The following is a 55,748-nucleotide window of genomic DNA, read 5'->3' as shown; positions in this document are numbered from 1 at the left end:
GGGGGCTCGTCCGGCGGCGCCCCGACCGGGGGCTCCGCGAACGAGGGCTCCTCCACCGGGGGCGGCACGAACGGTGGCAGCTCCAACGGGGGCAGCAGCTCGGGCGACGCGCCCGAGGGCGGCTCCCGCCGGCGTCGTTCCGCGACGCGGGCCGCCGGCGAGCCGACGGCGTCCGACGGCGGCGAGACGCGTACGGAGGCTCGTGCCGAGTCCCGGGCCAGCGACACCGGCCGCGGCGACGACATCGCCAACGCCCTGCACGAGCTGCGCGAGAAGGCACCGCAGGCTGCTCGCGAGACGTCCGAGCCGGCGGACCGCCCGGCGCAGGCCGACGCGAACGGTTCCGGCCAGGAGTCCGCCCGCCAGGACAGCTCCCCGGAGCGTTCCGAGCGTCGACGCGACGACAACGACCGCGACGACAACGACCGTGACGGCAACGAGAACGGCGAGCGCCGTCAGCGCAACCGCGACGGCCAGCGCGACCGCGACCAGAACCGCGACCAGAACCGCGACCAGAACCGTGACCAGAACCGCGACCAGAACCGTGACCAGAACCGTGACCAGAACCGTCAGCAGGACGACCGCCAGCAGAACGGGCGTCAGCAGGACGACCGGCAGAACGGCCGCCAGCAGGACGACCGCCAGGGCCAGCGCGACGGCGGCAACGGCGACCGGCAGCGTGACGGCGGCAACCGGAACGGCAACGGCCAGGGCAACCAGGGCCAGAACAACCAGGGCCAGAACAACCAGCAGAACCGCTACGACGACGACGAGGACGGCGGCGGTCGTCGTGGGCGGCGCCGTCGCAGCCGGGACCGGCAGACCCGTAACCCCCGCACCACGGGTCGCGGTGGCGCGGGCCTGGAGCGCGGTTACGAGAACGAGCCGACGGTCTCCGACGACGACGTGCTCACCCCGGCGCGCGGGATCCTCGACGTGATGGACAGCTACGCGTTCGTCCGGACCAGCGGCTACCTGCCCAGCCCCGAGGACGCGTACGTCTCGCTCGCCATGGTCAAGAAGTTCGGCCTGCGCAAGGGCGACGTCGTGACCGGTCAGCTGCGTCAGTCCAAGGAGGGCGACAGCAAGGCCAAGTTCAACCCGCTGGTCAAGCTCGAGACCGTCAACGGCGGCGACCCCGAGGCGGCGCGCAACCGTCCCGAGTTCGCCAAGCTGACCCCGCTCTACCCGCAGGAGCGGCTCAAGCTGGAGACCACCTCCACCCAGCTCGCGACCCGCATCGTCGACCTGATGGCGCCGATCGGCAAGGGCCAGCGCGCCCTCATCGTCAGCCCGCCCAAGGCCGGCAAGACGATGATGATGCAGGCCATCGCCAACGCGATCGCGGCCAACAACCCCGAGGTCCACCTCATGGTGGTCCTGGTCGACGAGCGTCCCGAGGAGGTCACCGACTTCCAGCGGACCGTCAAGGGCGAGGTCATCGCCTCGACCTTCGACCGGCCCGCCGGTGACCACACCACGGTGGCCGAGCTCGCGATCGAGCGGGCCAAGCGCCTGGTCGAGGCGGGCAAGGACGTGGTCGTGCTGCTCGACGGCATCACCCGCCTGAGTCGCGCGTACAACCTCGCCGCCCCGGCGTCGGGCCGCATCCTCTCCGGTGGTGTCGACTCGGCCGCGCTCTACCCGCCGAAGCGGTTCCTCGGTGCGGCGCGCAACATCGAGAACGGTGGCTCGCTCACCATCCTCGCCACCGCGCTGGTCGAGACCGGCTCGAAGATGGACGAGGTGATCTTCGAGGAGTTCAAGGGCACCGGCAACTCCGAGATCCGGCTGCGCCGCGACTTCGCCGAGAAGCGGATCTTCCCCGCCATCGACGTCGACGCCTCGAGCACCCGCCGCGAGGAGCTGCTCATGTCCCGCGAGGAGCTCAACATCGTCTGGAAGCTGCGCCGCGTCATCGGCGGCCTCGACAGCCTCCAGGGCCTGGAGACGCTGCTCGACCGGCTCAAGAAGACCGAGAGCAACCGCGACTTCATGGTCGCGATCACGAAATCCATGCCCGCCTGACGAGCGTCGCAGGGCGGGACTAAATCCCGCCCTTTGGCGTTGTAGAGCCCGTACGGCAAGATTGATCCTCGGTGCCGGTTCACGCCCGTCTGGCGACCCGGTCCAACAACAAGGAGACCCACATGAAGGCCAACATCCACCCCGCGTACGCGGACACCCAGGTCACCTGCACCTGCGGCAACACGTTCACGACCAAGAGCACCGGTGGCGAGACCATGCGCGTCGACGTCTGCTCGGCCTGCCACCCGTTCTACACGGGCAAGCAGAAGATCCTCGACACCGGCGGCCGCGTCGCCCGGTTCCAGAAGCGCTACGCCGCTTCCGAGGCTGCGAAGAAGGCTTAGCTCCACCGAGCGCCGGGAGCGGGGACGACGTCCTCGCTCCCGGCGCTCATGCGTTCGCCAGGTGTGATGCGGTGCGAGTGGAGGAGATCCGGTGTTCGAGTCAGCAGAGCCGTTGCGTGAGGAGTTCGCGCAGCTCGAGGCCCAGCTCGCGGACGCCTCGACGCACACCGACCTCGCCAAGGCGCGTCGGGTCGGTCGGCGCTACGCCGAGCTGACGCCGATCGTCAAGGGTCTGGACGAGTACCACCGCCTCGACGAGGACCTCACCGCCGCGCGAGAGCTCGCGCCCGAGGACCCGACGTTCGCGGCCGAGGCCGACGAGCTCGAGCGGCAGATCGTCCCCGTCGTCGACCGGCTGACCCGGCTGCTCGCCCCGCGCGACCCCAACGACTCCGCGGACGCCCTGATCGAGATCAAGTCCGGCGAGGGCGGCGAGGAGTCGGCCCTCTTCGCCGGCGACCTGCTGAAGATGTACTCCCGCTACGCCGAGCTGCGCGGCTGGAAGGTCGAGGTCCTGGACGCCCAGGAGACCGACCTCGGCGGCTACCGCACGGTGACGGCCGCCATCAAGGCGGCCAGCCTCGGCGAGCCGGACCAGATGCCGTACGGCGTCCTCAAGTTCGAGGGCGGCGTGCACCGCGTGCAGCGGGTCCCCGTCACCGAGTCCCAGGGCCGGGTCCACACCTCCGCGGCCGGCGTCCTGGTGATGCCCGAGGTCGAGGAGACCGAGGTCGAGATCAACCCCGACGACCTGCGCATCGACGTCTACCGCAGCTCCGGCCCCGGCGGCCAGGGCGTCAACACGACCGACTCGGCCGTCCGCATCACGCACCTGCCGACCGGCATCGTCGTGTCGATGCAGAACGAGCGCTCCCAGCTGCAGAACCGCGAGCAGGCCATGCGCATGCTCCGGGCCCGGCTGATCGCCGCCGCCGAGGAGGAGGCCGCGAGCTCGGCCTCCGCGGCCCGCCGCAGCCAGGTCCGGACGGTCGACCGCTCGGAGCGGATCCGGACGTACAACTACCCCGAGAACCGCATCTCCGACCACCGGATCGGCTTCAAGGCCTACAACCTGGACCAGGTCCTCAACGGCGAGCTGCAGCCCGTCGTCACGGCGCTGCAGGAGGCGGACACGGCCGCCCGCCTCGCCGCGGTCGGCGAACCGACCTGACGGGGGAGCCGGCCCGATGACCTCTGCCCCGCACCCCGTCCGTGCCGTCCTGAGCGACGCCGCGGCGCGGCTGCGCGACGCCGGCGTGGCCTCGCCCGAGGCCGACGCACGGACCCTGCTGGCGTACGTGTGCGGCATCGAGCCGGCGCGCATCCCGCTGCTCGACGGGGTGGGCGACGACGAGGTCGCGGCCTTCGAGGTCCTCGTCGCGAGCCGGGCCGCCCGGGTCCCGCTGCAGCACCTGACGGGTCGGGCGTACTTCCGCCACGTCGAGCTCGAGGTGGGTCCGGGCGTCTTCGTGCCCCGGCCCGAGACCGAGGTCATGACCGGGTGGGCGGTCGACGCGCTGCGTCCGGCCATCGCCACCGGGGGCCGGCCCCGCGTCGTCGAGCTGTGCGCGGGCTCCGGCGCGATCGCCAAGGCGCTCGCCACCGAGCTCACGTTCCTCGACGTGTACGCGGTCGAGGTCTCGCCGGAGGCCGCCGCGTACGCCCGCCGCAACCTCGCCGACACGCTCGTCGAGCTCTACGTCGGCGACATGGCAGACGCCCTGCACGTGCTCGACGGCCAGGTCGACCTCGTCATCGCCAACCCGCCCTACATCCCGCTCGACGCGTACGCCTCCGTCGCGCCCGAGGTGCGCGACCACGACCCCCTGACGGCGCTGTTCTCCGGGGACGACGGCCTCGACGCGATCCGGGTCGTCACGCGGGTCGCCGCCCGGCTGCTGCGGCCCGGCGGGCTGCTCTGCTTCGAGCACGCCGACGTCCAGGGCGCGTCCGCGCCGGACGTCGTCACGCAGAGCCAGGCCTTCACCGGCATCCGGGACCACCAGGACCTGACCGGGCGGCCGCGCTTCGTCACGGCCGTACGCCGGACCGCTGGCAGGATGGCGGGGTGACCGTGGAGCCGGAGGACGAGGGCGAGAGCGTCGAGATCGAGGACCGCGAGGTCGACGACGCGACGTACACCCGCTACGACTGCACCGTGGACGACCCGGCGGCCATCGCCGAGGCGGTCGACGCGGCCCGACGGGCGGTGGCGGACGGCGAGTGCATCGTGCTCCCGACGGACACCGTCTACGGGATCGGCGCCGACGCCTTCAGCCCCGCCGCCGTGCAGCGGCTGCTCGACGCCAAGAACCGGGGCCGCGACATGCCGCCGCCCGTGCTGATCGGCGACGGGGCCCTGATCCGGGCCCTGGCCACCGACGTGCCCGACGAGGCGCGCGACCTGGTCGAGGTCCACTGGCCCGGACCTCTGACGATCGTCTGCCGGATCCAGCCCAGCCTGCGGATGGACCTGGGGGAGACCGACGGGACCATCGCCCTGCGCGTCCCCGAGCACGAGCTGGCCCGCGAGATCCTGCGCCGGACCGGGCCTCTCGCGGTCAGCAGCGCGAACCTCTCCGGCCGTCCGGCCGCACTGACCTGCGACGAGGCGGTGGACCAGCTCGGCGACCGCGTCGAGGTCTACCTCGACGGGGGAGACCTCGGCACGGCGGCCGAGGGCGGGCGCCAGGCCCTGCCCTCGACGATCGTCGACTTCACCCGCCACGTCGACGGGCAGTTGCTGCGGCGTGGCGCGATCGACCTCGAGACGCTGCGGCAGACCCTTCCGGGGATGCGCGACCTCGAGGAGCCCGAGGCCGTCGCCGCGGCTCCCGCGGCCCAGCCGGACCCTGAGCCCACGCCGGCTGCCGCTGCGCCGGACCCCGCGCCCTCGCCGGCCGCCGCCGCGCCCGCCCAGCCGGACGAGCCCCGCGTCGACCCCGAGCCCGAGCACCAGGGCTAGGCGGTGCGCGAGTACCTGCTCGTCCTGCTGGTCGCCGCGGCGGTCACCTACCTCGGCAGCGCGTTCTGCCGGCGGCTCGCGTTCCGCGTGGGGGCGCTGGCCCGGGTCCGCGACCGGGACGTGCACACCATCGAGATGCCCTACTTCGGGGGGATCGCGATGCTGGGTGGCGTCGGGGCCGCGCTGCTGCTGTCGTGGCAGCTGCCGTTCCTGGGTAGCCAGGCGACGGTGCAGCAGGACTCGCGGGCCGTGCTCGTGGCGGCGGCGGTCATCGGCGTCGTCGGGGTGCTCGACGACATCTACGAGCTGCCCGCGCTGGCCAAGTTCGCGGGGCAGGTCCTCGCTGCGGGCGTCGCGGTCGCGCTCGGGGTCAAGGTGCTGTGGATCCCGGTCCCGGGCAACCCCATCCTGCTGGACCAGTTCTCGTCCATCGCGATCACCGCGTTCTTCATCCTCGTCTGCTGCAACGCGGTGAACTTCGCGGACGGGCTCGACGGGCTGGCGACGGGGGTGGTGGGCATCGGGGCCTTCGCCTTCTTCACCTACACGTACGTCTACACGGTCAGCCAGGGCCTCACCCGGGCGACGACGTCGAGCCTGATCAGCGTGGTGATCGTCGGGGTCTGCCTCGGCTTCCTGCCGCACAACTTCTTCCCGGCGCGGATGTTCATGGGCGACTCGGGGTCGATGCTGCTGGGGCTGCTGCTCGCGACGTCGACCGTGAGTCTGACCGGTCAGATCGACCCGTCCCAGCTCGCCAGTGATCGCGGACTCGTGCCGACGATCCTGCCCCTCGTGCTGCCCCTGGCGATCCTCGCGCTGCCCTTCCTCGACCTGACGCTGGCCTTCATCCGCCGCACGTACGCGGGCAAGTGGTGGTTCCTGCCCGACAAGCAGCACCTGCACCACCGCCTGCTCCAGCGCGGGCACAGCCAGCGCCGTGCGGTGCTGCTCATGTACGTCTGGTCCGGCCTGGTCTCGTTCGGCGTCATCGGGCTCGGCCTGGTGCACGGCAGCCGGCAGTGGACCGTCGCCGCGGTCGTCGCCGTGCTCGCCCTGGTGCTGCTGCTGATCACCCTCGGACGACGTCCCGTACGCCCGGTCGACGCCCTCCCCGAGGCCGGTCGGACGGGTGTCGCCCTGCGCGACTGAGCACCCCCGCCGGGGGCGGCCTGACGCCATCCGGAGGGCCTGGGCGAGCGGCCCGGCCCGCGAGCCGCGGTCGGGCGGGACCGTCAGGCTGTGCTAGTTTTCTGGCCTCGCAGCCCCAGGCGTCCGCGCCTCCTCGCTCCTCGCGCAAAGGCGCACCGACCAGCAGAAGGACTGCCCGATCTCCATGACCAACCCCCGAGCCGGGCGTGCTCGCCCGCGCCCGAGCGTGCATGTCGAACGGGCGCGCAAGCTCCTGATGGGCGGCCTCCTCGGCGGGGTCAGCGCTGCCGTGCTGTCCATGATCGGCTTCGGCATCGGGATGGGCGCGCGGGGTCTCGCGTCGGCGGCGCTCGCCTCGGTCATGGTCCTGTTCTTCTACAGCGTCGGCCAGCTCGTCATGGTCAGGTTCGCCGACGCCGGGGCCCGCCTGCTGCTCTCGGTGGCGCTCGCCAGCTACACCGGCCGCGTCGTCGTGCTCGGCCTGGTCCTGCTGCTCTACGCCCGCTTCTCCGACCGGTTCCCGGTCCTGCCGATCGTGGTCTTCCTGTCGACCGTCGCGGTGGTCGTGGGCTGGCTCGTCGTCGAGGTGATCGTCTTCTCTCGACTCCGGATCAGCGCGTTCGACGCGAACGATGCGGATGACCCGGCCGAGGCGCCCAAGCACGAGACCGTCCCGTGAGCGCGCCCACGCATGATCAGCGCCCCGCCCGGGCTGCTAGCGTGAGCGGCGCGATGACGCAGGGGGTGCAGCGAGACCACGGCCGGTCCGCGCCGGACAACGCGGCGATGGACCAGGGCATGCGTGTGCTCTCCTACCTGATCTCCGGGGTGCTGTTCTACGGTGCGCTGGGCTGGGTGGGTGACCACTTCCTGCACACGAAGTTCTTGCTGCCGATCGGCATCCTCCTCGGAGCTGGCCTCGGCATCTATCTGACGATCAAGCGGCTGCAGGCCTCTGAGCTGGCCTCGCCGAGCAACGACGTGACGGAGGGAGAACGGTGAGCGGCTGGACCGCGCTGATCCCCCTGGAGGGCTATCAGCCACCCGGGGTCGAGAGCTTTGATCTACCGCCCCTGATCCCTGGCGTGCCATGGGCAGACAAGTTCCTGCTCCAGGCCCTGCTCTCGCTCGTGCTGATCATGGGCTTCTGGGTCGTCATGGCGCGCAAGAACGCGATGGTGCCGAGCAAGGGCCAGTTCATCGGCGAGTACGCCTACATGTTCGTCCGCAACGGCATCGCCCGGGACACCATCGGTCACGACTTCAAGCGCTGGGTGCCGCTCCTCATCGCGCTGTTCAGCTTCGTGCTGGTCAACAACCTGTGGGGCGTCTTCCCGCTGACGTTGATGCCGACCGCCGCGCACGTGGGCTGGGCGTACGGGCTCGCCGGGCTGGTGTGGGTGATCTACAACGGCATCGGGATCAAGAAGTTCGGCGCCCTCGGCTACCTCAAGCGCACCACGTGCCCACCCGGCGTCCCCGGTCCGATGCTCCTGATCGTGGCGCCGCTGGAGTTCCTCTCCAACATCATCGTCCGGCCGGCCACGCTGTCGCTCCGACTCTTCGCCAACATGTTCGCGGGCCACCTGCTGGTGCTGGTGTTCGTCCTCGGCGGCGAGTACCTGCTCCTGCACAGCGAGCCGATCTTCAACAAGGTCGCCGGTGTCGCCTCGCTGCTCTTCAGCCTGCTGATCTTCGCGCTGGAGATCTTCGTGCAGTCGCTGCAGGCCTACATCTTCACCATGCTGACCGCCCAGTACATCTCCTCGGCCACCGCCGAGGAGCACTGACCGCCACCCCTCCGCTGACCTCCAGCGGAGAACCGAAAGGAACCACCACATGATCCCCCTGGAGCTCACTGGCTCGCTCGGTATCGTCGGCTACGGTCTCGGCGCCATCGGCCCCGGTATCGGCGTGGGTCTGATCTTCGCCGCCGTCATCGAGGGCACCGCTCGTCAGCCCGAGGCCCGCGGCGCGATGCTGAGCACCGCGTTCCTCGGCTTCGCGCTGACCGAGGCGCTCGCGATCATCGGCATCGCGCTCGCCTTCGTCTTCGGTGGGCTCTGATCTCGCGATGACCCCGCTTCTCATCCCCCTGGCGGAGAACCCTCTCCTCCCGGCGCCGTTCGAGATCGTCGCCGCGATCGTCTTCGCGCTGCTCCTGTGGTTCCTCATCGCCAAGTACGTCGTGCCCGGCTTCGAGAAGACCTACGCCGAGCGCACCGAGGCGATCCAGGGCGGCATCGAGAAGGCCGAGCGCGCCCAGGCCGAGGCGCAGGACGCGCTGGAGCAGTACCAGGCGCAGCTGGCCGAGTCCCGCAGCGAGGCGGCCCGCATACGCGAGGACGCCAAGACGCAGGGCAGCCAGATCCTGGCCGAGATGCGCGAGCAGGCCCAGGCCGAGGCGAACCGCATCCGGACCCAGACGCAGGCCCAGCTGGAGGCCGAGCGGACCCAGGTCATGACGCAGCTCCGCAACGAGATCGGTGGCATGGCCACCGTCCTCGCCGGGCGCATCGTGGGCGAGAGCCTCGACGACGACGAGCGTGCCCGTCGTACGGTCGACCGCTTCATCGCCGACCTCGAGTCGCGCGACGCAGGCAGCACGGCCGACGAGCCGAGCACCGCGGGCCTGTCGTGACCGTGAGCGACACCCAGCTGCACGCGCTCGACGGGGTCTTCGACGACCACGCCGGGCGGGCGCAGGAGGGCACCGACACCCTGGCGTCCGACCTCTTCGCCGTCGTGGACGCGCTCAGCTCCTCCGTCGCGCTGCGCCGGGCCGTCACCGACCCCGGTGCCGAGCCGGAACGGCGTCAGGCGCTGGTGCACGCGGTGCTCGACGGCAAGGTGTCGGGCACGGCCCTGGGCGTGGTCGTGGACGCCGCGGGCCTGCGGTGGTCGAGCGGTCAGACGTTCGTCGCCGCGCTCGAGCGCCAGGCGGTCCGCGCCCAGCTGCTGGCCGCCGACCGTTCCGGTGCGCTGGACGAGACCGAGGACGAGCTGTTCCGCTTCGCGCGGCTGGTCGAGTCCGACCCGGAGCTGCGCAACGCGCTCTCCGACCGGGCCATGCCCCTGTCGGCGCGGCAGGACCTCGTGGGCGACCTCCTCTCCGGTCGGGCCGGTGCCGCCACGGTGGCGCTCGCCCGTCGCGCGGTCGTGGCGCGCGAGCGGACCTTCGCCCACTCGATCGAGGGCTACGTCGACCTCGCCGCCGCGCAGAAGAACCGCGTGGTGGCGACGGTCCGGGTCGCCCGCCCGCTCGACGACGACCAGCGTCGCCGCCTCCAGGCCGCGCTGGCCCGGCAGGTCGGCCGCGACCTCGTGCTGCAGGAGGTCGTCGACCCCGACGTCCTCGGCGGCGTCCGTGTGGAGCTCGGCGACGAGGTCGTCGAGGGCACGGTGGCCGGCCGGCTCGACGAGGCGCAGCGACTGTTCGGCACCGCGTAACCACCGCACGACTTGACTAGTACGTAGCACGAGTGACGACACCACAGACGAGAGCAGGCAGCAGGCGATGGCAGAACTGACGATCCGCCCCGAAGAGATCCGGGAGGCCCTGGACCGCTTCGTCCAGAGCTACACCCCGGACACGTCCAGCCGTGAGGAGGTCGGCACCGTCGTCAGCTCCGGCGACGGCATCGCCCGCGTCGAGGGCCTGCCCTCGGCGATGGCCAACGAGCTGCTGACGTTCGAGAACGGCACCCTCGGCATCGCGCTCAACCTCGACGTCCGCGAGATCGGCGTCGTCGTCATGGGTGACTCCGAGGGCATCGAGGAGGGCCAGGTCGTCAAGCGGACCGGCGACGTCCTCTCCGTCCCCGTCGGCGACGGCTACCTCGGCCGTACGGTCGACGCGCTGGGCAACCCGATCGACGGCCTCGGCGAGATCACCGACCTCGACGGTCGACGTCAGCTCGAGCTCCAGGCCGCCGGCGTCATGGACCGCCAGGAGGTCCGCCAGCCGATGCAGACCGGCATCAAGGCCATCGACGCCATGATCCCGATCGGGCGCGGCCAGCGTCAGCTGATCATCGGCGACCGCAAGACCGGCAAGTCGGCCATCGCGCTCGACACGATCATCAACCAGCGTGCGGCCTGGGCGTCCGGCGACCCGGAGCAGCAGGTCCGCTGCATCTACGTCGCGATCGGCCAGAAGGGCTCGACCGTCGCCGGCATCCGCGGCCAGCTCGAGGAGGCCGGCGCGCTGGAGTACACGACCATCGTGCACGCCCCGGCGTCCGACGCCGCGGGCTTCAAGTACGTCGCCCCGTACACCGGCTCGGCCATCGGCCAGCACTGGATGTACCAGGGCAAGCACGTCCTCATCGTCTTCGACGACCTGACCAAGCACGCCGAGGCGTACCGCGCGATGTCGCTGCTGCTGCGGCGCCCGCCGGGCCGCGAGGCCTACCCCGGCGACGTCTTCTACCTGCACTCGCGGCTGCTCGAGCGCTGCGCCAAGCTCTCCAAGGAGCTGGGCGGCGGGTCGATGACGGGTCTGCCGGTCATCGAGACGAAGGCCAACGACGTGTCGGCCTTCATCCCGACCAACGTCATCTCCATCACCGACGGCCAGATCTTCCTGCAGTCGGACCTCTTCAACGCCAACCAGCGTCCCGCCATCGACGTCGGCATCTCGGTGTCGCGGGTCGGCGGCGCGGCGCAGATCAAGGCCATGAAGACGGTCTCGGGCTCGCTCAAGCTGGAGCTCGCGCAGTACCGCGACATGCAGGCCTTCGCCATGTTCGCCTCCGACCTGGACCCCACCACCCGGCGCCAGCTCGATCGCGGCAGCCGGCTGACCGAGCTGCTGCGCCAGCCGCAGTACTCGCCGTACCCGGTGGAGGAGCAGGTCGTCTCCGTGTGGGCCGGCCTGCAGGGGCTCCTGGACGAGGTGCCCGTCGACGACGTGCTCCGCTTCGAGCGCGAGCTGCTGGACTACCTGCGCCACAACGGCAGCGCCCTGCAGAACATCCGTGAGACCAAGGTCTTCGACGACGACACGGCGAACGGGCTGCGCGAGCAGATCGCCGAGTTCAAGCGCGGCTTCCAGACCAGCGAGGGCAAGCTGCTCGCCGGTCGCGAGGAGCACGACGCGACGGACCCGGACGACGTGAACCAGGAGCAGATCGTCAAGCAGCGGCGGAGCTGACCCGATGCCGGCAAGCCTGAGAGAGCTGCGGGAGCGGCGCAGCTCGGTACGGACGACCAAGAAGGTCACCCGGGCGATGGAGCTCATCGCGGCGTCCCGCATCGTCAAGGCGCAGCAGCGCGCCCAGTCGTCGGCCCCGTACGCGCGGGAGCTGACGCGCGCGGTGTCGGCGGTGGCGACGTTCTCGAACGTCGAGCACCCGCTGACCACCGAGGCGGAGAACCCGACGCGCGCGGCGGTCCTGCTGATCACGTCGGACCGCGGTCTGGCGGGGGCGTACTCGTCCTCGGTCATCCGGCAGGGCGAGGAGCTCACGCAGCTGCTGCGCGAGAACGGCAAGACGGCGGTGCCGTACCTGGCCGGCCGGAAGGCCGCGGCCTTCTACAAGTTCCGGCAGCGCAAGGTCGCGGGTGCGTGGGAGGGCTTCTCCGAGGCGCCGTCCTACGCGCAGGCCCGCGAGATCGCGGACGCGCTGATCGCGGCCTTCCTGACGCCGACCGAGGAGGGCGGGGTGGACGAGATCCACGTCGTCTACACCCGGTTCGTCTCGATGCTGACCCAGAAGGCCGAGGTCATCCGGCTGCTGCCCCTCGAGGTCGTGGAGGGCGAGGAGCCCCCGGCCGACGCCGAGCTGCTGCCGCTGTACGAGTTCGAGCCGGACGCGGAGACGGTGCTGGACGAGCTGCTGCCGCTCTACGTGGCCAGCCGCATCCAGTACTGCCTGCTGCAGGGCGCCGCCTCGGAGCTGGCCAGCCGCCAGCGGGCCATGAAGTCGGCCACCGACAACGCTCAGCAGCTCATCGAACGCCTCACCCGTGAGGCCAACCAGGCACGCCAGGCCGAGATCACGCAGGAGATCTCGGAGATCGTCGGAGGGGCTGCCGCTCTGGCCGACGCCTCCACCGGCAGCGACTAAGACGTAGGAGAAGGAGCACCATGAGCGTAGGTTTCGCGAACGAGACGGACCAGCACCCCACCGCCGGTGGCGTCGGACGGGTGTCCCGGGTGATCGGCCCGGTCGTCGACGTCGAGTTCCCGGTCGACCAGATGCCCGACATCTACAACGCGCTGCAGGTCGACATCACCATCGGTGACGCGACCCGCACGATCACGATGGAGGTGGCGCTGCAGATCGGCGACAATCTCGTGCGTGCCATCTCCCTCAAGCCGACCGACGGGATGCGGCGTGGCTCCGAGGTGCGCGACACCGGTGGCCCGATCTCGGTCCCGGTCGGCAACGTGACCAAGGGCCACGTGTGGGACGTGACGGGCAACGTCCTCGACGTCGACCCCTCGACCGTCCAGATCGACGAGCGCTGGTCAATCCACCGCCCGCCGCCGCAGTTCGACCAGCTCGAGTCCAAGACCGAGATGCTCGAGACCGGCATCAAGGTCCTCGACCTGCTCACCCCGTACGTGACCGGCGGGAAGATCGGCCTGTTCGGCGGGGCCGGGGTCGGCAAGACGGTCATGATCCAGGAGATGATCTACCGGATCGCCCACAACTTCGGTGGCACCTCGGTGTTCGCCGGGGTGGGGGAGCGCACCCGCGAGGGCAACGACCTCATCAACGAGATGGAAGAGGCCGGCGTCTTCAAGGACACCGCCCTCGTCTTCGGCCAGATGGACGAGCCGCCGGGCACCCGGCTGCGCGTGGCGCTGTCCGCGCTGACGATGGCGGAGTACTTCCGCGACGTCCAGAACCAGGACGTGCTGCTCTTCATCGACAACATCTTCCGGTTCACGCAGGCCGGGTCGGAGGTCTCGACCCTGCTCGGCCGGATGCCGTCCGCGGTCGGCTACCAGCCCAACCTGGCCGACGAGATGGGCCAGTTGCAGGAGCGGATCACCTCGACCCGCGGTCACTCGATCACCTCGATGCAGGCGATCTACGTCCCCGCCGACGACTACACCGACCCGGCGCCGGCCACGACCTTCGCCCACCTCGACGCCACCACCGAGCTGAGCCGCGAGATCGCCTCCCGCGGTCTCTACCCGGCCGTGGACCCGCTGACCTCGACGAGCCGCATCCTCGACCCGCAGTACATCGGGCAGCGGCACTACGACGTCGCCGTGCAGGTCAAGCAGATCCTCCAGAAGAACAAGGACCTGCAGGACATCATCGCCATCCTCGGTGTCGACGAGCTGTCCGAGGAGGACAAGATCGCCGTCAACCGCGCACGGCGGATCCAGCAGTTCCTCTCGCAGAACACGTACATGGCGGAGAAGTTCACGAACATCCCCGGCTCCACCGTGCCGCTGGCGGAGACCATCGACAGCTTCGAGATGATCGTGACCGGCAAGGTCGACCACATCGCCGAGCAGGCGTTCTTCAACGTCGGCAGCATGGAGGACGTGGAGCGTCGCTGGTCCGAGCTGCAGAAGGAAGGCTGATCGTGGCCGACCCCATGCAGGTGGAGGTCGTCTCGGCCGACCAGGTCGTCTGGTCGGGCACCTCGACCAACGTCATCGCCAAGACGACGGACGGCGAGATCGGCATCCTCCCGGGGCACGCCCCGGTGCTCGCCGTGCTGCAGCCGAGCGCGGTCGTGATCTTCGGCGAGGACGGCCGCAGCCGTCAGGTCGTCGCCGTCGACGGCGGCTTCGTCTCGGTGTCGCAGGGCCGGGTCTCGATCCTGTCCGAGTACGCCCAGCTGGCCGACGAGGTGTCGGTCAGCCAGGCGGAGCACGAGCTCGCCGAGGCCCAGCAGCGCCTGGACAGCGGTGACGGCAGCGACGACGACCGCAAGCACGTGCAGCGGGCCACGGCCCAGCTGCGGGCGGCGCAGAAGCGGCAGTAGCGGCGGGCGGGTCCGGCCCGCTACCGTCCCCCACGAGGCGCAGCGTCGCGTCCGTGGGTGCTGCCGTGCTCGAAGAGTGGTGGCAGGCGACGGACGGAGGCGCGGGGTGGTCGGTTGGCTCGGCGTCGTCGAGGTCCTCGGCCTCCTGCTGGTGCTGGCCGTCGTGCTGCTGCTCCTGCTGGCCACGCGCCGGCGCTGGTTGTCCCGCAGCGGCGGGACGTTCGAGTGCAGCCTCCGCCTGCGCACGGCCACGCCGGGCGCCGGCTGGGTGCTGGGCGTCGGGCGCTACCACGCCGGTCGGCTGGAGTGGTTCCGGTTCTTCTCCTTCGCCGTCCGGCCGCGTGAGACCTTTCCCCGCGGTCGGGTCCGGGTCGTCGACAGCCGCGATCCCGACCCCGTCGAGGCGGTGTCCCTCACCGCGGACTCCCGCATCCTCGCCCTCGAGGTCGGACCCGAGACGCGCGAGCTGGCCATGAGCGAGGACTCGGTTCTCGGCCTGCTCGCCTGGCTCGAGGCAGCCCCGCCCGGGATCAGCTCGGCCCGGTCCGAGGGTCCGTCCGCGCCCTGAGCGCGGTCGGCACACTGCCCTGAGAACCACGACGAACGGCACCCCGAGGGCAGTCCGGCGAAGGCCGGACCGGCGTCGAGATGCCGTTCGTACGGAGGACCAGGTCCGCGTCAGACGGTGATGCGGTCTTTGCTGCTCTTGGCGGCGCTGACCTCCACCTGGACGCCCAGCCGAGCGAGGCGGGTGTCGAGGGCGTCGCCGAGGTCGGCGGCGACCTGGTCGTGGATCCGACCCAGGAGCGAGCCGATGTCGGTGCGGTCGTCGGCGGTGACCTTGAGGGTCAGGTCGGGCCGTTCGGCGCTCCCGCGGAGGACGGCCGAGGCCGAGCTCACCCCGGGCAGCGTCTTCAGCTGCGCCTCGACGGCGTCGGTCAGCACGTCCGATTCCACCCGGGTCAGCCCCGTACGGGCGTCGTCGTGCAGCCGGAACGGCTTGGCCTTGTTGGCCCGCGGGATCTGGGCGAGCAGCCAGGCGAGCCCGAGCAGGGCGACGACCACGGCGACGACCACCGTGACGACGACGACCCAGGACTGGCCGAAGGCGCTCGCGGTCGCGTCGCCGAAGAGGTGCCGGTCGGGCCCGGGGGGCGTCCAGCCGAGGCCGGTCCGCCGGGTCAGCGCCGCGGCCTGCCCGATCGAGAGCAGCAGGAGGGCTGCCCCGGCGAGCAGCAGCAGGACGCCGAGGATCGTCAACCAGGTGCGGTTGAGGCGGCTGGCGGTCTGACGCATCAGAGGTCCTTCTGGTGGACGGTCGCGCTGACCCGCGGGGCGGGGTCGAGACCGGTGGCGGTGAGACTCTCGGTGACGCCCTGGACCACGCGGTCGCGGATCTGGGCGGTCTGCTCCGAGCTGGTGGTGACACGCAGGACGACCCGGCGCCCGTCGGCGGACGCGGAGACCTTGTCGACGCCGTCGACGAGGTCGGCCCGACCCGCCGCGAGGCGGGCGATCGCGCCGTTGGTGATGACGTAGTCGGTCTGCTCGATGCCCTGGCCCGACGGGCCGCGGAGCTGGGCCGAGCGGAACGACCCCGGCTTGAGCCCGGCGACGAGGAGCACGAGGCCGAGGACCAGGGCCACGATCGCGGCGACGAGCACGGCGGCCGAGCCCAGGGTCTGCCCGGCCACAGAGCTCGCGGGCCCGGTGACCAGGGTGTCCCAGCTGCCGTTCACGAGGCGGCTGACGGCGGCGATCGCGGTGAGCACGCCGAGGGCCAGCAGGACCACGGCGACGATCGTCGCGGGGACCGTACGGCTCGGGCGGCGACGCAGGCGGCGCGAACGGCCGTCGGCGCGGCTCATCGGAGGGCTCCCTTGGCGGGGCCGTCGGCGAGGGCCAGGAACGTGACGTCGATGTCCACGCGGCGGACGTCGACCCCGGTCAGGGTCTCCACCCGCTCGGTCACGTGGTCGCGCAGCTCCTGCGTCGCGCGCCGGATCGAGCCCGGGTAGGCGATGCCGACGGCGACCGCGAGGTCGGCGGACTCGGACGACAGGGTGACGTCGACCTTCGGACGGGCGGTGGTGTCGGCGTCGGACCCGATCCCCAGGAACCCGCCGGAGCGGCCCGCGGTGGCGGCGACCTCAGCGGCTGCCTGGCCGGCGATCTTCTCGACGACCCGGTCGGCCAGGACGAGCCGGCCGCGACGGCGCGGGTCGGCGCGCCCGCCCCGCTCGGCGGGGGTGGTGGCGACCGCGCTCATCGCTTGGCCGTGGCCCGTCCGGCCAGGGCGGCGAGGTCGAGCTTGCCCTCGAGGACGAGACCGACGACGAGGCCGATCGCGCCGAAGAGGAGCACGATGACGAAGGCGCCGAACGTGCCGAAGGCGGCGGTCAGGCCGAGGATCAGGCCGACGAAGAGGGCGGTGGTGCTGCGCGACATGGCGCGGGTTCCTTCCGGGAGCAGGGCCCGACGGGGGCCCCGAGTTGGTGCGGTGCGGGTCGTGCGCGCCGGGACGGACCTCGAGGGTCCGTCCCGGCGGGGTGCGGCGCCGGCCGGGGCCGGGCCGCAGGTGGGGCGAGGGTCAGCGGAGCGAGGCGCTGGAGGCGGAGTCGGTCGACTCGTCGTCCTCGTCGGGCAGGTGCACGTCGGTCACGTTGACGTCGACGGACACGACCTCGAGGCCGGTGCCGAACTCGACGGCGCGGATGACGTTCTCGCGGATCTGGTCGCTCACGGTCACGATCGAGGCGCCGTACTCGACGACGACGGAGACGTCGACGGTGGACTGGCTCTCGCCCTTCTCGACGCTCACGCCGTTGGAGACGCTGGCCTGGCCGGTGCCGCCGCTGACGCGGTTGGTGATGCCGCTGATCGCACGACGCGCGGCGTTGCCCATGGCGTACACGCCGGGGACCTCGCGGGCCGCCATGCCGGCGATCTTCGCGACGACCGTGTCGGCGATGGTGGTGTCGCCGTGCTCGGTGTGCAGGGCGTCGAGCTGCTTGGGGGCGTTCGCCTTGGCGTCCGCGGCGGCCTTGGCGTTGGCGGCGTCCCGCTCCTCGGCGGTCTGGGGGATGATGCTCTGGGACATGGTGTCTCCTTGTTCGGTGGTGTGGGCCTTCACCTCGTAAGACGGGCCCAGCGAGCATTCGTCACGCGAAATGGCAAAGATTGTTCGGGACCCGGTTTTTCTGAAGAGGGACTGAGAGGAGCACTCGATCAGCGCTCATCTCTTCGCTCTGGACCACGCTGACGACTCACCCGAGGACTGGGACGACGCCAGCCTGGTCGGGCGCAGCGTCAGCGGCGACGACCAGGCCTTCGCCGTCCTCGTCCGCCGCTACCAGGCTCCGCTCTACCGCCACGCCTGGCGGCTGACGCAGGACCGGCGCGCCGCGGAGGACGTCGTGCAGGAGGCGTTCCTGACCGCCTGGCGACGGCTGCCGACCCTCGACCGCGCCGAGGCGTTCCGCAGCTGGCTCTACCAGATCACGACACGTCGTTGCCTCGACGTCGTCCGGGGCCGACGGCCCGAGGAGAGCCTGGACCTCGGTACGGTGGCCGAGCCGGTCGCGTCGGGGGCCGGGCCGGAGACCCGCCTCGAGCAGCGCGAGCAGCTCCAGGACCTCGCGGCCGCGCTCCAGACGCTGCCCGTGGGGCCACGGGCGGCCTGGTCCCTGCGGGAGATCGATGAGCTGTCGTACGACGAGATCGCGACGGCCCTGGACCTGCCCGTGAGCACCGTGCGGGGTCGGATCGCGCGGGCCCGGCACGAGCTGGCCGAGAGGATGGGCGCATGGCAGACGACACGCGACTGAGCTGTGGGCGCTCCATCGACGACGTGTGGAGCCACGTCGGCGGAGCGCCGGACGAGCACGAGCGCGGCTGCCCCTACTGCCTGGAGGCGCGGGCCCGGCTGCTGCGGCTCTCCGACGCGACCACGGACCTGCGGACCGCGGAGGCCGCGGACCCCGCGCTCCAGCCGGAGCCGGACTTCACGGCCTCCGTCATGAGCCTGGTCCGGGCCGAGGTGCGTCGCGGTCAGGCGCTCCCGCTCGACGTGGACGAGGACCCCGGCCTGACGATCAGCGAGCAGGCGGTGGTCAGCCTGGTCTGGGCCGCCGCGGACGCCGTGCCCGGCGTCCGGGCCCGCCGCTGCCGGGTGCGCCTCGTCGACCGTGACCCCGGGTCGACCGGGCCCACCGACGTGGACGTCGACCTGGCGCTGGCGGTCGCACCCGGGACCCCGTTGCAGGCCACCACCGAGCAGCTGCGGACCCGTGTCGCCGCCCTCGTGGACGCCGAGGCCGGGCTGCGGGTCCGCCGGGTGGACCTCGTCGTCGAGGACGTCCTGTGAGCACCCCGGAGGTGCCGGGTCCGGCGACGGCGGCCGAGCTGCGCGCGGCGACCGACGAGCTGCGCGACGGTCTCGCCGGCGCTGCCGAGGCCATCAGCGGCGTCGTCCGGCTCGAGCCGACCCTCCGCAACGCGCTCCGGCGCCTGCACGTCGGCTCGACGGTGCTCCTCAACGGCAAGGGCGCCCGCTCGGCCGCCGACGGCATCGAGCTGCACCGACGCGCCGACGTCGTCGACGTGCACGTCGACGTGGTGACCGACCCGACCCGGTCGGCCGCCGCGATCGCCCGTGACGTCCGTCGGGCGCTGGTCGACGAGCTCGCCACCCGCCGGCTGCGGGCCGGCAGCGTCACCGTGGCCGTGCTGAGCGTCGAGCGCTGAGGCTGGTCCGGGGGAGCACCGCCTGGCGTGACCGGAGCGCGGAAAAAGTTCCGCGGACGGCGTGACGGTGAGCCCGCACGTGGCGTCCTGACCTGAAGTGCGCTGTACGAGAACGGCCCCGTACGTGGCACGCCGACGTCCCCCGGCGGGGGGACGCCGGACGGTCGGTCGGGACCGCTCGACGACCCGGGACGCGGGTTCCGTGAGAACGTGATCCGCGTCCTCGGACCGGCAGCGGGCCGGAAAGGCGGCGCCGACGGGCACCCGGCGGCCGCCGCGGACGTTCCTGCTCCGTGGGTGTGCAGGGGATGACGACCGCGCGGGTCGCGGACGAGGGACGGAGGGGTGTGGAGATCGAGGACCGCGAGCGTCCGGCGGCGTCGCCGGACGGCGCGCACCCCGCCGACGGCGTGGACGGCGGGCAGCACCAGGGTCCGGCCAACGCGGTGCCGTACCCGGGCGGGATGGCCGAGGCCACCGTCGTGGGCCGGGCGCAGGAGGGCGACCTCGAGGCGTTCGAGATGATCGTGCACCGCTACCAGGGGCCCGTGTTCCGGCTCGCCTACCGCATGCTGGGCGACCGCGGCGAGGCCGAGGACGTCGTCCAGGACTGCCTCGTGCTGGTCTGGCGCAAGCTCCCCAGCCTCACCGACGCCCAGGCGTTCCACCGGTGGATCTACCAGCTCGCCACGCGCCGCTGCCTCAGCGTGCTGCGGACCCGTTCCCGGCGTCGGACCGACGCGACCGAGACGGACGAGCTGGAGCGCGACCTCCCCCTCGACGCGTCGTCCGACCCGGCCGCGATGGCCCAGCACCTCGCCCAGGTCGAGGGCCTGGACACGTTCCTGCGCGGGCTGCCCGACGAGCAGCGCGCATGCTGGGTGCTCAGGGAGCTGCACGACCTCACGTACCCCGAGATCGCCTACGCGATGAACCTGCCCGTCTCCACCGTCCGGGGCCGTCTCGCCCGGGCACGCCAGAACCTCACGAAGGGAATGAGCTCATGGCGGTGAGCAGCTCGACCCGGCTCGGCTGCGGACGCGACATCGACGAGGTGTGGGCGAACATCGACGCGCCGCCCACGCCCCACGAGCTGACCTGCCCGTTCTGCGGCGCGGCGCGCGACAGCCTGCACGAGCTCGAACGGGCGACGGCGGCGCTGCGTTCCGCCGACGACGAGGACCCGCAGCTGCAGGCCGGCCCCCAGGTCATCGCCCGGATCCTCGAGGTCGCGCGCTCGGAGGCCCGGCGCAGCCGTCGGCTGCCGCTGAGCAAGCCCCGGCCGGGCCAGGTGAGCGACGAGCTGACCGTGAGCGAGCAGGCGGTCGCCGCGGTCGTCCGGCGGACCGGGGACCGTCACGGCGGTCTGCAGGTCCGTCGCTGCAGCATCGACCTCGTGACGGCGGCGCCGGCGGTGGACGGGCCCGGTCCGGACGACGAGGAGGTCCCGGAGTCCGGGGTGCCCTCCGACGTCCGGGTGACGCTGCGGGTCAGCGTCCGGAGCGACGTCGCCATCCCGCTGCTGACGCGTGAGCTCCGGGCCGCCGTGATGGAGGTCGTGGACCGCGAGGTGGGGATCAACGTCGTGGGCGTCGACGTCGCGGTGGAGGACGTCCACGATGCCTGAGGGGCCAGACCGCCCGGCGGGCGCACGAGTGTCTCGGGAACAGGAGCCGACGGGGTCCCCCGCGGCCGTCGAGAGAAGGGTGCAGGAGATGTCAGAGCTGTCCGAGGTGCCGCCGGTGGCGGGTGAACCCGGTGCCGTCGAGGCCGCCGCCGGGTCGACGAGCCGGACGGGCACCGCCTCGCTGAGCGTCCTCCCGGCGCCGGGGACCTTCGAGGACCCCGCGGAGGCGCTCCGGGTGCAGGTCGCCCAGCTGGTCGTGGCCCACCCCGGGGTGCTCCGGATGGAGCCCACGCTGCTCGGCGCGCTGCACAGCCTGCGTCAGGGCGGCAGCCTGGACGGCATCCAGCTGGACGTGCACGGGCGGGTCGTCGACCTCGACGTCAACGTGTCGACGCGGGCCAGCCACCAGGCGCGCGCGTCGGTCATCGAGCTCCACCGCATGCTGCGGGAGCTGGTCGCCGCCCACGGCTTCGTGCCGGGCAGCGTGGAGATCAGCGTGCTGGCCGTGGAGGAGACGGGCTGACGCACCGACCCGCCGGACCGGTCGTGGTCCGGCGGGGGCGGGCTCAGCCGTGCAGGCGGTCGCCGCCGGGGACCCAGAGGATGTCGCCCTCGGGTCCGTTGGCCACGCGGATGAGGATGAAGAGCAGGTCCGAGAGCCGGTTGAGGTAGAGCAGGGCGAGCACGTTCACGCCGCCCTCGCCCTCGTCCTCGGCGGCCGGGTCCGTGCCGTACGCCGCGACGGCCGACCAGCCGGCCCGCTCGGCACGGCGCGTCACCGTCCGGGCGACGTGCAGCTCGGCGGCGGCGACCGAGCCGCCCGGCAGGATGAACGACCGCAGCGGCGCCAGCTCCTCGCCGAAGCGGTCGCACCACGCCTCGAGCCGGTCCACGTAGGCCTGCGTGACCCGCAGCGGCTCCCGCGCGCCCTCGGCCAGCGGCCGGAGGGGGTTGGACAGGTCCGCGCCCACGTCGAACATCTCGTTGGAGATCGTGGACAGCACGGCGCTCACCTCGTCGGGGAGCCCGCCGGCGGCCAGCGCCACGCCGATCGCGGCGTTCGCCTCGTCGACGTCGCCGTACGCCTCCACGCGGAGGTCGTTCTTGCTGACCTCGGTCATGTCGGCGAGCCGCGTACGGCCGCCGTCGCCGGTCTTGGTGTAGATCTTCGAGAGCACGACCATGGGGTCACCCTACGCAGAGCGACCTACGGGGGAGTGCGGCTCGTCGCGCCGGTCCGCTGGTCCGGACGTGGCACCCTTTCCCGGTGCTGAGCCTCGACCGTCCCGACCGTTCCGGCGCCCGTGCGCGTGGCCGCCTCCTGCTGGGCCTGGCCGGCCTGCCCGTGGTGCTGCTGAGCGCCTGCGGCACCGTGCCGACCCCGTCCGCGGGTGCGCCCTCCGCCGCGGCCACCCCGGGGGCGTCCTCCTCCGTCGAGCCGGACCAGAGCGGCCCGTCCGACGGCGCCTGCGAGTACACGACGACCGGGACGCCGGCCCGGCCGGTGCAGCCGCCCACCACGACCGACATCTCGAGCAGCGGCACCGTGAGCTACGTGATGCACCTGACCGAGGGCGACGTGACGCTCCGGCTGGACCGGGCGAAGGCGCCCTGCACGGTGCACTCGTTCGAGTCGCTGGTGGCCCAGAAGTACTTCGACGACACCCGCTGCCACCGCCTCGTCGACTCGGGCATCTTCGTGCTCCAGTGCGGCGACCCGACGGCCAAGGGCACCGGGGGCCCGGGCTACACGTTCCCCGACGAGCTCGACGGCACCGAGACGTACGGGCGGGGCACGCTCGCGATGGCCAACAGCGGCCCGAACACGAACGGCTCCCAGTTCTTCCTCGTCTACGACGAGTCCCCGCTGCCGCCGAGCTACACCGTCTTCGGCTCGTTCGACGAGAAGTCGCGGGAGGTCGTCGCCGGCATCGCCTCGCAGGGGCAGGACGGCAGCTCCGGCTCCAGCGGCGGTGGCACGCCCAACAGCCCGGCGAAGGTCAAGAGCATCGCCAAGGTGTCCTGACACCTCGTCAGGACGGGGGCGCCGCCCGGCTCATCGCGGGCGAGGCCGCGGCGGCGGGGTGTCGCGGGGGTCGTGCCGCTTGGGCTTGAGGCAGATGAGCACCGCGGCCAGGATGATCAGGCCGAGGGCGAAGAAGCCGCCGAGGATCGACGCGGCGAAGCCGTTGCCCTGCCCGCTCGGGGACACCGGGTTCTGCACGGTGGGGAGCGGGGTCGCGTCGAGCGGCAGCAGGGTCAGCAGGGTGACGAGCAGGTCGTGCAACCGTGCCTCCTCGGGCTGGGGTGTGCGGTGCCGGTGACGGCACCGCACCAGGGTTCCACGCCGGCACGCACCACGGTTGCGGTGGGCGTCGTCACGTCGCGCTCAGGAAGCGGCGCACCGACGCCACGAACACCTCGGGCTGGTCGGCGTGCACCCAGTGCCCGGCGTGCTTGACCCGCAGCAGCAGCACCCGGGGGAAGAGGGCGCGCATGACGGGGGCGTCGGCCGACGTCACGTAGGCGGAGTCGGACCCGGCGAGCCAGAGCACGGGACCGTCGTACGAGCCCAGCGGTCCGGACGGCCAGCTCCCGATCTCGGGCAGCCGGTCGCCCAGCAGCGCGAGGTTCATCTGCCAGTGCCAGCGGGCCTGCTCGCCGCTGCCGTCGCGGCGGAGGTTCTGCAGGAGGAAGCCGCGCACGGACCGGTCCGGGACCCGCGCGGCCACGACCGCGTCGGCCGTGCCCCGGTCCGGCAGCGTGGCCAGGTCGACGGCGCGCATCGCCTCGACGTAGGTGCCGAAGCTGCTGACCGCCTGCGACGTGGCCGGGGCCACGTCGACGACGCACAACCGTTCCACGAGCCCGGGGTGCCGCAGCGCGACGAGCATGGCGACCTTGCCGCCCATGGAGTGGCCGACGACCGTCCAGCGCTCGCCGGGCGCCGACGCGGCGAGGAACCCGGCCACCCGGTCGGCCATCGCGGGGTAGGAGAAGTCGTCGGACCAGGACGAGCGGCCGTGGTCGGGCAGGTCGACGATCGTCACCCGGGCCTCGTCGGCCAGCGCCCGGGCCACGCCGGTGAAGTTCCGGCCCTGCCCGAACAGGCCGTGCAGCAGGACGACCCGCGGGCCGTGGTCGCCGTAGGTCGTGGAGGCCAGGCTCACGGTCGGCGCTGCCAGCAGCCGGTGTGCCAGTGGCGACGTTCCTCGACGGGGCTCGCGGTCTGCCAGGACGGCTCGGCCGGCCAGACGACGACGTGCGGGGTCGCCGGCGTCACGACCTGCTGGCACCCCGGGCACCGGTACGTCTTCTCCGCCCGTGCGCCCGGGATGCTCCGGACGACCCACACGCCGTCGGCCTTGGTCTCGGAGGACGCGTGGCCGCCGGCCAGGGGGCGCGCGGGGCGCAGGTGCTTGCTCGGACGACGCGCCACGTCCCCAGTCTGTCAGGGCACGGCGAAGCGTCCGGCCGGTCCGCGCACGACCACTAGGGTGGCGCGGTGCGTCTGCTCATCGCTCGGTGCCAGGTCGACTACGCGGGACGGCTCACGGCCCACCTGCCGATGGCCACGCGCCTCATCCTGGTCAAGGCCGACGGCTCCGTGTCCATCCACGCCGACGACCGCGCGTTCAAGCCGCTCAACTGGATGAGCCCGCCCTGCACGCTCACCGAGCGCCCGGCCCCGCCCGTACCCGACCCGCTGCCGGGGTCGGCCGTCGTCGCCGAGCCGCTGACCGCGGTGTGGGAGGTGCGCGGGCGCGACGGGGACACGCTGCAGATCTCGATCGGCGAGGTGCTGAGCGACTCCAGCCACGAGCTCGGGGTCGACCCCGGTCTGGTCAAGGACGGCGTCGAGGCCCACCTGCAGGCGCTGCTCGCCGAGCACCCGGCCACCATCGCGCCCGGCCTGTCCCTGGTCCGGCGCGAGCACCCCACGCCCGTGGGGCCGGTCGACCTGCTCTGCCGCGACGCGGACGACGCGTACGTGATCGTCGAGATCAAGCGCAAGGGCGAGATCGACGGCGTCGAGCAGCTCACCCGCTACCGCGAGCTGCTCAACCGCGACGCCCTGCTCGCCCCGGTCCGCGGCATCTTCGCCGCGCAGAGCATCACCAAGCAGGCGCGCACGCTGGCCGAGGACCGCGGCCTGACCTGCGTCCTCGTGGACTACGACGTCCTGCGCGGCCTGGACGACCCGGGTTCGCGCCTGTTCTGAGGCGGACGGCCCGCGAGGTCAGGCGGAGCGGGAATCGAGGTAGCGGACCGTCGTGGCGTCCTCGTCCTGGTGCTCGTCCGCCTGGTCGTGGCCCCGGTCGTCGGCCCGCTCGTCCGCGGAGGTCGGCGCGGCGGTGCGGGCGTCGGTGCGGGCGTCGGTCGAGCCCGACGACACCGACTCGAAGTCGCTGAAGAGGATCTCGGGCACCTCGGGCAGGTTGCCCGCGGTCTCGGCCGCCAGGGCGCTCAGCGAGGTCAGCTGGCCCAGGATCGCGGAACGTCGCTGGTCGAGCAGCGCCTGCTCCTGGCGCATCTGGCGCCGGCGCCACGCGTACTCCTGCCGCGCACGCTCGTCGATGGTCGCGGCCTGCTGCTGCGCCCGGGCCACGGCGTCCGCGGCGTCGGCGTCGGCGGTCGTGCGGACGCGCTCCGCGTCGGCGAGGGCCTCGGCGCGCAGGGCGACGGCCTGCTCGGTCTCGGCGGCCAGGTGCGCCGCGGTGGTCGTCTGCTGCCGGGTCGCCTCGGCGAGCATCGCCTCGACGTGCGCGGCGGCCTCCTCCTGCGCCCGCTGCAGCTCGGCGTAGGTGGTCTCGCGGTGGGCGGCGACGTCCGCGGCGACCGCGGCGGCCTCGCGCTGCGCGGCGGCGCGCTGCTGCTCGGCCTCGTAGACGGCGGCCTGCACCAGGTCGTGCGCGCGGGCCTGGGCCTCGGTCCGTACGGCCTCGGCCTCGAGCCGGGCGGCGGCCAGCAGCTGCTGGGCGGACGCGTGAGCGCGCTCGACCGCGAGGGTGCTGTCGTCCTCCGTCCGGCGCCGCAGCACGTCGAGCTCGGCCAGCCGGTGCTCGCGCAGCCCGGCCAGCTCGTGCACGGTGTCGTCGCGCATCCGGTCGGCGTCGCGCTCGGCCCCGGCGACGAGGTCGTCGGCGGCGGTGGTCGCACGCTGCGTCGTCTCGCGCGCCTGCTCCTCGGCGATGCGCAGGATCTCCTGCGCCCGACCGCCGAGGCTGGAGTAGTCGGTCGTCATGGCCTGCTTGGCGGCCATGGCCCGGTTCTGGGCAGCCAGGCTCTCGACCTCGCGGCTCAGCCCCGCGATCTGGCTCTGGGTGTCCTCGACGAAGCGGTCGACCGCGGCACGGTCGTACCCCTTGCGCGCGCTGGCGAAGAAACCCGTGGCCGGGTCTCCCTCTGCGTGACGAACTGTGCTCATGTCGGCCCCCCTGGACAACGCCGGGGTCCCCTGGACGGCGGGGGATCCCGTACCAGGCGCCAGGTTAGCGGGTCGGCCCCGGCGGTCCTGGCTGCGAACCGCCGGGTCCGACGCACGGGTCAGCGCAGCGGGCCACCACGGCGCTGGGTGCTCTCGGTGGCGGGCAGCCGGCCCGGGGCGGCGAGCAGGGTCGGCTCCCCGTCCATCGGGACGTCGGGCTCGTCGTCGTCGGGCGTGCCGGGCTCCGTGGTCGTCCCGCTGCCCGACTCCCCGCTCCGGTCCTCGGTCCTGGTCTCGGTCTCGGCCTCGCTCGACGACCCGGTCGCCGGGTCTTCGACGGTCTCCGGCTCACCGCCGTCGGCCTCGCGCTCGGCCGGCGGCAGCGTCGGGGCGGCGTAGCTCTTCAGCACCGTGCGGTCGGTGCCGTCCTCGGGGATCTCGTCGACGTCCGAGCCCTCGTGGGCGCTCTGCGCGGCCGGGCCGGCCTGCTCGGACGCCTCGGACCCCGAGCCCTGGCCCGTGGCGTTCGACGTGTCCTGGTCCTGGTCCTCGTCGAGGTCCGGGAACGACGACGCAGTCTGCTGCGCCAGGTCGGACAGGCTGGCCAGCTGGCTGAGCACCGCCTGCTTGCGCTGCTGCAGCAGCTCGGTCTCGCGGCGCAGCTGCTGCTTGCGCCAGGAGAACTCCTGCTGCGTACGGGCCGTGATGGCGGCGGCCTGCTTGCGGGCGGTGGCGATGCGGTTCTCCGCCTCGGCGATCGCGTTGCCGCGGACCTGCTCGGCCTCGCTGACCGCCTCGGCCCGGATCCGGGCCGACTCGGCGATGTCGCTCTCCAGCCGCCCGGTGGACTCGGTGTGGTGCTGGGCGGCCTCGGCCAGCATCGCCCGGGTCTGCTCGGTCAGCTCCTCGTGCTCGCCGCGGGCGCGGGCGACGCTCTCCTCGCGCTCGCGGGCCAGCTCGGCGTGGGCGTCGGCCACCTCGCGCTCGACCTCGCGGCGCAGGCCGTCGGTCTCCAGCTGCGCCTCGTTCCGCAGCGCGGCGGCGTCGTGGGCGGCCTGCAGCCGCAGCGACTCGCCCTCGCGCCGGGCGGCGTCGAGCAGGGCGGAGGACTCGGCCTGGGCGCGGGCGACCTGCCCGGCGACCTCGTCCTGCAGCCGCGTCCGCAGCTCGCTGATCTCGCTCAGCCCACCCGTCCGCAGCTCGCCGCTGTCGCGCTCGGCCTGCTCGCGCTGGGTGGCGGCGTCGCGGCGCGCCTCCTCGCGGATGCGCTCGCCCTCGAGGGTCGCCGCGGTGGTGAGGTCGTGGGCCTGCTCCTGGGCGAGGCGGAGGATCTCGTTCGCCCGCCCGCCGAGGCCCGCGTAGTCGACGTCGTCGGGGTCGGTCTCGCGCAGCTTGCTCTCCTGCAGCGAGTCCTGCAGGCCGGTGACCTGCTTCTCCAGCTCCGCGGCGTGGCTGCGCGACTGCACGACGCTCGCCTCGAGCGTGCGGACGTACTCGTCGACCGCCTGGCGGTCGTAGCCGCGCAGCGCACCGGGGAAGTTCCCCGCCGCGCTCGCGGTGTCCTCGAACAGACCGAGACCGGCGTTCTCCGAACGGGCCATGTGTGACGTTCCTCCTCGAAGGTCAGGGGCTCCACCCCCGTCGACCCGCGCCCCCGCCGGGTCGTGCGCGACGCGGCCGCAATCGATCGGCTCAGTGTGGACCGGAGGTCTCCACCAGCTCGACGAGGACACCACCGGCGTCCTTCGGATGGACGAAGTTGATCCTCGACCCACGCGTGCCCGTCTCGGGCCGAGTGTAGAGCAGGCGGACGCCCCGGGAGCGGAGTACGGCGCACGCCGCGTCGAGGTCGGCGACCCGGTAGGCGAGCTGCTGCAGCCCCGGTCCGGACCGCTCCAGGAACCGGGTCAGCGTCGAGCTCGCGTCGAGCGGCGCGAGGAGCTGCACCTCGGCGGCCCCGTCCGGAGCACCCCGGGCCGCGAGCATCGCCTCCGCGACGCCCTGGCGCTCGTTCACCTCGCGGTGGACCAGGACGAGCCCGAGCACGTCCGTGTGGAAGGCGATGGCGGCGTCGAGGTCGGGCACCGCGAGCCCGACGTGGTCGACCGCCAGGATCCCGAGGTCGCCCAGCAGGCCAGCGTCGCCGAGTCCGCCGCTCGTCGTCGCGGAGGGACTGCCGTCGGGCTCGTGGTCGACCACGTCCCCACCGTAGAGGCCCTGCGAGGATGACCGGGTGGTGACGACCGTGGACCCGGCCGCGCTGGTCGCCGGTGTCCGGGCCGGCCGCCCGCGCGCGATCGGCCGACTGATCAGCCTGGTCGAGAGCGGGTCGCCGCTGGTGCCCGGCCTGGTCGCCGACCTGGCCGCGGACACGGGCCACGCGCTGGTCGTCGGGCTCACCGGGTCGCCCGGCGTCGGCAAGTCGAGCGCGGTCGGCGCGCTGGTCGCCCGCCTGCGCGAACGCGGGGAACGCGTCGGCGTGCTCGCCGTCGACCCCACCTCCCCCTTCTCCGGCGGGGCCGTCCTCGGCGACCGGGTCCGCATGCAGGAGCACGCCCTCGACGCGGGCGTGCACATCCGTTCCATGGCCACCCGCGGCGAGCTGGGCGGCCTCGCCGCCGCCGTCCCCGCCGCGCTGCGCGTGCTGGACGCCGCGGGGTGCGCCACGACGCTCGTGGAGACGGTCGGGGTCGGCCAGTCGGAGGTCGCGGTGGCGGCCACGGCCGACGTCACGCTCGTGCTGCTGGCCCCGGGCGCCGGCGACGGTGTCCAGCTGGCCAAGGCGGGCGTGCTCGAGGTCGCCGACGTGCTGGTCGTGACCAAGGCCGACCGGGACGGTGCCTCCGGGCTGGCCCGGGAGCTGCGGGCGATGGTGGCCCACGGGCACCGGGAGCCGGGGGACTGGGTGCCGCCCGTGGTGGCGCTCTCGAGCGTCGAGGGGACCGGCGTGGACGACGTCCTCGCCGCGGTCGCGGACTTCGCCGAGCACCAGCGCCGGACCGGCGGCTGGGACGTCCGGCGTACGGCCCGGGCCCGCGGTGAGGTCGAGCAGCTCGTGCTCGCGCAGGTCCGCGCGAGCGCACCCGGCGGGGCCGGCGAGCTGGACCGCCTCGCGGCCGAGGTCGCCGCCGGTCGGCTCGACCCGTACGCCGCGGCCCGTGACCTGCTCGCCCGCTGACGTGAGCCCGGCGCGCCCGACGGCGTGGCAGTCCGGGTTCGGGTGCTGCGTTCGGTAGAACTGTGCGCGGGCCCGTGAGCGGCCCGGCACTCGGCGACGCCGACGTGGCAGGACCGCAGGCACGACCGGCAGGGGGCAACGCGTGACCAAGTGGGTGAAGCGCTTCGTCTTCGTGCTCGTCGTCGGGTTCTGCCTGTTCTACGTCGTCAACCAGCCCGAGGGCGCCGCCGCCGCGGTGCGGACGGCGTTCCTGGCCGTGGGCAAGGCGTTCGGCTCGATCATCACCTTCTTCACCAGCCTCGCCTCCTAGGGCGACCGGCCCGCCGTGATCGCCGCCTGGCTGGACCCGCACGTGGACCAGTACCTCCTGAGCGACCAGGGCGAGTACGTGGTGCGCGAGGTGCACAAGCACTGGGTCGCGAGCGTGCTCGCCTGGGCGCGCTTCGTCGTGTCGGTGCCCGTCGTGGTGAGCGCCTTCGCGTACGCGGGCCCGCTCCGCTGGGTCCTGCTGATCGGGGGGCTCGTGCTCGGCGGGCAGGCCCTGTTCCGGGTGCTGGACGAGTTCCGGGACCGCTTCGTCATCACCAACATGCGCGTGTTCCGGGTGCACGGCACGTTCAGCACCCAGCGCGCGAGCGTCCCGCTGGGGCGGATCCTCGACATCACGGTCAAGAAGCCGCTGCTCGGTCGGATGCTCAACTACGGTCACTTCGTGTTCGAGTCCGCCGCCCAGGTGCAGGGCATCAGCGAGATCCGCTTCGTCGCCGACATCGACGGGCGCGACGTGGTCCTGCAGGACACCATGCAGCGCGCCGGCCTGCGGGCGACCGCCCCGGCCCAGGACGACGGGACGTGAGCCCCCAGCAGCCGCGCCGGCCGAGCCTGCCCTTCGACCCCATCGAGGCGGCGGCCGGGCAGTGGTCGCAGCACTGGGGCGACGTGCCTCGGATGCGCGCCGTCACCTCGCTCATGCGCGTCCACCAGCTCGTGCTGACCGAGCTCGACGAACGGCTGCGGCCGCTCGGGCTCACCTTCGCGCGTTACGAGGTCCTGGTGCTGCTGTCGTTCTCGCGCCGGGGCGCCCTGCCGCTGGGCAAGATCGGCGAGCGGCTGCAGGTGCACGCCACGTCCGTCACCCCGCTGGTCAAGCGGCTCGAGGCCGCCGAGCTGATCCGCCGTACGCCGCACCCCGAGGACGGCCGCGCGATCCTGGCCTCGATCACCCCGGCGGGCCGCGAGCTCGTCGAGCGCGCGACCGAGGTCGTGATGGGCGCCCGCTTCGGCCTGGGCTCCCTGAGCGACGAGCAGTGCGACGACCTCACCGAGCTGCTCACCCCGCCGCGCAAGGCGGCCGGCGACTTCGAGGTCTGACGCAGTCCCGGCCTCGGCCGGACGCGCGGGCGGACTTTGCCCCGGCACACCCTGCCCCGGCACACCCTGCCCACAGCGGCACACCTGGTCTTCAGGGGCACACCCTGCACCCATCGGCACACCCTGCAGGGTGTGCCGACGCGAGCAGGGTGTGCCCTGGAGAGCAGGGTGTGCGGACGCGAGCAGGCTCGACGCGAGCAAGTGATGCCGCCGCGAGCAGGGTGTGCCCGACGCGTACGGCTCAGCTCGTGGTGTGCGGGTCGGCCAGCGGCCACCCGCCGAGGGCCAGCCGGTTGCGGACCCGGCTGATGTCCTCTTCGCGGGGCAGCTCGTCGCTGACCTTGGTGATCATCGTGCCGATGTCGATGTCGTCCACCGGCAGCTGGCCGTCACGCATCAGCTGCGTGGCGACGGCGAGCACCTCGTCGCTGCTGAGCCGGCGGGTCAGCACCGCGAGCAGCGGGACGTAGTCGGCCTGGGGCACCCCGTTCGGGTAGCCGGCCTTCAGCCAGCCGACGACGGAGGTGACCCAGCCCGTCAGGCTCACCACGTCACTCCGGCGCGTCCGCCAGCGGCCAGCCGGCGGCCGCGAGACGGGCGGACACGCGCGTCACGTCGTCGGACGAGGGCGACTCGCGCAGGTGGCGCTGGATCAGCTCCTCGATCTCGTCCTGCGTGATCTCGTCCTCGCCCCGGCTCTGCTGCGCCTCGGAGGAGGTGAGGTCGTGCACGATCTGCCGCGTCTGGTCGTCGGTCAGCCGACGCTGCAGGAGCGCGATCAGCGGGAACCGGTCCTGGGGCGGGACGCCCTCGGGGTAGCCGGCCTCCAGCCAGTTGAGGACCCGCACCGCGATGTTCGGCTGGTCGGTGCTCTCGGTGGTGGTCACGTGATCAGCTCCCGAAGATCTTGAGCCCGAAGCCGCTGGCCACGACGAGGAAGATCCCGAAGAGGATGGCCGCGACGCAGACCGCGAAGAGGACCGTCGAACCCGCGCGGCCCGCTCCGGTGGGCGGGGTGGTGTAGGTGGCGCCGTCGGCCGCGAGCGTACGCCCGGTGCCGAGCGCCTTGATGCCGAGCGCGAAGACGGCCGGCAGGCCGGCGCCGAGGATGATGCCGGCCACCAGGACCTGCCACAGAGCCTCGAACGCCTTCAGGAAGATCTCGCCCATGATGTTCTCGTCGCCTTTCCGGCGGTCAGACGTTGACGGGGGTCTTGGACTCGGCCGGGGCGCTCTTGGGGTGGAGGCCCCCGTCCCAGTCCTCGTTGACGTTGTTCGGGTCGATCTTGGTCTTGCGCGAGTGCCGGAACATCAGCCCGGCCACGACGACCAGGATCGCGAAGACGAGCCCGGTGCCGAGCGCCCCGCCGACGCCGTGGGCGATGGCCCAGCAGATGGCCCCGACGACGGCCGCGGCCGGGAGGGTGATGACCCAGGCGATGGCCATGCGGCCGGCGACGCCCCAGCGGACGGTCGCACCCGGGCGGCCGACGCCCGAGCCGAGGATCGACCCGGTGGCGACGTGCGTGGTGGAGAGCGCCATGCCGAGGTGGCTCGAGGACAGGATGACCGCGGCGGAGGCGAACTCGGCCGCCATGCCCTGCGGCGAGCTGATCTCGACGAGACCCTTGCCGAGCGTGCGGATGACGCGCCAGCCACCGATGTAGGTGCCGGAGGCGATGGCCACGGCGCAGGCGATCTTCACCCACAGCGGGATGCCCTCGCCCGCGGTCCAGCTGCCGTACGCGATCAGGGCGAGCGTGATCACGCCCATCGTCTTCTGCGCATCGTTGGTGCCGTGCGCGAGGGCGACCAGCGAGGCCGACCCGATCTGGCCCCAGCGGAAGCCCTTCTCGCGCGGGCCGGTGGCGACCGCCGCGGTGATCTTGAAGACGACGAAGGTCCCGAGCGCGGCCACGAGGCCAGCGACGACGGGGGAGAAGAAGGCCGGGAGGATCACCGAGGACACCACGCCGTCCCACTTCACCCCGTCGAGACCCAGCGCGGCGATGGCCGACCCGATCAGGCCGCCGAAGAGCGCGTGCGAGGAGGACGACGGCAGGCCGAGCAGCCAGGTCGCGATGTTCCAGAGGATCCCGCCGACGAGCCCGGCGAAGATGATCGTCAGGATCGGCACCCCCATGAGCTCGGGGACCGGGGCCCCGTTGGCGCCCTGGATGTGGATGATCTTGTTGCTGACCGTCAGGGCGACCTGGATGCTGAGGAACGCCCCGACGAGGTTGAGGGTGGCGGCGAGGAGGACGGCCGTCTTGGGCTTGAGGGCTCCGGTCGCGATGGACGTGGCCATGGCGTTGGCGGTGTCGTGGAAGCCGTTGGTGAAGTCGAACGCCAAGGCCGTGATCACGACGATCCCGAGGATGAAGAGAGCTTCAGTCACGGGTCGATCGTGGGGTTCGGAGGCTATGGATATCTACCCCGAACGGGTCGGCGGAGGATGATTCACGCAGTGTTCACCTCCACGGCTGACACCGGACATCGGGCGACCCCGAACGAGGCCCCGGAGGCCCTGCCGTGCGCCCTACGTGAGGTAGAGCAGGGGGGTGCCGGGCAGCCGCGCGGGCACCTCGGACTCGAACCAGGCCCGCAGCTCGCGCATGGTGTCGCGGGGGTAGACGTACTTGACCCCGCCGAACTTCGAACGCTTCTGGCTGCGCGCCGACTCGTCCATCTCGAGCTTGGTCTTCGGGTACCAGGAGAGCAGCACGTCGCGGCTGCCCGGGGTGAAGCGGTGCGTGATCACCTCGACCGTGAGGTCGACGGGACGTCCGGCGGCGGCGACGGGGGCCAGGGCCGCGCGGACGTCGTCGAGGAGCTGCCCGTACGCCTCGCGCCAGCCCTCGACCGGCATCACGGGGGCGACGGTCAGCCCGACCGGGTAGCCCGCGGCGGCGAGGGTGGCCAACGCCCGCAGCCGGCCGGGCATCGGCGCCGTGCCGCCGTCGAACCGGGCGGCGACCTCGGCCGCGTTGACGGAGAACCGGGCCCGCGTACGGCCGCCGTGGTCGAGCGCGGCCAGCTCCTCCACGTCGTCGAACTTCGTGGTGAACCGCAGGCTGGCCTCGTCGCCGTAGCGGCCGGTGCCGACGCGCTGGATCGCGGTCGCGAGCGAGCCGGTCACGTGCTCGATGCCCAGGGGGTCGGTGTAGCAGGAGAGCTCGAAGGTGGTCCCCTCGTGACCCCGGGCGGCGGTGCCGCTGGTCACGGTGCCCTGGCCGGCCAGCTCGGCGATGGGGGCGAGGACCTCGTCGAGGTTCGCGAAGACCCGGGTCACCGGCGGACCGGTGAGCGAGCCGGCGAGGTAGCAGTACTGGCAGTGCGCCGGGCAGCCCCGGGCGAGGTCGATGCGCCAGTCCGCGCTCGGCGGGATGGGCTGGGGCGTCCGCGCGCTGGGCGGTGCGACCACGAGGGCCAGCGTCGACTTCGCCCAGGCGTACGTCTCGCGCTCGGTGGCACCACGCGGGGCGGAGACCCGGCCGACGACCTCGACGTCGTCCACCCCGGCCGCGGTCACGCGGCGGAGGACCTCGGCGGTGTGCGGGAGGTCGGCGGCGGCCTTCATCACCAGCACGCGACGGGGGAGCCAGCGGCGGACGCGGCCGTGGCCGTCGCGCGTGGGCTCGTCGGGACCGGGCTGGTCGGAGTGCGGCTCGTCGGAGACGGGCTCGTCGGAGATTGGCTCGAGCGGGATCAGAGCGGGCGACACGTTCGGGGGAGCCTCGAGACCGAAAGAGAAGAAAACGGCAGGACGTCCCTCGTACGGGGGACAAGCCAGATGATTTGCGGTGCAATTACTTGATCAACCGATATTTCCAGGATAGTCGTGTGACTCCGGTGATCACGGCGCGATCGGGGGATGTGCGCGCGGTCACCGGATCCCGGGGGGCGGGAGGCCGGCCCTCGACAGGGCGCGCCCGCCTCCGGGTCGTGGCGTGCCCTCGTCGGGGGCCGAACCGACCCAGGGGCAGGCCGCGGACCGGAGGAGGCACGTGACCGTAGCGCCGGGCGCGCTCCGGACCGAGGACGGTCCAGGGGTACCTCGGCCTACCGGCACGCCCATCGCCCGCGACATGACCACGATGATCGACCGCGTCCTGGCGGTCTCCAGCGTCGTCGGTCTCGCGCCCGGGCTGTTCCAGCTGTCGATGCAGGGGCCGGGTCTCGCCGTGTGGTGGCTCCTGCCCTTCTGCGTCCTGCAGGGCGTCGTGGTGCTGGGGATGGTCGTCCAGGCCACCCGTCGACGTCCGTTCCGTCCCTGGGCGGGGGCGTTCGCGGTGCTCACCCTCGTGGCGGTCTCGACCTTCCCGTCGGCGGCGCCTCCGGTGCTCGTCGGGCCTCAGCCCTTCCTGTGGTGGCAGGTCGGCCTGGCTGTCGTCTGTGCCGGCCTCTGGCGCGGCATCGGGGCGGGCGTGGGCTACGGCGTGCTCCTCGCCGCGGCCTGGACGGTGGCCCGCACGACGCCGGCGGGTGGTGCGACCGGGTTGACGATCGCGGCCGCCGAGGGTGTGTTCGGGGTGGTGGCCGGCATCGTCATCGCCGTCGTCGCCCGCGGGATGCTCGACTCGGCCGTCGCCGCCGACGCCCGCGCTCGGGAGGTCTCCGCCGTCGAGCTGCGCCAGGCCGTCGAGAAGGCGCTCGCCGAGGAACGCGCCCGGCTCGACCAGCTGATCCACGACGACGTGATGACCACGCTCGCGGCGGCCGCCCACAGCACGGAGGCCACCACCGGACGGGCCACCGCGCTGCTCGCGCGCCATACCCTGGCCGTCATCGACGCCCGGCCGGAGGCGTCCGCGGACGGTGTCCTGTCCGTCTCGGTGCTGGCGAGGCTGGTCGAGCAGACGGTCCGCCGGGTGAGCCCGGACGTGGTGCTCGTCGAGCGGGTCGACGTGGGCGCGGCACTGAGCCCGGTCCCGAGCGCCGTCGCCGGGTCGGTCCTGACCGCACTGCGGGAGGCGGTGCGCAACACCGTGCACCACGCCCAGGCCCGGCGGACCGAGGTCGAGCTGCGGGCCGGGCTACGGGCCGGCACGCTCCACCTCGTCGTGCGCGTCGTGGACGACGGTCGTGGCTTCGACCTGACCGCGGTCGCGGCGGACCGGTTCGGCGTCCGCGGCTCGATGCTGGAGGCCTGCCGTCGGGTGGGGGTCAGGCCGCGCCTGCGCACGGCGCCCGGGCGGGGGACGGAGTTCGAGCTCGGTTGGAGCGGGTCGGCGGTCGCGCCCGAGCGGGTCGTCGTGGTGCCGCCGGGCGCCGACGACCGGCTGCCCGTCGACTTCCCGACCGGCCAGTTCGTCGCCGCCGTCTGGGCGGCCGTCGGCGTCGGCGTCGGGGTCGGTCTCGTCACGTTCGGCAGCCTCGAGAGCCCGCCGGCGGTGCTGACCGGCATGGTGGTCGTGCTGCTGGCCACTTACCTCGTCCTGGCCCCGTACGACGGCCTGCGGCTCCCGCTCGGCGTCACGGTCGTCGTGGTCGCGCTGGAGGTCGCGCTGGCCCTCCTGATGACCCAGGCCGTCGTGCGCTACGACCAGCCGGACGTCCTGCACTGGCACACGTTCCCGGCGGACCTGGTGATGGTGGTGCTGGTGGTCCGAGGTCGGCCGGGCTGGGCGGTCGGCGCACTGCTCGCCGTCGAGGCGGGGATCACCTGGACGTGCATCACGAGCGGGCTCGGCTGGGGCGGTCTGCTGCGGGCGGGGTCGGGCCAGGTCCTCGTCGTCGCGGTGGTCATCCTCGTCACCCGCGTGCTCCGAGCGATCAGCCGGCGCCAGGTCGTGCTGCGGAGCCAGGAGGACGCCGCCCTCGACGCCTCCGCGCGGCAGCATGTCGCCCTGGTCCAGCGCGCGCTCTGGATGGCCGACCTCCGGGCGCAGTCCCGCTCCGTGCTCGAGCGGCTGTCGGAGGGGACCGGCCCGGTCCCCGTCGGGCTCCGTCAGGAGGCGCTCCTCGTGGAGGCGACTCTGCGCGAGTCCCTCGTGGCGCGCAACGTCATGAGCGACGAACTGGCCGTCCTCACCGAGGACGCCCGCCGCCGGGGGGTCGACGTCCGCCTGGTCGACAGCCGGAGCACCGCGCTCCCGCCCCGGCTCGGGACGGTGCTCCTGGACGTCGTCCGGCGCTCCCTCGCGACCTCCTCGGTCGCGCGGCTCGTCGTGAGGCTCGCCCCGGAGGACGGGGAGCTCGCCGCGTCCGTGCTGACGGAGGACTCCGTGGGCACCCGCCTCGTCCGCATCGACGCGTTCGGGGTACTGACGACCTCGGAGGTGGAGACGCGTGGTGCGTGAGGCGACGCCGATCACGGTGGTGGTGGCCGACGACCACGACGTGGTCTGGATCGGGCTCGTGGCCGCCGCCCGGCTCGGCAGCGGACGCCCCGTCCGGCTGCGGGGCCACGCCACGAACGCCGCCACCCTGCTCGCGATCGTCGAGCAGCAGGCCCCCGACGTCGTGGTGCTCGACCTCGTGCTCGGCGACGGCTCCGACCCCGGCGACACGGTGGCCCGGGTGGTCGCGGCCGGTTCGCGGGTGCTCGTCTACTCGGTCCTCGACAACCCCCGGCTCATCCGGAGCGCGCTGGCGGCCGGGGCCCACGGGCTGAGCCGCAAGTCCGAGCCCGTGCAGGTCACCGTCGACAAGCTGCGCCAGGTCGCCGCGGGCCAGACGCTCGTGTCACCCGAGATCCTGGCCATGATCGACGGCGACACCGACTTCGTCCGCGCCCGGCTGAGCGAGCGCGAGCGCGAGGTGCTCGTCCTGTACGTCTCCGGGCTGGAGATCTCCCAGATCGCCCAGCAGCTCTTCGTCACCGAGAACAGCGCGCGCGAGTACCTGCGCCGGATCCGCGCCAAGTACACCGAGGTCGAGCGCCCGGCCTCGACCAAGGTCGACCTGCTCCGCCGCGCGATCGAGGACGGGATCGTCCCTCCGATCGAGCCGCGGTAGCCGTGTCGTAGCGGGCGCGCCGGCGCCTAGTCGGTCGGTGACGCCGGAGCTGGGGCGGGGGTCGCGTTTGCGGACCGTGGTCTGAAGACGTGGGCAGGAGTGCTCAGGCGGGCGAGGCCGTCAGTGCCTGGACACGGCGACCCCGCCGGAGGCGTGACGAAATCGCTGACTCCCGACGCCTCGTGGGCGACGTGGGGCGTACGGAGTCAGCGGTTTCTTGTCCAGCTCGGCCGGTGGCGGCTGGAGGCCGCGTCCGGTCAGGCCAGGGCGGCTGAGACCACCTCGCGGGCGGCCTCCTGGACCTGGGCGAGGTGCTCGGGTCCGCGGAACGACTCCGCGTAGATCTTGTAGACGTCCTCGGTGCCCGACGGGCGCGCGGCGAACCACGCCGACTCCGTCGTCACCTTGAGGCCGCCGATGGGGGCGTCGTTACCGGGGGCGCGGGTGAGCTTGGCCGTGATCGGCTCGCCGGCCAGCTCGGTCGCGGTGACGGCCGAGGGATCCAGCTTGGCCAGCTTCGCCTTCTGCTCCCGGTCGGCGGGTGCGTCGACGCGGGCGTACGCGGGGGTGCCGTGGCGGGCGGTGAGGTCGCCGTAGAGCTCGCTCGGCGAACGGCCGGTGACGCCCTTGATCTCGCTGGCCAGCAGGGCGAGCAGGATCCCGTCCTTGTCCGTCGTCCAGGTGCTGCCGTCCAGCGCCAGGAACGAGGCCCCGGCGGACTCCTCGCCGCCGAAGGCGACGTCGCCGGTGCGCAGGCCCGGAACGAACCACTTGAAGCCGACCGGTACCTCGATCAGCGTGCGGCCGAGGTCCTCGGCCACGCGGTTGATCATGGACGAGGAGACCAGGGTCTTGCCGATGGCTGCGTCCAGACGCCACCCGGGGCGGTGGTCGTAGAGGTAGGAGATGGCCACCGCGAGGTAGGCGTTCGGGTTCATCAGGCCGAAGTCGGGCGTCACGACGCCGTGCCGGTCGGAGTCGGCGTCGTTGCCGGTGGAGATCTCGTACGCGTCCTTGTTGTGGATGAGGCTGGCCATCGCGTTCGGCGAGGAGCAGTCCATCCGGATCTTGCCGTCGGTGTCGAGCGTCATGAACGCCCACCGCGGATCGACCTTGGTGTTCACCACGGTGAGGTCGACGCCCAGGTGCTCGGCGATGTAGTCCCAGTACTGGATGCTCGCCCCGCCCATGGGGTCGGCGCCGATCCGGACGCCGGCCTCGCGGATCGCGCGGAGGTCGAGCGCGTTCACCAGGTCCTCGCAGTAGGCGCCGAGGTAGTCGTGGCGGTGGACCTCGCCGACGACCTCGCTGTAGCGCTTGCGGCGGATCCCCGACGGGTCGGCCAGCAGCTCGTTCGCCCGCTTGGCGATGGCCGAGGTCGCGTCGGTGTCCGCGGGCCCGCCGTGCGGCGGGTTGTACTTGAAGCCGCCGTCGCGCGGCGGGTTGTGCGAGGGGGTCACCACGATGCCGTCGGCCTGGGGCGCGCCCGGCGCCAGCCCCGCGTTGTGGACCACGATCGCTCGCGACACGGCGGGCGTGGGGGTGTAGTCCTCCTCGTTCTCCGCCAGCAGCGTCACCCCGTTCGCGATCAGCACCTCGGTCGCGGTGATCCAGGCCGGCTTGGAGAGCGCGTGGGTGTCCTTGCCCAGGAACAGCGGACCCGTGATGCCCTGCTGCGCCCGGTACTCGACGATCGCCTGCGTCGTCGCGGCGATGTGGGCGTCGTTGAACGCGACGTCCAGGCTCGAGCCGCGGTGCCCGGACGTGCCGAACGAGACCTGCTGGTCCGGGTTCGTCGGGTCGGGGACGAGGTCGTAGTAGGCGCTGACGACCGCGTCGACGTCGATGAGGTCTTCGGGGAGGGCCGGCTGGCCGGCGCGAGGGTGAGCCATGGGGGTCATTGTGCCGACCGGGACCCGGGTCACGGCCAGGGGTCCTCGGAACGGGGCGGGCGTCCCCGCCGGGGCCTGGAAGACTGGGGTCATGAGCTCGTCCAGCTTCAGTCGTCCCGGAGCCATCGACCTGTCCCAGCTGGCGGCGCGCGCCAAGGCCGCCGCCGCCGGCCCGACCCCCGGAGCGCCTGGTCCGGCCGCGCCGGCCGGCGGTCCGTCGTACGTCCTCGAGTCGAGCGAGCAGACCTTCGAGAACGACGCCATCCGCCCGTCGACCCAGCACCCCGTCGTCGTCGAGCTCTACTCGCCGCGGGTCGCGACGGGTGCCCAGCTCTCCGAGGCCCTCGCCGCGGTCGCCAACGCGTCGGAGGGCCGCTTCCTGCTCGTCCGCCTCGACGTGGACACCGCGCCCGGCATCGTGCAGGCGCTCCAGCTCCAGGCCGTGCCCACGGTGCTGGCGATCATCTCCGGCCAGGCCGTGCCCCTGTTCCAGGGCGTGCTGCCGCGCGACCAGGTGCAGCAGGCCGTCGACCAGGTCCTGAAGACCGCGCTCGCCAACGGCATGGTCGGGCGGGCGCAGCCCGTGGCGCCGGGCTCGGCCGCCGCCGGGGGTGACCCGGTCGACGACGGACAGCCCGACCCGCGGTTCGCCGCGGCCGACGAGGCGCTCGCCGCGGGCGACTTCGCCCGGGCGCGCGACGAGTTCGACCTCCTCCTCAAGGCCAACCCGAACGACAGCGAGGCCGCGCTGGGCAAGGCGCAGGCCGGGCTGTTCGCCCGGGCGTCCGTGCTCGACCCGCAGACGACGCTGACCCGCGCCGCGGACACCACCGACGTGCAGGCCCAGCTCGACGCCGCCGACCTCGACCTGGTCAGCGGCGAGGTCGAGGCGGCGTTCGAGCGCCTGCTCGCCGTGGTGCGTCGGGGTGGTGCCGACCGCGACACCGCCCGCGTACGGCTCCTCGAGCTCTTCGAGACCGTCGGCCCGTCCGACCCGCGGGTGCTCGCCGCCCGCCGCGGCCTCATGTCGGCCCTCTTCTGAGGTGCCTGCGCTGATGCGTGCGCGGGTCGTCGCCGCCGCGCTGGGGACGGTCCTCGCCCTCGCCGGGTGCTCGGGCGGTCCGGCGCCGGCCGCCCCGTCGGCCTCGTCCGTCCCGTCGGCCGAGTCCGCGCCCTCGTCGACGGTCGCTCCGACAGCGGCGACGACGCCCAGCCCGTCCGCCCTGGCCACGCTGCCGGCCGCCCAGTGCCTCACCGGTCGCTACGCGCTCGTCCGCTTCGTCGCGGTCGGGCAGGGGTCGACGTACGGGACGGGGCAGGGCGGCGACGTGACGCTCACCTTCGAGGGCGACGGCTACACGCTCGCCGGGGCGGGCCGGGAGCCGGTCGTCGTGACGCTCGCCGGCCAGACCGGCAACCTGACGGTGGACGGCGAGTCCCAGGGCGGCTACGCGCTCGACGACGCGGTGGCGACCTTCACCCCCACGTCCGCAACCGGCGGCGGGTCGCTGGACGACGGCACGGGCGGGGACGGCACCCGGCTGACCATGAAGCAGGTCGACGGGGTGATCGGGCTGTCGGGCCAGGGCCAGGTCGCGTGCACCGACCGGTTCCTGACCATCACCCTGGCGTCGATCCGGCTCGAGCTCGCCCGGACCTGAGGCGTTCTTCCGACGCACCCGTGGCCAGCGCCGCCGTGACCGTCGCCGCCACGATCGCCGTCCACGTCCGGACCCACGGCCCATCCGCGCCGGGGTCGCCCGTGCTCGACGGCTACCGGGCAAGGGGCACGGTCCTCGACGACGAGGCCCGTGCCCGCCTCCTCAGGCCTTTGGGTCGTCCGGGCCCTCGAGGGAGGTCGTGAGGCCGCCGTCCGGCCCGATCTCCTCGGCGGGCGCCTTCGGGGTCTTCGGGGCGACCTGGCGGACCGTGCGTCGACCGCCGCTCTGCTCGGCGTCGGTCAGCGCGCCGCCGGCCGTACCGGGCTCGGCCGCCGCGGCCGGGGAGACGGCTTTTGCCGCCGCGCGGGTGCCGGCCTCCACCGCCGCCGGGTCGGCGTGCTCCTCGGTCGGCTCGGGCTGGAAGCTGAGCCACACCGCACCCAGCGGCGGGATCGTGACCCGGGCCGAGGCGTCGTAGCCGTGCGACGGGACGTCGACCGCGACGACCTGACCGAGGTTGCCGATCTCGCCGGTGCCGTCGTACACGCTCGAGTCGGTGTTGAGGATCTCCTTCCACACCCCGACCGCGGGCAGCCCGATGCGGTAGTCCGAGCGGGGCTCGGAGGAGAAGTTCGTCAGGCAGGCGATCATCTGGCCGTCGCCGTCGTAGCGCAGGAACGAGAAGACGTTGCCGCCCGAGTCGTCGGCGTCGATCCAGGAGAAGCCGGACGGGTCGCTGTCCATCTTCCACAGCGCCGGGTGCGCGCGGTAGACGTCGTTCAGGTCCTTGACCAGGCGCTGCACCCCGTGGTGGCCCGGCTCGGCGCTCTGCCACCAGTCGATGCTGCGGGCCTCGGAGAACTCACGCTTCTGCCCGAACTCGGTGCCCATGAACAGCAGCTTCTTGCCCGGGTGCGACCACATGAAGGCGTAGAAGGCGCGCATCGTGGCGAACTTGCGCCAGTCGTCCTGCGGCGCGCGCTCGTACATCGAGCCCTTGCCGTGCACGACCTCGTCGTGGCTGATCGGCAGGATGAAGTTCTCCGAGTAGGCGTACGCCATCGCGAAGGTCATCTCGTGGTGGTGGTACTGCCGGTGGAGCGGCTCGCGGCCGTAGTAGCGCAGCGAGTCGTTCATCCAGCCCATGTTCCACTTGAAGCCGAAGCCCAGCCCGCCCCAGTCGACCGGCCGGGTGACGCCCGGGAACGACGTCGACTCCTCGGCGATCATCATCGTGCCGGGCTCGCGCTCGTACGCGTGCTTGTTCGTCGCGCGCAGCAGCTCGATGGCCTCGAGGTTCTCGTTCCCGCCGAACTTGTTCGGGATCCACTGGCCCTCCTTGCGGGAGTAGTCCAGGTAGAGCATCGAGGCGACGGCGTCGACCCGCAGACCGTCGATGTGGTACTCGTGCAGCCAGAAGTAGGCGTTGGAGACGAGAAAGCTCTTCACCTCGTTGCGGCCGAAGTTGAAGATGTAGGAGCCCCAGTCGGGGTGCCAGCCGAGCTTCGGGTCCTCGTGCTCGTAGAGCGCGGTGCCGTCGAAGCGCTGCAGCGCCCAGGGGTCGGTGGCGAAGTGCCCGGGCACCCAGTCGACGAGCACGCCGACGCCGGCCTGGTGCAGCTTGTCGATCAGGTAGCGGAACTCGTCGGGCGACCCGAACTTGCTCTGCGGGGCGTAGTAGCCGGTGATGTGGTAGCCCCACGAGCCCTCGAACGGGTGCTGCGCGACGGGCAGGAACTCGACGTGGGTGTAGCCCTGCCACGTCACGTACTCGACGAGCTGGTCGGCGAGCTCCACGTAGGTCAGGCCCTTGCGCCACGACCCGATGTGCACCTCGTAGATGCTCATCGGCTCCTGGTGCTGCTTCTTCTCCCCGCGGTACCACATCCAGTCGTCGTCGCCCCAGGCGTACTGGGTCTTGTAGACGATGGAGGCGGTGTGCGGCGCGGCCTCGGCGAACATGGCCATCGGGTCGGCCTTGAGCCGCCAGACGCCGTCGGCGCCCAGCACCTCGAACTTGTAGAGGTTCCCGGTGCCCACGCCCTCGACGAACAGCGCCCAGACCCCGGAACCGGGCACGAGGACCATCGTGTGGCCCTCGCCGTTCCAGTGGTTGAAGTCGCCGACCAGGCGCACGGTCTGCGCGTTGGGTGCCCAGACCGAGAAGCGGGTGCCCGCGAGGTCACCGCGCTCGTCGTCGTGGACCGAGGTCTCGTGGGCGCCGAGCCGGCGCCAGGCCTCGGTGTCGTGGCCCTCGTGGAAGCCGCTCAGGTCCCATCCGGTCAGGTTGCCGCTCGGGTCGTGGCTCATGCGAGCTCCTCCGGTTTTGATCCGTCGTTGGTTCGGGGGTCGGACGCGGGCGAGCCCGTCGGGTCCGGTGGGGCGGCGGCCAGGACCGCGACGGCGCCGAGCGGGATGCCCACCCAGTCCGGCCGGTTGCGGGTCTCGTAGACGACCTCGTACACCGCCTTGTCCGCCTCGTACGCGGCCAGCAGCCCGGCGTCGTCGGCGCCGAGGCCGCGTCCGTCGGTGTAGCCCGCGAGGAACGCCTCGCGGCACCCGTCGCGCCAGGCGCCCGCCGCGTCGCCGGGCACGCTGGCCGCGGCGTAGTCGAAGGACCGCATCATCCCGGCGACGTCGCGCCAGACCGAGTCCGGGGCGACCCGCTCGGCCAGGGTCTTGGCCGGCTCGCCCTCGAAGTCGATGATCTTCCAGCCCGACGGCGTGTGCAGGGTCTGACCGAGGTGGAAGTCGCCGTGCACGCGCTGGGCGTCGAGCTCGGTGCCCTCGAGCGCGGCGAAGCGCTCCGTGAGGCCGTCGGCGTACGGGCGGAGGGCCGGGGCGATCGCCGCTGCCGTCGCGAGGCGCTGCGTCATGACCGAGGCCACGGTCGAGCCGGGCTGCCCGGTGGTCCCGAACGCGGTCCGCAGCGCCGTGTGGACCTCGGCCAGCGCCCGGCCGAGGGCGGCGGCGTGCGCGGCGAACCCGTCGTCCGACGACGGGACCTCACGGGCGGCGCCGCGCGTCTCGGCCTCCAGCGAGGCCAGCGCGAGGTCCCAGCCGTCGACCGCGTCGGCCAGCTTCTCCACGCACATGGCCAGGTCGGCGCCCAGCACCTCGCCGTCCGGCGCGGTCCAGGTCGCCTCGACGGAGCCGAAGAGGCGCGCGACGTCGGTCATGCCGGCGTCGTTGAGCGCGGCGTGCACCTGGATGTCGAGGTTGCGGCCGAGCTCGAGGCGGCGGAAGAGCTTGAGCATGGCCACGTCGCCGAACATGACCGACGTGTTGCTCTGCTGGCCGCGGAAGACCTGCGGCTCGAGGTCGGGGGTGATGGCCGCCGCGTCCCGCAGGTCGAAGCGGACCCGCCCGACCTCGGAGGTGACCTCCTCGGAGGCGAGCAGCGCCTGCAGCAGGACCCGGGCGCCCGCGACGTCCTGGGTCGCGTCGTAGACCACGGACCCCTCGTCGACGTAGAGCTCGGCCGCGGCGGCGGCCACCCCGTCCGGCACCCGGTCGTGGCGGTGCGCCAGGGCCAGCTGGTAGTGCTCGACCGCGTGCTCGTCGGGGTAGGCCACCTCGATCACCGCGAGCCGGACGCGCGGCACCTCGTCGGCGCCCGCCTCCGCCGACGTCGGAGCCGCTGGGTCGTTGAGCCAGGGCAGCGGCGTGAACGAGCGCAGCTCCGCCCGGCGGCCCTTGCCGGCGAACCAGCGGGATCCCGTCACCACGCGCATCAGCGACGCGGCCGCCTCGGGGGGCAGGCCGGTCGCGGCGTCCGTCACGCGGAGGTCCGGCTGGGGTAGCGGACGACGGTGAGGATGTGGGCCGGGTCGTCGTGGGTCAGCCGGACGAACGCCCGCTGCCCCCAGCGCCAGGTCTGCCCGGTCAGCTCGTCGTGCACCAGGAACACGTCGCGGCTGGAGAGCCCGAGCGCCTCCATGTCGAGCACGATCTCGGTCTCGACGACCTCGTGCGGGTCGAGGCTGCAGACCACGATGACGACGTCGTCGTCGGTGCCGGCCACGCCGGCCGCTCCCGTCGCTGCAGCCGTACCGCCGGTCCCCGGTGCCGCGGCGGCCCGCTTCGAGAAGACCAGCGCCTGCTCGTGGGCCGCGGTGTGGAAGTGGAGGTCGCGCAGCTGCTGCAGCGCGGGGTGCTCGCGCCGGATCTGGTTGAGGCGGCCGAGCAGCAGGTTGAGGTTCTCCCCGCTGTCGGCCGCGGCCTGCCAGTCGCGGGGCCGGTACTCGAACTTCTCCGAGTCCAGGTACTCCTCGCGGCCCGGCCCGAGCGGCGCGCTCTCGAACAGCTCGAAGCCCGAGTAGACGCCCCACAGCGGCGACAGGGTGGCGGCGAGCACGGCCCGGATGGTGAAGGCCGTCTTGCCCCCGGTCTGAAGGTAGAAGGGGTTGATGTCCGGGGTGTTCACGAAGAAGTTGGGCCGCAGGAAGCTGTCGGTCTCGGTCGTCAGCTCCGTGAGGTACTCCTCGAGCTCCCACTTCTCGTTGCGCCACGTGAAGTAGCTGTACGACATGTGGAAGCCGATCTTGCCCAGCATGTGCATCATCGCCGGCCGCGTGAACGCCTCGGCGAAGAAGAGGACGTCGGGGTCGGTGCGGCGCACCTCGGCGAAGAGCCAGGCCCAGAAGCTCACGGGCTTGGTGTGGGGGTTGTCGACCCGGAAGATCCGGACGCCGTGACTCATCCACAGCTTCACGACGTCCAGCCAGGCCGCGTAGATGCCCTCGCGGTCGGCGTCGAAGTTGAAGTTGTAGATGTCCTGGTACTTCTTCGGCGGGTTCTCCGCGTAGGCGATCGAGCCGTCGGCCCGCTTGGCGAACCACTCCGGGTGGGACGTCACCCAGGGGTGGTCCGGCGAGGCGTTCAGGGCGAGGTCGAGCGCGACCTCGAGCCCGAGCGAGCGCGCCTTGGCGACGAACGCGTCGAAGTCGTCGAAGTCGCCGAGGTCGGGGTGGATGGCGTCGTGGCCGCCCTCGACGTTCCCGATCGCCCACGGCGAGCCCGGGTCGGAGGGGCCCGGGGTCAAGGTGTTGTTCGCGCCCTTGCGGAACGCGGTGCCGATCGGGTGGATCGGCGGCAGGTAGACGACGTCGAAACCCATCGACGCGGCTGCCTCCAGGCGCTCGTACGAGGTGGCGAACGTGCCGGAGGTCCAGGTCTGGCTCTCCTCGTCGTACGTCGCCCCCTGCGAGCGCGGGAAGAACTCGTACCAGGACGCGAAGAGCGCCTCGCGCCGGTCGACGAAGACGGGGTAGTCGGGGCTGGGGGAGACCAGCTCGCGCGGCCCGTACGTGGCCATGGCGGCCCGGACGTCGGGCGCGAGGACGACCGCGAGCCGGTCCTCCACCTGCTGCCCGGGCTCCAGGGCCCGACCGGCTCCGCGGAGGCGGGCGGCGGGACCGGGGGCCCCGTCGGCGTCGGCCCGGGCGGCGGCCGCGGCGAAGATCGCCTTGCCCTCGGTGCAGACGAGGTCGACGTCGATGCCGGCCGGGATCTTGATCTCGGCGGTGTGGACCCAGGTCTCCCACGGGTCGCTCCAGCCCTCGACGCGGAACGTCCAGGGACCTTCGGTGTCGAAGACGACGGTCGCGGCCCACCAGTCGAAGCCGAGCGGGGTCGTCGGCTGCATCGGCTCGGTACGTTCCGTGCCGTCGGGCCCGGTCAGGACGACGGTCGCGTTCACCGCGTCGTGGCCCTCGCGGAACACCGTGGCCCGGATCGGCACGGCCTCGCCGACGCTGGCCTTGGCCGGGTAGGCGCCGCACTCGACGACGGGCGACACCTTGGTCACGGGGATGCGGCCGACCGGCGCGCCCAGGCGCGGCCCGTCAGCGCTCCGGCGCACGGGTGTCGGGTCGGGCGTCAGGTTGGACGGGTCGGGACCCACGTCGGTCTGGCTCACCCCGTCAACTTATCGGGCGGCGGCCGTCCGGCCACGCGCGGTGGGCGGACCGATGTGGTCCACGTCTCAGGCGTGGCGATCCGGTCCGCACGACCGGAGGCGCCGCTAGGGTGCTGCGCGTGCGTGCCATCCGACGTTTCACCGTCCGCCCCGTGCTCCCCGAGGTCCTCAAGCCTCTCGGCGACCTCGCGCGCAACCTGCGCTGGTGCTGGAACACCGACACCCAGGACCTCTTCCGCTCCGTGGACCCGGACCTGTGGGAGTCGAGCGGGCACGACCCGGTCAAGCTGCTGTCCGACGTCTCCGTCGAGCGGCTGGACACGCTGAGCTCGGACAAGCGGTTCCTCAAGAACCTGCGCGTCGTCCAGGCCGACCTCGCCGACTACACCAGCGGCGACCTCTGGTACGCGGGCTTCGCGGCCGAGCACCCCGAGGCACCCGCGGGCATCGCGTACTTCTCCCCGGAGTTCGGCATCACCGAGGTGCTGCCGCAGTACTCCGGCGGCCTCGGGATCCTGGCCGGGGACCACCTCAAGACCGCGTCCGACCTCGGCGTCCCGATCATCGGCGTCGGGCTGCTCTACCGGCAGGGCTACTTCCGCCAGTCGCTGAACGCCGCCGGCTGGCAGCAGGAGACGTACCCGCTGCTCGACCCGAACGCGCTGCCCCTGACGCTGCTGCACAACGACGACGGCAGCCCGGTCACCGTCGAGGTGGACCTCGGCGGCGGCCGCGTGCTGGCCGCGCAGGTCTGGCTGGCGGCTGTCGGCCGTGTCCCGCTGCTGCTGCTGGATTCCGACGTCGAGCGCAACGCCGGACCCGAGCGCGAGACCACCGACCGGCTGTACGGCGGCGGCACCGAGCACCGCCTCGCGCAGGAGACGCTGCTGGGCATCGGGGGCGTCCGCGCCGTCCGCGCGTACTGCAAGATCACCGGCACGCCGGTGCCGGAGGTGTACCACACCAACGAGGGCCACGCCGGCTTCCAGGGCCTGGAGCGGATCCGTGAGCAGGTCGTCGCCGGCGTCGACTTCGACACCGCGCTCGAGACCGCGCGGGCCGGCACCGTCTTCACCACGCACACCCCCGTCCCTGCCGGCATCGACCGCTTCCCGGTCGACCTGGTCCGCCACCAGTTCGCCGACTTCGGCCTGCCGCTCGAGCGCGTCATGGCGCTCGGCTCGGAGGACTACGACGGCGGCGACCACGGCGTGTTCAACATGGCGGTCATGGGCTTCCGGCTCGGGCAGCGCGCCAACGGCGTCTCGCTGCTGCACGGCGAGGTGTCGCGCGACATGTTCCAGGGGCTGTGGCGCAGCTTCGACACCAGCGAGGTGCCGATCACCTCGATCACCAACGGCGTGCACCACCTCACCTGGGTGCACCGCGACCTGCTCGCCCTGCTCGAGGCCCCCACGGGCAGCACGAGCGACAGCGTGATCGACGGCTACGACTGGAACGGCCTCGTCGACGTCGACGACAAGACCATCTGGAACCTCAAGCGCACGATGCGTACCGAGCTGATCGCGTTCACGCGCAAGCGGCTCGCCGAGAGCAGCGCGCACCGCGGCCTGTCGACCGACTGGGTCTCGGGCGTCCTCGACCCCGACACCATCACGTTCGGCTTCGCCCGGCGCGTGCCGTCGTACAAGCGCCTCACCCTGATGCTGCGCGAGCCCGAGCGGCTCAAGGCGCTGCTGACGTCGAAGAAGCGCCCGATCCAGATCGTCATCGCCGGCAAGTCGCACCCCGCCGACGAGGGCGGCAAGGCGCTGATCCAGCAGATGGTGCAGTTCGCGGACGAGCACGACGTCCGCAACCGGATCGTCTTCCTGCCCGACTACGACATCGGCATGGCCAAGCCGCTCTACCCCGGCTGCGACGTCTGGATGAACAACCCGCTGCGCCCGTACGAGGCGTGCGGCACGTCGGGCATGAAGGCCGCCCTCAACGGCGCGGCCAACCTGTCGATCCTCGACGGGTGGTGGGACGAGTGGTACGACCCGGCGTTCGGCTGGGAGATCCCCTCGGCCGAGGGCGTCGAGGGCGACCAGCGCGACGACCTCGAGGCCAAGTCGCTCTACGAGATCATCGAGAACGAGATCGTCCCGCGCTTCTACGACCGCGACTCGCACGGCTACCCCAAGCGCTGGATCCAGATGATCCGCGAGACGGTGGCCGGCCTCGGGCCGAAGGTCCTCGCCTCCCGCATGGTCCGCGACTACGTGACGCACCTCTACACCCCGTCGGCGGCGTCGAGCCGGTCGCTCGCCGCCGAGACCGGCGGTCCCGAGGCCCTGGCCGAGTGGAAGCGCAAGGTCCGCGACGCCTGGGGCGACGTGGTCGTCGACCACGTGCAGTCGCTCGACGGCGACCAGGTCGAGGTCGGCACCGGCATCCACGTCAGCGCGCTCGTCCGGCTCGGCTCGCTCGACCCGTCCGACGTCGAGGTGCAGCTCGTGACCGGCCGGGTCGGTTCCGACGACCAGCTCCGCGAGCCGCGCATCACGCCCTTCCCGGAGGGTGCTGACGTCGATGGCGGCCTGCGCCGCTACGAGGGCACCGTCCAGGCCCGCCGCGCGGGCTCGATCGGCTACACGGTCCGCGTCGTCCCGCACCACCCGCTGCTCGTCAGCACGGCGGAGATGGGCCTCGCCGCGGTTCCGAGCGGCCTGTCCTCGCCCCCGTCCGCGTAAGGGGAACGTTCCGCGGGGCTAGTCCCTTGCGTCTCACCAGTCCGAATTTTTTCACGTTCACGTGAAAAACTGCCGCTGAGCACAGCAGATATGCCGTGTTCAGCGGCAGTTTCTCGTGGTGAGCACGAGCGCACGGTCCCCTTGCCGGAGCGCGATCCCAAGGGACTCAGCTCGCGACGCGGACGTACAGACGGCGCGACTGCTCCAGCTCCTGGCGGAGCTTGGCCATCCGTCGCGCGGTCGAACCTGGCTGCACCTCGGACCAGATGAAGCGCGACATGCCGCGCCCCGTGGACCGCATCCCGTCCTCCCGGGTCTTCTCCCTGGTCACGACATCGGTCGCCGTCTCGCCCTCTTTGCGGAGGCGCTCGTACTTGATGCGGCCGTCGAACTCGCCCAGCAAGCGACAGCCCTCCCAGTACAGGTCCGAGACGCCGAGAAGCCGGCCGACCTCGTCGTGGACCTTGTGCTGCAGGGTCGGTGCCGGGATCCCGTGGCGGTAGCAGGCCATCCGGGTCAGGGACTCTCCCGGCGACTCGGCCTCGCGCCGCGCCAGACGGAGGGCGAGCCGCGCGGTTCGTGAGTGCGGGTGGAACGGAGAACGGCCGACGACCCGGGCGAGCGGGCCGACCAGGGCGGGGAGCTGGTGGAGCGCCGAGTCCGCGGTGACCACGCCGCCCTCGAGGCTGGAGAGGAGCGCCACCTGCCAGACGGCGTCCTCGGGGCTGACGGTCAGCAGGCCGTTGCGGGACGTGATCCCGTCAGAGACTGCCGCGCCGATCCGGTGGTGGACGATCCCCGTCTCGCGACGAGCCGAACCGCCGTCGAGCCGCGCGAGGTGGACGACCTGCAGGTCGTGGCCGAAGACGGCGAAGCCGTGCTGCAGGGCCGCGGTCGGGCCGGCGAGAGCGACCGCGCCGCGTTGCTGCGCCACCGCCGCCCGCGCGAGCAGGAGGTGGCGCTCCTCGTCCTGCAGGCCGACCAGTCTTTCGGCGAACGCGTACACGCCATGCCGGAGCCGGACGAGCCTGCCGGCTCGGAGCGCGGTGCTCAGCGACCGGTCGGTCTCGCCCAGCTCGAGAGCTTCTCGCCGGGTGAAGAAGTCGCGGTAGGGCAGTCGGAGGTCGAGGAGAGGGTCCACGCCGGGAGCATGGTGATCGGCTTGCCTTTCGGCCGCTGATCCACAGGCGCAGCGGTGGTATGCCCCGTCGTCCACAGACGCTCGGACCACGAAAAACTGGCGCTGAGCACAGCAGATCTGCCGGGGTCAGCACCAGTTTTTCACGTGAACGTGAAAATCCTGAGACTCGCGGGACTCGTGGGACTCGCGAAGGGGTCAGGCGGCCGAGGAACCTTCCGCAGGCAGCGGGGTGGCGTTCGTCAGGACGTGGTCGAGCTGCTCGGCGGTGGCCGGGTCACGGAACTTGCTCAGCCGGTGCGAGCCGTCGCAGAGCGGCTTGAGACGCGAACGCCCGCAGCGGCAGAGGGCGAGGACCGTGCGGTCGTGCTCGACGGTGCGGCCGTCGACCGTCCGCAGCTGAGCGGGGCCGCGGACGAGCAGCGGCCCGTCCGGGCAGATCGTGACGGTGACGTCGTCGCCCGAGCCGGCGCTCACGCGGTCACCTCGCCCGTCGGACGCAGGCTGCTGAGCCCGGCCTCCCAGCGGCCGAGGACGTGCTGGGCGACGACCGTGTCGGCGTACGCGGCGCAGCGCGCGCCGAAGAGGACGTCCCCGGCGAGGGCCGGCTCGGCGCGGACGAGGCCGGCGGCGAGGTCGTGCAGCGCGATCTGCTCGTGCACCGCGTCGGCGACGACGTGCTCGTCGAAGAACCGGGCCGTCTCCTCGCCGCCACCGAGGCGGCGGTGGCCGCGAGCGTAGCGGGCGTTGGGGACCGACGACGACATCTCGAACGCCGTCAGGTGCCCGACGAGCGCGCCGCGCCAACGGCGGTGCAGCCCGAAGAACGAGATGAGGTTCGTGCCCAGCAGCGTCACGCCGGGCACCCGGTCGAGGTAGTGCCCGTACGAGGTCCCGAGGCCCCAGCCGGCCATCAGGCTCCGGAACAGCTGGGCGTGCATCGCCGAGGGGACCCCGCCGCCGTACTCGTCGGCCTGGATCGTGATGAGCGCGCCCTTGACCGCGCCGCTCAGCCGCGGGATGGCCCAGCTGTGCGGGTCGGCCTCCTTGAGGTGGTAGAGCGAGCGGTGGGTGAGGAACTCGGCGAACTGCGCCGCGGTCGCGCTGCGCATCAGGAACTTGGACAGCGACGGCTCGCCGTCGGCCTCGGCCAGGGCGGTGAGCCCGGCGACGACGTCGCCGACGGGGTCGAGCGCGTCCCCGGTCGAGGGGTCGGTCGCCCCGGCGGGGCCGCCACGCGGAACTGCGGCCTCGAGGCCGGCCAGCAGCTGGTCCTCCCAACGCGCCCGGGCCCAGAGGAGCTCGGGGTGCCACTCCCACCGCTCGTCCACGCCGGCCAGCCCGCGGTAGTGCAGCTCGTAGCTCAGCCAGAGCGCCAGCTGCAGGTCGTCGTCGGTGCAGGCGTCCGCGGGCGGCGCCTCCCAGGTGAAGTGGCGCAGGTCGACCGAACGGGTCGCGTCGCGCTGGAGGGTGGCGAGCAGGGCCGCCGAGACCGGTCCCCGGGGGGAGGGCAGCGGCGCGGGACCGTCGTGCAGGAGCGGGTCCGCCCGGACGGGGGCCGCGACCGGAAGGGCCGGGGCGGGGAGGACAGCGGGGGCAGGGACGTCGGCGTCGACGGTGATCACGGAGCTCCTCCGGCTGGAGGGCGTTGCCTGGTGCATCGCCCCGAGCCCGGCGCGTGGTGCCAGCGCCAGGTTACGGAACTGTTTCGGTGCCCTCACGGCCAGCGGTTGCGAAGCCGGCCGATCTTCACCCTTTGGGGTGAGGCTCCGCGGTGGGGTGGACCGTCGCGGCGAGCAGGCACGACACCGCGTGCGTGACCGCCTCGTCCAGCGCCTGGGCGGCGGCGGGCTCGAAGCGGGGGATCGAGACGAAGCCGTGCACCGCGTCGGGGTAGAGCACGGTCCGGACGGGCACGCCCGCGCGCTGGAGCGCGGCCGCGTACGCCAGGGCGTCGTCTCGCAGCGGGTCGAGCCCGGCGGCCACGACGAGCGCGGGCGGGAGGTCGGTGTGGTCGACGGCGCGCAGCGGGCTGACGCGGGGGTCGTCGGGCAGGATCGAGTGCGGCAGGCCCTGAGGGACGTACTGGCGTCCGTACCAGTCGATCGCCCGCTTCGAGAGCACGGGCGCGTCCACCATCGCGGTCGCGGAGGCGGACGTCATCGTCAGGTCGGTCGAGGGGTAGAGCAGGACCTGGCCCACGAGTCCCGGAGCCCCGGGTTCGGCGCGCTGACGGTCGCGCAGCGCCAGCGTGACGAGCGCACCGAGGTTGCCGCCCGCGCTCTCGCCGACCAGGACGGTCCGTCCGGGATCGGCGCCCCAGGTCGTCGCGTGCTCGAGCAGCCAGCGGGTGGCCGCCCAGGCGTCCTCGTACGGCGTCGGCGCGGGGTGCTCGGGCGCGAGCCGGTAGTCGACCGACACCACGACGGCGCCGACCCGGTCGGCCAGCTGGCCGCACAGCCAGTCGGCCCCGCCCAGGTTGCCGAACACGAACCCGCCGCCGTGCAGGTTGACCAGGAGCGGGAGTGGCCCGACGGCGCGCCGTGGGCGGTAGACGCGGACGGGCACCGCGTACGGGGTGGTCGGCAGGACGTGGTCGGTGATCGCGATGCCGCGCGACACGGACCCGAGCACCACCCGGGCGACCGGGCGCGGGATCTCGCGCCGGACCCGGCGCAGGTAGGACGCGGGCGGCGGGTCCGGGCGGGGCAGTCGACGGCCGGCGGACGTCAGGAGCCGGGTGCGGCGGTTCACGGGTCCTCCCGGGTCCGTCAGTCGACCTGCAGGACCACGACCGTACGACCGGGGATGCGCAGGGTCGTGCCGGCCGGGATCTTCTCGGTCGTCAGCTCGTGGTCCTCGCCGGTGTGCGCGACGACGGTGTAGGTGTCGGCCCAGCCCCCGTCGGGCAGCGCCACGTGCACCTCGTCCGCGCCCCCGTGGAACCAGACCAGGAACGCCTCGTCGTGGTCGCGGTTGGGCGCGTCGTGGGCGAGGTAGACCCCGAGCGTCCGGCGGTGCGGGTCGTGCCAGTCCTCCTGCGTCATCTCCTCGCGGCCCCCGCCGAACCAGGCGAGGTTGCGGCGCCCGATCGGGTGATTGGTCGCGTCGACGAGCTGCTCGCCGTGGCGGAAGGTCGTCCGGCGGAACACGGGGTGCTCGGCCCGGAGGGCCAGCAGGCGCCGGGTCAGGTCGGTCAGCCCGGACCACTCCTGGGCGGTGTCCCAGTGCACCCACGAGGTGGGGGAGTCCTGGCAGTAGGCGTTGTTGTTGCCGCCCTGCGTCCGGCCGAGCTCGTCGCCGGCGACCATCATCGGGACGCCGGCGGCCAGCACGAGCGTCGCCATGAGGTTCCTGGTCTGGCGCCGCCGCAGCGCGAGGATGCCCGCGTCGTCGGTCTCGCCCTCGACGCCGCAGTTCCAGGAACGGTTGTCGTCGGTGCCGTCGCGGTTGGACTCGCCGTTGCCGCCGTTGTGCTTGACGTCGTACGTCACGAGGTCGCGCAGGGTGAAGCCGTCGTGCGCGGTCACGTAGTTGACGCTCGCGCCGACGGGCCGGTTGCCGTGGTCGAAGACGTCGGGCGAGCCGACCAGACGCTGCCCGAGCTCGGCCACCCCCTGGGTGTTGCCGCGCCAGAAGTCGCGCACGTAGTTGCGGAAGCGGTCGTTCCACTCGCTCCAGCCCTCGCCGAAGGCACCGACCTGGTAGCCGTACGGGCCGACGTCCCAGGGCTCCGCGATCATCTTGACCTGGCTGAGGACCGGGTCGTCGCGCAGCGCCTGCTTGAACGCGTGCTCCTGGTCAACGTGGTGGCGCTCGTCGCGGAGCAGGGTGGTCACGAGGTCGAAGCGGAAGCCGTCGACGCCCATCTCGGTGACCCAGTAGCGCAGCGAGTCGAGCACGAGCCGCAGCACGCCGGGCTCGGAGGTGTCGACCGAGTTGCCGCAGCCGGTCACGTCGTAGTCGTTGCGCCGGTCGGCGGTCAGCCGGTAGTAGCCGAGGTGGTCCAGCCCGCGGAACGACAGCGTCGGGCCCTCGTGGCCGCCCTCGCCCGTGTGGTTGTAGACGACGTCGAGGATGACCTCGATGCCGGCGTCGTGCAGGGCCGAGACCATCTGCTTGAACTCGTCGACCTGCGCGCCGAGCGTGCCCACCGACCCGTACGCGGAGTGCGGGGCGAAGAAGCCGAGCGTGTTGTAGCCCCAGTAGTTCGACAGCCCGCGGGAGATGAGGAACGGCTCGGAGACGAACTGGTGCACGGGCAGCAGCTCGACGGCGGTGACCCCGAGGGACTTCAGGTGCGCGACGACGGCCGGGTAGGCGAGGCCGGCGTACGTGCCGCGCAGGTGCTCGGGGACCTGCGGGTGCAGGCGGGTGAAGCCCTTGACGTGCAGCTCGTAGATCACGCTGTCGCTCAGCTCCACCGGGGTGGCGACGGGGCGCGGCGGGGGCGAGTCGCGGACGACGACGCTGAGCGGCACGGAGCCGGAGGAGTCCTCCGGGCTCGGCACGAAGTCCGAGGCGTCGATGTGGTCGAGGATCGGGCCGGAGTAGTCGACACCGCCGGTGATCGCACGGGCGTACGGGTCCAGGAGCAGCTTGGCCGGGTTGAAGCGCTCCCCGTTGGCCGGGTCCCAGGCGCCGTGCACCCGGTAGCCGTAGCGCTGCTCGGCGCCGACCCCGGCG

At 72.7% G+C, this 55,748-nt stretch carries 60 protein-coding genes (2 of these 60 running past the window's edge); 34 read left to right on the top strand and 26 right to left on the bottom strand.

Annotated elements, in window-relative coordinates; all coding sequences use genetic code 11:
* From rho to FHX39_RS11860, 17 genes are all read left to right on the top strand, one after another.
* Positions 1–2,028 carry the 3' portion of a transcription termination factor Rho gene (gene rho / locus FHX39_RS11940; protein WP_232530617.1) on the top strand. It extends 216 nt beyond the left edge of the window, so the window shows 2,028 of its 2,244 coding nt (coding positions 217–2,244); its start codon lies off the left edge, out of view; the stop codon is at positions 2,026–2,028.
* A gap of 122 nt (positions 2,029–2,150) precedes the next feature.
* Positions 2,151–2,372, top strand: a complete 222-nt coding sequence (gene rpmE / locus FHX39_RS11935) for a 50S ribosomal protein L31 (protein WP_183338698.1) — start codon at positions 2,151–2,153, stop codon at positions 2,370–2,372.
* A 91-nt stretch (positions 2,373–2,463) separates the two neighbouring features.
* Positions 2,464–3,543, top strand: coding sequence for a peptide chain release factor 1 (gene prfA, locus FHX39_RS11930; RefSeq protein ID WP_183338696.1), 1,080 nt, complete (start codon positions 2,464–2,466; stop codon positions 3,541–3,543).
* A 16-nt stretch (positions 3,544–3,559) separates the two neighbouring features.
* Positions 3,560–4,444, top strand: coding sequence for a peptide chain release factor N(5)-glutamine methyltransferase (gene prmC, locus FHX39_RS11925; RefSeq protein WP_183338694.1), 885 nt, complete (start codon positions 3,560–3,562; stop codon positions 4,442–4,444).
* Positions 4,441–5,337, top strand: coding sequence for an L-threonylcarbamoyladenylate synthase (locus FHX39_RS11920; protein WP_183338691.1), 897 nt, complete (start codon positions 4,441–4,443; stop codon positions 5,335–5,337). Before prmC ends, FHX39_RS11920 begins: the two co-directional genes overlap by 4 nt.
* Positions 5,338–5,340: 3 nt before the next feature.
* Positions 5,341–6,489, top strand: a complete 1,149-nt coding sequence (locus FHX39_RS11915; RefSeq protein ID WP_183338689.1) for an MraY family glycosyltransferase — start codon at positions 5,341–5,343, stop codon at positions 6,487–6,489.
* Positions 6,490–6,673: 184 nt separating this feature from the next.
* Positions 6,674–7,168 (top strand): hypothetical protein, encoded by a 495-nt coding sequence (locus FHX39_RS11910; protein ID WP_183338687.1) that lies wholly within the window; start codon positions 6,674–6,676, stop codon positions 7,166–7,168.
* Between the two features lie 41 nt (positions 7,169–7,209).
* Positions 7,210–7,491, top strand: coding sequence for an AtpZ/AtpI family protein (locus tag FHX39_RS11905; RefSeq protein WP_198423368.1), 282 nt, complete (start codon positions 7,210–7,212; stop codon positions 7,489–7,491).
* Between the two features lie 14 nt (positions 7,492–7,505).
* Positions 7,506–8,279, top strand: a complete 774-nt coding sequence (atpB, locus tag FHX39_RS11900; RefSeq protein ID WP_198423838.1) for a F0F1 ATP synthase subunit A — start codon at positions 7,506–7,508, stop codon at positions 8,277–8,279.
* Positions 8,280–8,328: 49 nt separating this feature from the next.
* Positions 8,329–8,556, top strand: coding sequence for an ATP synthase F0 subunit C (gene atpE / locus FHX39_RS11895; RefSeq protein WP_183338683.1), 228 nt, complete (start codon positions 8,329–8,331; stop codon positions 8,554–8,556).
* A gap of 7 nt (positions 8,557–8,563) precedes the next feature.
* A complete protein-coding gene (locus FHX39_RS11890) occupies positions 8,564–9,130 on the top strand; it encodes a F0F1 ATP synthase subunit B (protein WP_183338681.1) in 567 nt (188 codons plus the stop codon).
* A gap of 2 nt (positions 9,131–9,132) precedes the next feature.
* Entirely contained in the window at positions 9,133–9,939 is an 807-nt protein-coding gene (locus tag FHX39_RS11885) for a F0F1 ATP synthase subunit delta (RefSeq protein WP_183338679.1), read from the top strand.
* Between the two features lie 67 nt (positions 9,940–10,006).
* The gene (atpA, locus tag FHX39_RS11880) at positions 10,007–11,644 is read left to right on the top strand and encodes a F0F1 ATP synthase subunit alpha (RefSeq protein WP_183338677.1); all 1,638 of its coding nucleotides are present in this window, start codon (positions 10,007–10,009) and stop codon (positions 11,642–11,644) included.
* A 4-nt stretch (positions 11,645–11,648) separates the two neighbouring features.
* Entirely contained in the window at positions 11,649–12,560 is a 912-nt protein-coding gene (locus tag FHX39_RS11875; RefSeq protein ID WP_183338675.1) for a F0F1 ATP synthase subunit gamma, read from the top strand.
* A 20-nt stretch (positions 12,561–12,580) separates the two neighbouring features.
* Positions 12,581–14,038, top strand: a complete 1,458-nt coding sequence (atpD, locus tag FHX39_RS11870; protein WP_183338672.1) for a F0F1 ATP synthase subunit beta — start codon at positions 12,581–12,583, stop codon at positions 14,036–14,038.
* Positions 14,039–14,040: 2 nt separating this feature from the next.
* Positions 14,041–14,445, top strand: coding sequence for a F0F1 ATP synthase subunit epsilon (locus FHX39_RS11865; protein ID WP_183338670.1), 405 nt, complete (start codon positions 14,041–14,043; stop codon positions 14,443–14,445).
* A gap of 106 nt (positions 14,446–14,551) precedes the next feature.
* Positions 14,552–15,013, top strand: coding sequence for a DUF2550 domain-containing protein (locus FHX39_RS11860; RefSeq protein ID WP_183338668.1), 462 nt, complete (start codon positions 14,552–14,554; stop codon positions 15,011–15,013).
* A gap of 110 nt (positions 15,014–15,123) precedes the next feature.
* Here the strand turns inward: FHX39_RS11860 and amaP are convergent, their stop codons facing one another.
* The 5 genes from amaP to FHX39_RS11835 form a co-directional block, all read right to left on the bottom strand.
* Complete coding sequence (amaP, locus tag FHX39_RS11855) at positions 15,124–15,741, bottom strand: alkaline shock response membrane anchor protein AmaP (RefSeq protein WP_183338667.1); 618 nt, start codon at positions 15,739–15,741, stop codon at positions 15,124–15,126.
* Positions 15,741–16,313 (bottom strand): DUF6286 domain-containing protein, encoded by a 573-nt coding sequence (locus FHX39_RS11850; RefSeq protein WP_183338665.1) that lies wholly within the window; start codon positions 16,311–16,313, stop codon positions 15,741–15,743. Before FHX39_RS11850 ends, amaP begins: the two co-directional genes overlap by 1 nt.
* Positions 16,310–16,714 (bottom strand): Asp23/Gls24 family envelope stress response protein, encoded by a 405-nt coding sequence (locus FHX39_RS11845; protein WP_183338663.1) that lies wholly within the window; start codon positions 16,712–16,714, stop codon positions 16,310–16,312. The genes FHX39_RS11850 and FHX39_RS11845 overlap by 4 nt, the downstream gene beginning before the upstream one ends.
* Positions 16,711–16,893 carry a hypothetical protein gene (locus FHX39_RS11840; RefSeq protein ID WP_183338661.1) on the bottom strand — a complete coding sequence of 61 codons (183 nt, stop codon included), beginning with the start codon at positions 16,891–16,893 and terminating at the stop codon, positions 16,711–16,713. The genes FHX39_RS11845 and FHX39_RS11840 overlap by 4 nt, the downstream gene beginning before the upstream one ends.
* 142 nt (positions 16,894–17,035) lie before the next feature.
* Positions 17,036–17,545: an Asp23/Gls24 family envelope stress response protein gene (locus tag FHX39_RS11835; protein WP_183338659.1), complete on the bottom strand. Its 510-nt coding sequence runs from the start codon at positions 17,543–17,545 to the stop codon at positions 17,036–17,038.
* A 127-nt stretch (positions 17,546–17,672) separates the two neighbouring features.
* On the opposite strand from FHX39_RS11835, the gene FHX39_RS11830 reads away from it, so the two are divergent.
* The 6 genes from FHX39_RS11830 (at position 17,673) to FHX39_RS11805 (ending at position 21,341) form a co-directional block, all read left to right on the top strand.
* Positions 17,673–18,272 (top strand): RNA polymerase sigma factor, encoded by a 600-nt coding sequence (locus FHX39_RS11830; RefSeq protein WP_332836944.1) that lies wholly within the window; start codon positions 17,673–17,675, stop codon positions 18,270–18,272.
* Positions 18,251–18,811, top strand: coding sequence for an Asp23/Gls24 family envelope stress response protein (locus FHX39_RS11825; protein WP_183338657.1), 561 nt, complete (start codon positions 18,251–18,253; stop codon positions 18,809–18,811). The genes FHX39_RS11830 and FHX39_RS11825 overlap by 22 nt, the downstream gene beginning before the upstream one ends.
* Positions 18,808–19,191: a hypothetical protein gene (locus tag FHX39_RS11820; RefSeq protein WP_183338655.1), complete on the top strand. Its 384-nt coding sequence runs from the start codon at positions 18,808–18,810 to the stop codon at positions 19,189–19,191. The genes FHX39_RS11825 and FHX39_RS11820 overlap by 4 nt, the downstream gene beginning before the upstream one ends.
* Positions 19,192–19,484: 293 nt before the next feature.
* Entirely contained in the window at positions 19,485–20,204 is a 720-nt protein-coding gene (locus FHX39_RS11815) for an RNA polymerase sigma factor (protein ID WP_198423367.1), read from the top strand.
* Positions 20,201–20,818 (top strand): Asp23/Gls24 family envelope stress response protein, encoded by a 618-nt coding sequence (locus tag FHX39_RS11810; RefSeq protein ID WP_183338653.1) that lies wholly within the window; start codon positions 20,201–20,203, stop codon positions 20,816–20,818. The genes FHX39_RS11815 and FHX39_RS11810 overlap by 4 nt, the downstream gene beginning before the upstream one ends.
* An 88-nt stretch (positions 20,819–20,906) precedes the next feature.
* Positions 20,907–21,341: a hypothetical protein gene (locus FHX39_RS11805; RefSeq protein WP_183338651.1), complete on the top strand. Its 435-nt coding sequence runs from the start codon at positions 20,907–20,909 to the stop codon at positions 21,339–21,341.
* A gap of 43 nt (positions 21,342–21,384) precedes the next feature.
* On the opposite strand, the gene FHX39_RS11800 is transcribed toward FHX39_RS11805, so the two are convergent.
* Positions 21,385–22,002: a cob(I)yrinic acid a,c-diamide adenosyltransferase gene (locus FHX39_RS11800; RefSeq protein ID WP_183338649.1), complete on the bottom strand. Its 618-nt coding sequence runs from the start codon at positions 22,000–22,002 to the stop codon at positions 21,385–21,387.
* 83 nt (positions 22,003–22,085) lie between these two features.
* Between FHX39_RS11800 and FHX39_RS11795 the strand changes: the two genes are divergently transcribed.
* The gene (locus FHX39_RS11795; protein WP_332836797.1) at positions 22,086–22,844 is read left to right on the top strand and encodes a peptidylprolyl isomerase; all 759 of its coding nucleotides are present in this window, start codon (positions 22,086–22,088) and stop codon (positions 22,842–22,844) included.
* 30 nt (positions 22,845–22,874) lie between these two features.
* Here FHX39_RS11795 and FHX39_RS11790 read toward each other — a convergent pair whose 3' ends face one another.
* From FHX39_RS11790 to FHX39_RS11780, 3 genes are all read right to left on the bottom strand, one after another.
* Entirely contained in the window at positions 22,875–23,105 is a 231-nt protein-coding gene (locus FHX39_RS11790; RefSeq protein ID WP_183338647.1) for a hypothetical protein, read from the bottom strand.
* A gap of 91 nt (positions 23,106–23,196) precedes the next feature.
* Positions 23,197–23,988 carry an alpha/beta fold hydrolase gene (locus FHX39_RS11785; protein ID WP_332836796.1) on the bottom strand — a complete coding sequence of 264 codons (792 nt, stop codon included), beginning with the start codon at positions 23,986–23,988 and terminating at the stop codon, positions 23,197–23,199.
* The gene (locus tag FHX39_RS11780) at positions 23,985–24,257 is read right to left on the bottom strand and encodes a hypothetical protein (protein WP_183338645.1); all 273 of its coding nucleotides are present in this window, start codon (positions 24,255–24,257) and stop codon (positions 23,985–23,987) included. The genes FHX39_RS11785 and FHX39_RS11780 overlap by 4 nt, the downstream gene beginning before the upstream one ends.
* A 66-nt stretch (positions 24,258–24,323) precedes the next feature.
* Between FHX39_RS11780 and nucS the strand changes: the two genes are divergently transcribed.
* Positions 24,324–25,040, top strand: coding sequence for an endonuclease NucS (gene nucS / locus FHX39_RS11775; protein ID WP_183338643.1), 717 nt, complete (start codon positions 24,324–24,326; stop codon positions 25,038–25,040).
* A gap of 18 nt (positions 25,041–25,058) precedes the next feature.
* Here the strand turns inward: nucS and FHX39_RS11770 are convergent, their stop codons facing one another.
* From FHX39_RS11770 to mce, 3 genes are all read right to left on the bottom strand, one after another.
* A complete protein-coding gene (locus FHX39_RS11770; protein ID WP_183338641.1) occupies positions 25,059–26,246 on the bottom strand; it encodes a DivIVA domain-containing protein in 1,188 nt (395 codons plus the stop codon).
* A gap of 119 nt (positions 26,247–26,365) precedes the next feature.
* Positions 26,366–27,847, bottom strand: a complete 1,482-nt coding sequence (locus tag FHX39_RS11765; RefSeq protein WP_183338639.1) for a DivIVA domain-containing protein — start codon at positions 27,845–27,847, stop codon at positions 26,366–26,368.
* 91 nt (positions 27,848–27,938) lie between these two features.
* Entirely contained in the window at positions 27,939–28,445 is a 507-nt protein-coding gene (gene mce, locus FHX39_RS11760) for a methylmalonyl-CoA epimerase (protein WP_332836795.1), read from the bottom strand.
* Positions 28,446–28,479: 34 nt separating this feature from the next.
* Here mce and meaB point away from each other — a divergent pair, with 34 nt between their 5' ends.
* From meaB to FHX39_RS11740, 4 genes are all read left to right on the top strand, one after another.
* Entirely contained in the window at positions 28,480–29,424 is a 945-nt protein-coding gene (gene meaB / locus FHX39_RS11755) for a methylmalonyl Co-A mutase-associated GTPase MeaB (RefSeq protein WP_183338637.1), read from the top strand.
* Between the two features lie 142 nt (positions 29,425–29,566).
* The gene (locus FHX39_RS11750; protein WP_183338635.1) at positions 29,567–29,734 is read left to right on the top strand and encodes a hypothetical protein; all 168 of its coding nucleotides are present in this window, start codon (positions 29,567–29,569) and stop codon (positions 29,732–29,734) included.
* A 15-nt stretch (positions 29,735–29,749) separates the two neighbouring features.
* Positions 29,750–30,280 (top strand): PH domain-containing protein, encoded by a 531-nt coding sequence (locus FHX39_RS11745; protein ID WP_183338633.1) that lies wholly within the window; start codon positions 29,750–29,752, stop codon positions 30,278–30,280.
* Positions 30,277–30,795: a MarR family winged helix-turn-helix transcriptional regulator gene (locus FHX39_RS11740; protein WP_332836794.1), complete on the top strand. Its 519-nt coding sequence runs from the start codon at positions 30,277–30,279 to the stop codon at positions 30,793–30,795. The genes FHX39_RS11745 and FHX39_RS11740 overlap by 4 nt, the downstream gene beginning before the upstream one ends.
* A gap of 241 nt (positions 30,796–31,036) precedes the next feature.
* Here the strand turns inward: FHX39_RS11740 and FHX39_RS11735 are convergent, their stop codons facing one another.
* The 5 genes from FHX39_RS11735 to FHX39_RS11715 form a co-directional block, all read right to left on the bottom strand.
* The gene (locus tag FHX39_RS11735) at positions 31,037–31,342 is read right to left on the bottom strand and encodes a DUF3349 domain-containing protein (protein ID WP_183338631.1); all 306 of its coding nucleotides are present in this window, start codon (positions 31,340–31,342) and stop codon (positions 31,037–31,039) included.
* Positions 31,343–31,346: 4 nt separating this feature from the next.
* Positions 31,347–31,682, bottom strand: a complete 336-nt coding sequence (locus FHX39_RS11730) for a DUF3349 domain-containing protein (RefSeq protein WP_332836793.1) — start codon at positions 31,680–31,682, stop codon at positions 31,347–31,349.
* Positions 31,683–31,686: 4 nt separating this feature from the next.
* Entirely contained in the window at positions 31,687–31,965 is a 279-nt protein-coding gene (locus tag FHX39_RS11725; RefSeq protein ID WP_183338629.1) for a hypothetical protein, read from the bottom strand.
* 25 nt (positions 31,966–31,990) lie between these two features.
* Entirely contained in the window at positions 31,991–33,193 is a 1,203-nt protein-coding gene (locus tag FHX39_RS11720) for an inorganic phosphate transporter (protein ID WP_183338627.1), read from the bottom strand.
* Positions 33,194–33,334: 141 nt separating this feature from the next.
* Positions 33,335–34,519 carry a spore photoproduct lyase family protein gene (locus FHX39_RS11715; protein ID WP_332836792.1) on the bottom strand — a complete coding sequence of 395 codons (1,185 nt, stop codon included), beginning with the start codon at positions 34,517–34,519 and terminating at the stop codon, positions 33,335–33,337.
* Between the two features lie 364 nt (positions 34,520–34,883).
* On the opposite strand from FHX39_RS11715, the gene FHX39_RS11710 reads away from it, so the two are divergent.
* Both FHX39_RS11710 and FHX39_RS22140 read left to right on the top strand, forming a co-directional pair.
* Entirely contained in the window at positions 34,884–37,097 is a 2,214-nt protein-coding gene (locus tag FHX39_RS11710; RefSeq protein ID WP_183338625.1) for an ATP-binding protein, read from the top strand.
* Complete coding sequence (locus tag FHX39_RS22140; RefSeq protein WP_183338623.1) at positions 37,087–37,755, top strand: sigma factor-like helix-turn-helix DNA-binding protein; 669 nt, start codon at positions 37,087–37,089, stop codon at positions 37,753–37,755. Before FHX39_RS11710 ends, FHX39_RS22140 begins: the two co-directional genes overlap by 11 nt.
* A gap of 257 nt (positions 37,756–38,012) precedes the next feature.
* On the opposite strand, the gene pgm is transcribed toward FHX39_RS22140, so the two are convergent.
* A complete protein-coding gene (pgm, locus tag FHX39_RS11700) occupies positions 38,013–39,647 on the bottom strand; it encodes a phosphoglucomutase (alpha-D-glucose-1,6-bisphosphate-dependent) (protein ID WP_183338621.1) in 1,635 nt (544 codons plus the stop codon).
* Positions 39,648–39,738: 91 nt separating this feature from the next.
* Here pgm and FHX39_RS11695 point away from each other — a divergent pair, with 91 nt between their 5' ends.
* Together FHX39_RS11695 and FHX39_RS11690 are read left to right on the top strand one after the other, a co-directional pair.
* Positions 39,739–40,689: a tetratricopeptide repeat protein gene (locus FHX39_RS11695; protein ID WP_183338619.1), complete on the top strand. Its 951-nt coding sequence runs from the start codon at positions 39,739–39,741 to the stop codon at positions 40,687–40,689.
* A gap of 13 nt (positions 40,690–40,702) precedes the next feature.
* The gene (locus tag FHX39_RS11690; protein WP_183338617.1) at positions 40,703–41,308 is read left to right on the top strand and encodes a hypothetical protein; all 606 of its coding nucleotides are present in this window, start codon (positions 40,703–40,705) and stop codon (positions 41,306–41,308) included.
* A gap of 162 nt (positions 41,309–41,470) precedes the next feature.
* Here the strand turns inward: FHX39_RS11690 and glgB are convergent, their stop codons facing one another.
* Genes glgB through FHX39_RS11675 form a run of 3 tightly spaced genes read right to left on the bottom strand, consistent with a single transcriptional unit; the run spans position 41,471 to position 47,171 of the window.
* Entirely contained in the window at positions 41,471–43,618 is a 2,148-nt protein-coding gene (gene glgB, locus FHX39_RS11685; protein WP_183338615.1) for a 1,4-alpha-glucan branching protein GlgB, read from the bottom strand.
* Positions 43,615–45,090, bottom strand: a complete 1,476-nt coding sequence (locus FHX39_RS11680) for a phosphotransferase (RefSeq protein WP_183338613.1) — start codon at positions 45,088–45,090, stop codon at positions 43,615–43,617. The genes glgB and FHX39_RS11680 overlap by 4 nt, the downstream gene beginning before the upstream one ends.
* Positions 45,087–47,171, bottom strand: a complete 2,085-nt coding sequence (locus FHX39_RS11675; RefSeq protein WP_183341309.1) for an alpha-1,4-glucan--maltose-1-phosphate maltosyltransferase — start codon at positions 47,169–47,171, stop codon at positions 45,087–45,089. The genes FHX39_RS11680 and FHX39_RS11675 overlap by 4 nt, the downstream gene beginning before the upstream one ends.
* A 176-nt stretch (positions 47,172–47,347) precedes the next feature.
* Between FHX39_RS11675 and glgP the strand changes: the two genes are divergently transcribed.
* A complete protein-coding gene (gene glgP / locus FHX39_RS11670) occupies positions 47,348–49,924 on the top strand; it encodes an alpha-glucan family phosphorylase (RefSeq protein ID WP_183338611.1) in 2,577 nt (858 codons plus the stop codon).
* Positions 49,925–50,090: 166 nt separating this feature from the next.
* On the opposite strand, the gene FHX39_RS11665 is transcribed toward glgP, so the two are convergent.
* From FHX39_RS11665 to glgX, 5 genes are all read right to left on the bottom strand, one after another.
* The gene (locus tag FHX39_RS11665; protein WP_183338609.1) at positions 50,091–51,065 is read right to left on the bottom strand and encodes a type IV toxin-antitoxin system AbiEi family antitoxin domain-containing protein; all 975 of its coding nucleotides are present in this window, start codon (positions 51,063–51,065) and stop codon (positions 50,091–50,093) included.
* 195 nt (positions 51,066–51,260) lie between these two features.
* Positions 51,261–51,539, bottom strand: a complete 279-nt coding sequence (locus FHX39_RS21170) for a CDGSH iron-sulfur domain-containing protein (protein ID WP_183338607.1) — start codon at positions 51,537–51,539, stop codon at positions 51,261–51,263.
* Complete coding sequence (locus FHX39_RS22135; RefSeq protein ID WP_198423366.1) at positions 51,536–52,687, bottom strand: iron-containing redox enzyme family protein; 1,152 nt, start codon at positions 52,685–52,687, stop codon at positions 51,536–51,538. The genes FHX39_RS21170 and FHX39_RS22135 overlap by 4 nt, the downstream gene beginning before the upstream one ends.
* 124 nt (positions 52,688–52,811) lie before the next feature.
* Positions 52,812–53,816: an alpha/beta hydrolase gene (locus FHX39_RS11650; protein WP_183338603.1), complete on the bottom strand. Its 1,005-nt coding sequence runs from the start codon at positions 53,814–53,816 to the stop codon at positions 52,812–52,814.
* Between the two features lie 17 nt (positions 53,817–53,833).
* A protein-coding gene (glgX, locus tag FHX39_RS11645; RefSeq protein WP_183338601.1) for a glycogen debranching protein GlgX crosses the window boundary here: on the bottom strand, positions 53,834–55,748 show its 3' portion. The gene runs 188 nt beyond the window's last position; the window shows 1,915 of its 2,103 coding nt (coding positions 189–2,103); its start codon lies beyond the right edge, outside the window — the gene reads right to left on this strand; it ends in the stop codon at positions 53,834–53,836.

Source organism: Microlunatus antarcticus, from assembly GCF_014193425.1.
GTDB lineage: Bacteria > Actinomycetota > Actinomycetes > Propionibacteriales > Propionibacteriaceae > Microlunatus > Microlunatus antarcticus.
The sequence above is the reverse complement of the archived record's forward strand: the minus strand, read 5'-3'. Positions and strand labels throughout refer to the sequence as shown.

Bases quoted from the DNA above. Each gene is read 5' to 3' on its own strand.
- glgB (WP_183338615.1), bottom strand. From the start codon at position 43,618: ATGAGCCACGACCCGAGCGGCAACCTGACCGGATGGGACCTGAGCGGC.
- FHX39_RS11825 (WP_183338657.1), top strand. From the start codon at position 18,251: ATGGCAGACGACACGCGACTGAGCTGTGGGCGCTCCATCGACGACGTG.
- FHX39_RS11910 (WP_183338687.1), top strand. From the start codon at position 6,674: ATGACCAACCCCCGAGCCGGGCGTGCTCGCCCGCGCCCGAGCGTGCAT.
- FHX39_RS11875 (WP_183338675.1), top strand. From the start codon at position 11,649: ATGCCGGCAAGCCTGAGAGAGCTGCGGGAGCGGCGCAGCTCGGTACGG.
- FHX39_RS11695 (WP_183338619.1), top strand. From the start codon at position 39,739: ATGAGCTCGTCCAGCTTCAGTCGTCCCGGAGCCATCGACCTGTCCCAG.
- FHX39_RS11765 (WP_183338639.1), bottom strand. From the start codon at position 27,847: ATGGCCCGTTCGGAGAACGCCGGTCTCGGTCTGTTCGAGGACACCGCG.
- FHX39_RS11725 (WP_183338629.1), bottom strand. From the start codon at position 31,965: ATGGGCGAGATCTTCCTGAAGGCGTTCGAGGCTCTGTGGCAGGTCCTG.
- pgm (WP_183338621.1), bottom strand. From the start codon at position 39,647: ATGGCTCACCCTCGCGCCGGCCAGCCGGCCCTCCCCGAAGACCTCATC.
- prmC (WP_183338694.1), top strand. From the start codon at position 3,560: ATGACCTCTGCCCCGCACCCCGTCCGTGCCGTCCTGAGCGACGCCGCG.
- FHX39_RS11800 (WP_183338649.1), bottom strand. From the start codon at position 22,002: ATGGTCGTGCTCTCGAAGATCTACACCAAGACCGGCGACGGCGGCCGT.
- FHX39_RS11850 (WP_183338665.1), bottom strand. From the start codon at position 16,313: ATGAGCCGCGCCGACGGCCGTTCGCGCCGCCTGCGTCGCCGCCCGAGC.
- FHX39_RS11840 (WP_183338661.1), bottom strand. From the start codon at position 16,893: ATGTCGCGCAGCACCACCGCCCTCTTCGTCGGCCTGATCCTCGGCCTG.
- rpmE (WP_183338698.1), top strand. From the start codon at position 2,151: ATGAAGGCCAACATCCACCCCGCGTACGCGGACACCCAGGTCACCTGC.
- atpD (WP_183338672.1), top strand. From the start codon at position 12,581: ATGAGCGTAGGTTTCGCGAACGAGACGGACCAGCACCCCACCGCCGGT.
- FHX39_RS11805 (WP_183338651.1), top strand. From the start codon at position 20,907: ATGTCAGAGCTGTCCGAGGTGCCGCCGGTGGCGGGTGAACCCGGTGCC.
- amaP (WP_183338667.1), bottom strand. From the start codon at position 15,741: ATGCGTCAGACCGCCAGCCGCCTCAACCGCACCTGGTTGACGATCCTC.
- FHX39_RS11770 (WP_183338641.1), bottom strand. From the start codon at position 26,246: ATGAGCACAGTTCGTCACGCAGAGGGAGACCCGGCCACGGGTTTCTTC.
- atpA (WP_183338677.1), top strand. From the start codon at position 10,007: ATGGCAGAACTGACGATCCGCCCCGAAGAGATCCGGGAGGCCCTGGAC.
- FHX39_RS11710 (WP_183338625.1), top strand. From the start codon at position 34,884: ATGACCACGATGATCGACCGCGTCCTGGCGGTCTCCAGCGTCGTCGGT.
- FHX39_RS11890 (WP_183338681.1), top strand. From the start codon at position 8,564: ATGACCCCGCTTCTCATCCCCCTGGCGGAGAACCCTCTCCTCCCGGCG.
- FHX39_RS11835 (WP_183338659.1), bottom strand. From the start codon at position 17,545: ATGTCCCAGAGCATCATCCCCCAGACCGCCGAGGAGCGGGACGCCGCC.
- FHX39_RS11845 (WP_183338663.1), bottom strand. From the start codon at position 16,714: ATGAGCGCGGTCGCCACCACCCCCGCCGAGCGGGGCGGGCGCGCCGAC.
- FHX39_RS11690 (WP_183338617.1), top strand. From the start codon at position 40,703: ATGCGTGCGCGGGTCGTCGCCGCCGCGCTGGGGACGGTCCTCGCCCTC.
- atpE (WP_183338683.1), top strand. From the start codon at position 8,329: ATGATCCCCCTGGAGCTCACTGGCTCGCTCGGTATCGTCGGCTACGGT.